Below are 55,684 nucleotides of genomic sequence, written 5' to 3'. Positions count from 1 at the left end.
CAACCAGGCGGTCGGCGCGCTGTTCTCGACCGACGCCGAGACCTTCCTGCGCGACCCGGTGCTGAGCCACGAGGTGTTCGGCTCGTCGTCGCTGATCGTGCGGTTCTCGGACGTGGTGCAGCTGGCCACCGCCCTGGAAGGGCTGGAAGGTCAGCTGACCGCCACCCTGCAGATGGACGCCTCGAACCCCGGCGACATCGAGGCCGCGCGCCGCCTGCTGCCGATCCTGGAACGCAAGGCCGGTCGCATCCTGGCCAACGGCTGGCCGACCGGCGTGGAGGTCTCCAACGCCATGGTCCACGGCGGTCCGTATCCGGCCACCTCGGACCCGCGCGGCACCTCGGTGGGCACTCGCGCCATCGAGCGCTTCCTGCGCCCGGTCTGCTACCAGGACATCCCCGACGTCCTGCTGCCGGCGGCCCTGCAGGCCGCCAACCCGCTGGGCGTGCGCCGCGCGCTGGACGGAGTGCTCTAAGGACTGCGATCGGGGACAGGCGCATGCGCCTGTCCCCGGCAGTATCTATAGTCCGACAATTATAAACTCCCTGCCGCGCTTACCGTGCGGCAGGGCGTTTTGATTCTTCCACGACCCCATATTTCGCCTTGCGCGCCGTTGAAATCGCCGTTATCCCGCTTTTGTCTGAGTAAATAACTCAGACAAAACCAGCCCCCACCAAAGGCGGGCGGAAACAAGAGCGCCCAGGCGCCGTGATCGGGAAGAGACGACGGCGTCCCGCCACCCTTCCGTCACGCGTCGCGGGCCGACCGGGGAGTGGATTCGTGGCGCGCGTGCGGCTTGATCATCTCGGCAAGAGCTTCGGCGCGACCGCCGTGCTCGACGACGTGTCGCTCGACATCGCCTCCGGCGAGTTCATCGCCTTCCTCGGCCCGTCGGGCTGCGGCAAGTCCACCCTGCTGCGGATGATCGCCGGGCTGGAGACCGTGGAGACAGGCCAGATCCACATCGGCGATCGCCGCGTCGACGCCCTGGCGCCGGGCGACCGGGGCGTGGCCATGGTGTTCCAGCACTACGCCCTCTACCCCCACATGACGATCTTCGAGAACATGGCCTTCGGCCTGCGCAACGCGAAGGTCCCCAAGGCCGAGATCGAGACCCGCGTGGCCGACGCGGCCCGCATCCTGGAGATCGAGCGCTTCCTGCAGCAGAAGCCCGGCCAGCTGTCGGGCGGCCAGCGCCAGCGCGTCGCCATCGGCCGGGCCATCGTCAAGAAGCCGGACCTGTTCCTGTTCGACGAGCCGCTGTCGAACCTGGACGCCGCCCTGCGCATGCGCACCCGGCTGGAGCTGGCCCAACTGCGCCGCCGGGTCCAGGCGACGATGATCCTGGTCACCCACGACCAGGTCGAGGCCATGACCCTGGCCGACCGCATCGTGGTGATGAGCGACCGCCGCATCCAGCAGGTCGGGACGCCGATGGAAATCTACGCCCGCCCCGCCAACCGCTTCGTCGCCACCTTCGTCGGCTCGCCGCCGATGAGCTTCCTGGACGCGACGCTGGGCGAGGGCGCCGGCGGCCTGGCCCGCGCGACCCTGGCCGGCGGCGCGGCCGTCGACACCGAGGTCCCGCTGGCCGCCCTGCCCGCCGGCGCCGGCTGGCGTCTGGGCCTGCGGGCCGAGGCCGTGAAGGTCGTCGCCCCCGGCGCGGGCCTGGTCGACGCCAAGGTCGAGTTCGTCGAACGTCTGGGCGACCGCACCCTGGTCTACCTCCGCCTGGCCGACGGATCGGCCATCACCGCCGAGGACGCCGGGACCAGCCGCGCGGCCATGGGCGACGCGGTCGGCCTGGCCCTGGACGGCCCGGTCCACCTGTTCGACGCCGACGACCGCGCCCACTACGGGCCGCTGGCATGAGCGCTGCTTCGCCCCGCAGGAGTTCCTGGACCAACGGGCTGTTCGTGACGCCGTATCTGGTCGTCTACCTGGTCCTGCTGCTCTATCCGCTGTTGGCCGGCGTGTGGCTGAGCCTGCACAAGGCCGACCTGTTCGGCGGCGAGGCGTTCGTCGGGCTCGAGAACTTCGGCCGGCTGCTGCGCGATACGGTCTTCCTGCAGGCGGTGCGCAACACCTTCTACTTCGTGCTGCTGACCGTGCCGCCCCTGGCGGTCATTGCCCTGGGGCTGGCCATCGCCCTGAACCGCCCCACCCGCGCGGCGGCCTTCTTCCGAGGCGTGTTCTTCAGCTCGTCGGTGCTGTCGGTGACGATCGTGACCCTGATCTGGCGGCTTGTGCTGATCCCCGACGGCGGGCTGATCGCCAACGTCCTGCACATGGCCGGCAAGCCGCCGATCCCGCTGCTCAGCCATCCCGACCTGGTGCTGCCGGCCATCGCCCTGACCACGGTCTGGTGGTGCCTGGGCCTGCCGATGATGCTGTACCTGGCCGCCCTGCAGCAGGTGCCGGCCGAGCTCTACGAGGCCGCCGCCCTGGATCGCGCCAGCCGCTGGAAGACCCTGACCCGCATCACCCTGCCCTCGATCCGCCGGACCCTGGTGCTGGTGGTGATCATCCAGTGCGTGCTGCAGTTCCAGCTGTTCGGCCAGGCCCAGCTGCTGACCCAGGGCGGTCCCAACGGCGCCTCGCGGCCGCTCGTGCTGTTCATCTACGAGGTCGGCTTCCGGCGCTGGGACATCGGCTACGCGGCCGCCGCGTCCGAGATCCTGTTCGGCCTGATCCTGATCGCCACCGTCCTGCAGTACGTGACCACGCGCGAGAAGGAGGCGGTCCGATGAGCGCCCTCGACCGCGCCGCCGGGCGCAATCCCTGGATCGACCGCCTGGGCTGGGCCGCCCTGACCCTGGCCGCCCTGGTCATGGTGGCGCCGCTGCTGTGGACGGTGGGCCTGTCGCTGAAGGCCAACGGCGAGCTGCTGCGCGACACCGCCTCGGTGTTCCGCGGGCCCTACACCCTGGAGAACTACGGCTCGATCCTGGCGCGGCCGGCGGCGTTCCGCTGGCTGGCCAACAGCCTGCTGGTCTCGCTGTGCACCACCGCCGGCGTGCTGGCCCTGTCGTCCCTGGCCGGCTACGGCTTCGCGCGGCTGAAGTTCCCGGGCCGCAAGTGGCTGTTCGCCCTGGTGCTGTTCGGCCTGGCCGTGCCGGAGCAGTCGGTGATCATCACCCGCCACCAGCTCTTCAGCGCCCTGCACCTGCACAACACCTATCCCGGCCTGATCCTGCCCGGCCTGGCCGCGCCGTTCGGGGTGTTCCTGATGACCCAGTACTTCAAGGCCATCCCGGTCGAGCTGGACGAGGCGGCCATGCTGGACGGGGCCAGTCGCCGGCAGGTGTTCTGGAAGGTGTTGCTGCCCCTGACCCTGCCCGCCCAGGCGACCCTGGGCATCTTCACCTTCCTGTCGTCGTGGAACGACTACTGGTGGCCGCTGATCTCGGCCACGCGCAGCGAGATGTTCACCCTGACGGTGGGCGTGGCCAGCTCGCAGATCAACTTCGCCCAGACCAGCGGCCTGGGCTTCCTGATGGCCCAGGCGGTGTTCGCCAGCGCGCCCATCCTGGTCGTCTACGTGTTCTTCCAGAAGTACATCGTGCGGGCGGTGTCGGGAGCGGCGGTGCGATGAGAGCCCTTCCGCGCCTGGCCCTGATCGCCGCCGCCGCGCTCAGCCTGTTCGGCTGCTCCAGGCCGCACGACGACGTCACCCGGATCACCGTCCAGCGCATCTTCGGCGAGTGCCGCTCGGCCGGGGCCGGGGCGCGCAACCCCGACGGCGAGTGCGAGATCATCACCGGCCTCCTGGACCAGTTCCAGCGCGAGAACCCGGACATCAGGCTGAAGGTCAACATCGCCGCCTGGCCCGGCTACGACCAGTTGTCGGCCCAGTTCGCGGCCGGCGATCCGCCCGACCTGGTGACCATGCACATGTCGGCGATCTCGGACTACCAGTCGCGCGGCCTGATCGAGCCGATGGGGCCGGGGCTGGAAAGCGTCGGGGTCGATCCCGCCGCCTTCACCCGCGCCGCCCGCGAAGGCGTGACCAAGAACGGCCAGGTCTGGGGCCTGCCCTTCGACAACTGGGCGCCGCTCTGGCACATCAACCTGGGCCAGTTCCGCCAAGCGGGGCTGGTCAGGGACGGACAGCCCGTGCTGCCCACCAGCGCCGACGAACTGCTGGCCCAGGCCCGCCAGTTCAAGGCCGCCACCGGCAACCCCTATCTGGTCCAGGCCATGGCCAACGAGACGGCCAGCTACACCCGCAATCTCTACACCTACCTGATGACCCAGGACGCGGTGTTCTTCACCGATCCCAAGCACATCAAGCTGACCACGCCCGAAGCCCACCGGATCGTGGCCTTGTTCAAGCAGATGTACGACGAGGGCCTGACCACCAAGGACCAGGACTATCCGGCCGCCACCAGCGGCTTCATGAACGGCGACGGCGGGGTCTATCTGGTCGGCACCTGGATGATCGGCACGTTCGAGGCGGAGTCGCACACGCCCGGACGCCCCCTGGCCGACGGCTACGCGGTCGTGCCCTATCCGCGCCTGTTCGGGACCAAGGACGCCGCCTTCGTCGACGGCCACGCCTGGGTCGTGCCGCATCGCGATCGGACGCCGGCGCAGCGCGCCGCCGTCTATCGCCTGGTCAAGTTCCTGGCCGACCACGACTACGACTGGTCGCGCACCGGCCACTTGCCGTCGATGCAGGCGGTGATCGACAGCCCGCGCTTCAAGGCCCTGCCCCATCGCCAGGCCATCGCGCCGCTGGCGACCATCGGCCAGACCCTGCCGCCGCAGGTGCAGCGCCAGTTCGCGATCCAGGACATCATCGGCGACGAGATGGCCAGCGCCATCACCGGCCGCAAACCCATCGACACCGCCCTCGCCGACGCCGAGCACCGCGTCAACGACCTGCTGTTCCACCTTCTCTAGATCCGTGAGCCGATCATGCTGACCGCCAAGATCATCGCCGACGCCGACTTCGTGGTGGCCCCGCTGGACCGCCGGATCTTCGGCACCTTCGTCGAGCACATGGGCCGCTGCGTCTATGGCGGCATCTACGAGCCGGGGCATCCCACCGCGACGCCGGAAGGCTTCCGCCAAGACGTGCTGGACCTGACCAAGGAGCTGGGCGTCACCATCGTCCGCTATCCGGGCGGCAACTTCCTGTCGGGCTACAACTGGGAAGACGGGGTCGGTCCCAAGGAAGATCGTCCCGTCCGCCTGGACCTGGCCTGGCACTCGACCGAGACCAACCAGTTCGGGACCAACGAATTCATCACCTGGTGCCGCAAGGCGGACCTCGAGCCGATGTTCGCCGTGAACACCGGCACGCGCGGCGCCGACGAGGCCCGCCACTTCCTCGAATACTGCAACCATCCGGGGGGCACCCACTATTCCGACCTGCGCCGCGCGCACGGCTACGAGCAGCCGCACGGCATCAAGTTCTGGTGCATCGGCAACGAGATGGACGGCCCCTGGCAGATCTGCGCCAAGACCTCGGCCGAGTACGGGCGCATCGCCCAGGAGACCGGCAAGGTGATGAAGTGGGTCGATCCCACCATCGAGCTGACCGCCTGCGGCTCGTCCCAGCGCGCCATGCCCACCTACGGCAAGTGGGAGTACGAGGTGCTGAACCAGTGCTTCGACCAGGTCGACTACATCTCGCTGCACCACTACTGCCGCAACGACGCCGACGACATCCACGAGTTCCTGGCCACCATCGACGACCTGGACCACTTCATCCGCGAGGTGGCCGCGATCGCCGACGCCGTGGCGGCCAACCGCCGGTCCAAGAAGCGGATCATGCTGTCGCTGGACGAATGGAACGTCTGGTACAAGGCCAGCGGTCCCGACGACCTGAAGAAGCCCGGTTGGCCCGAGGCCCCGCCGCTGATCGAGGAGGTCTACAATCACGAGGACGCCCTCGTGGTCGGCGGCTGCCTGATCGTGATGATGAACAACGCCGACCGCCTGAAGGCCGGCTGCCTGGCCCAGTTGGTCAATGTGATCGGCCCGATCATGACGCAGACCGGCGGCCCGGCCTGGCGCCAGACCATCTTCCACCCGTTCGCCGAGGCCGCCCGCTATGGTCGCGGCCAGGTGCTTAAGCTCAAGGTCGAGACGGGCACGTTCCCGACCAAGGCCCACGGCGAGGTCCCCACCCTGCTCTCGACGATCGTCCACGATCCGGAAACCGGCGCGGTGACGGTGTTCGCCCTGAACCGCAGCACGACCGACGACCTGGAGCTGTCGGTCGACCTGCGCGGCGTCGGCGGCCTGGCCCTGGCCTCGGCCAGCCAGCTGCACGATCCGGACCTGAAGCGGACCAACACCAAGGACCAGCCGGACGCGGTGTCGCCCAAACCCAACGACACGGTCCGCCTGGCGGACGGCCGCCTGACCGGGGTGCTGAAGCGGCAATCCTGGAACGTGGTGGCCCTGACCCGCGCCTGATCAGGTCGTCAGGACATTTCCACTATATTTGTCAGACCACTAAAGACGGACAATTCGAGCCTATCCCCGATCAAACTACCGCGCGGCCGCTCCCCACCCGGAGCGGCCGTTGTCGTTTTCGCCGCTCATACCGGCGATTACGCCGAAACTGGCGGCTTCACGGGCGCGGTTCACGCCTATGGCTTTTGTACGACTAAAGTGACAGTTGCTCTTGCGTGCCAGATATTTGTCAGACAAGATCGTTGTTATCCAGAACCCTTCGCGACGACGAAGGGGCGCGATGACTTGGGAGGGAATGATCATGACAACCGGCGCCCGGAATCCCGTGCGGCGCGCGCGAAGCGCGCACAAAACTCTGCTGATATCCGCGGCCTCGGCCCTGACCCTGCTGGGCGCCGCGCCCGCCCTGGCCCAGACGGCCGCGCAGAAGGACGACCAGACGGTCGACGAGATCGTGGTCACCGGCCAGCGCCAGGCCGCCCAGAGCGCTCAGCAGATCAAGAAGAACAACGACCTGGTCGTCGACTCGATCGTCGCCGAGGACGTGGGCAAGCTGCCCGACAACAACGTCGCCGACGCCCTGGCCCGCGTGACCGGCATCCAGGTCCGCCGCGACTCCGGCGAGGCCAACTCGGTGCTGATCCGCGGCCTGCCCAACCTGGTCACCCTGCTGAACGGCCGCGAGGTGTTCACCACCACCGGCCGCTACATCGCCCTGGCCGACATCCCCGCCAACATGCTGCAGCGGGTCGACGTCTATAAGAGCGCCGCGGCCGACCAGATCGAAGGTGGCATCGCCGGCGCGATCGACGTGCGCACCCGCCGGCCGTTCGACTTCTCGGGCGCCCAGTTCAACGCCTTCGGCCACGCGGTCTATTCCGACAAGGCCGAGAAGTGGAACCCGGACTTCGGCGCCACCGCCTCGAACCGCTGGGAGACCGGCGCCGGCGAGTTCGGCGCCCTGATCGGCGTGTCGTTCATGGAGCGCGACTACCACGAGGAGCGGGCCTTCAACGTCCGGCCCGATCCTAAGACGGACTGCGGCAACGGCACCAAGAGCCGGACCTGCGGCTCGTTCAACGCCGCCCACCCCGCGCCGCAGGACGACGTCCAGGGTCCGTTCGTGATGGGCTACATCCCGATCGCCGGCGACCGCAAGCGCCAGGCAGCCAACTTCGCCCTGCAATGGCGGCCGGACGACACCAGCGAGCTCTACTTCGAGGGCTTCGTCACCGACTACAAGAACGTGTTCGAACTGGATTTCCTGGTGGGCCTGCCCTGGCTGGGCGACGGCAACCTGTCGGCCACGGTGTTCCCGGGCACCAACCAGCTGAAGACGCTGACCAACCACAACGTCTTCACGATCATGTCGACCCAGGCCAACGACCAGCACTCCAACACCAACCAGTTCTCGGCCGGCGGCTACAAGGAGCTGGGCAGCTTCAAGCTGTCGACCGACCTGTCGGTGACCAACTCGTACTTCACGTACGAGAACCCGATCATGGACACCTCGACCATCGTGCCCCTGGTGCAGGTCGACACCAGCCACGACGGCACCGCCCAGCTGAACTACAACAGCCCGGGCTACGACATCACCAATCCGTCAGCCTATACGATCGAGAACTGGTTCGACAACTACGGCAAGCAGACCGGCGGCTCGGTCGATTGGCGGGCCGACGTCGTCTACACCGCGCCCTCCGACGAGTTCATCCGCGAGATCAGCGCCGGCGTCCGCTACGCCGACCGCAGCGCCGAGTCCAACCAGTCGTACGGCGGCGCGGCCTATCCGTTCACCCACACCTCGGTCAGCACCCTGCCGGGCCTGAACGGTGTGTCCGAGCCGATGGCCGGCGGCGGTCCGGACTACATCACCACCCAGTGGTACACGCCCAGCGCCTCGTACCTGCTGAGCAACACCGACAAGGTGCGGGCCCAGACCGCCCTGCTCTACGACCGCAACGTCACCAGCGCCGCCGAGTTCGCCCTGCGCAACGACCCGGTCACGGGCAAACGCCGGATCGACCCGGGCATGTACTTCTCGGATGTCGAGAAGACCTATGCCGGCTACGTGCAGTCCAAGATCGGCGGCGACATGGGCAGCGTCCCCTGGAGCGGCGTGGTCGGCCTGCGCCTGGTGCGCACCGAACAGACCCTGGGCGGCAACAACGTCGACACCGCCACCTCGATCCTGAGGTACACCCCGACTACCAAGAAGAACTCGTCGGTCGATCTGCTGCCCAGCGCGAACCTGCGGTTCGACGTGCGGCCCGACCTGGTGGCCCGCCTGTCGGTGGGCCGCACGGTCACGCGGCCGGACTTCGCCCAGCTGAACCCGGGCGTCTCGCTGTCGACGGTGGCCTCGAACACCACCTTCCTGTCGGGCTCGGGCGGCAACCCGAACCTCAAGCCGGTGACCTCCGACAGCCTCGACACCTCGCTGGAATGGTACTTCGCCCCGGACGGTTTCCTGACGGTCGCCTACTTCCACCGCAACATCGACGGCTATGTGGAGACCACCTCGGCCAACGAGGTGATCAACGGCACCACCTACATCATGACCCGGCCCAGCAACTCCGGGAAGGACAAGCTGGACGGCGTCGAGGTGGGCTACCAGCAGTTCTATGACTTCCTGCCGGGCCCGCTCAGCGGCCTCGGCTTGCAGGCCAACCTCACCTTCATGGACGGCTCGATGGAGAACGGCGTCACCGGGGTGAAGACGGATTTCCGGGGCCTGTCGAAGTGGTCGTACAACGTAGCCGTCCTCTACGAAAAGGGTCCGATCTCGGGTCGCCTGGCCTACAACTGGCGCCAGCACTTCCTCGACACGCCCAACTTCGAGAACAGCGGCTTCGACCTGATCGCCGACGACACCGCCCAGCTGGACGGCAGCCTGTCGTACAAGATCGGCGACAAGATCACCCTGACCCTGGAAGGCGTGAATCTGCTCGACACCGAGTTCAAGGACTACTTCACCGACAAGCACCTGTATCCGCGCGACACCCGTCGCTACGACCGCCAGGTCCTGCTCGGCTTCCGCTGGAAGATGTAAGACCCGCCCGCCCGGTTCCGTTGGAGCCGGGCGGGTCCGTTTTCGCGCCGGAGTTCGTGATGCTGACCCGCAGACACGCCCTGGCCGGAGCCCTGAGCGCGACCCTCCCCGGGATCGCCGCCGCCCAGGCTTCCGCCCAAACGACCGCAAGCCTAAACGACCGGATGACCGGCGACCTGTCGCCTGTCCACGACCCCTGCATCATCAAGCAGGGCGCGACCTATCACCTGTTCTGCACCAGCCAGGCCAACCAGCCGCCCGGCCTGATCCACTGGCGCACCTCGCCCGACCTGGTCACCTGGACCCTGGCCGGCGCGGTCATGCCCGCCCTGCCCGACTGGGCGCAGAAGGAGGTGCCCGGCACGCGCGGCGCCTGGGCGCCCGACATCAGCCTGATCAACGGCCGCTACCACCTCTATTATGCGCTCTCGACCTTCGGGAAGAACCGCTCGGTCATCGCCCTGCAGACCACCGCGACGCTGGACCGGTCCGACCCGGCCTTCGGCTGGCGCGACGAGGGCGTGGTGCTGGCCTCGAAGTCGGGCGACGACTTCAACGCCATCGACGCCAACATCGTCACCGGCCCGGACGGCCGCGTGTGGATGAGCCTGGGCAGTTTCTGGACCGGCCTGAAGCTGGTCGAGATCGACCCGGCGACGGGCAAGCCCAAGGCCGGGGCCGAACTGACGTCCATCGCCGCCCGTCCCCATCCCGACGCCATCGAGGCGCCCTACATCGTCCAGCGCGACGGCTGGTTCTACCTGTTCGCCTCGTTCGACTTTTGCTGCCGCGGCGCCGACAGCAGCTACTACACCGTGGTGGGCCGCTCGAAGGCCGTGGCCGGCCCCTATGTCGACCGCCTCGGCAAGCCGATGCTGAAGGGCGGCGGCTTCATCGTGCTGCACGCCGACCTCGATCCGGCCAAGCGCTTCAAGGGTCCCGGCCACGTGGCCGTGCTGCGCGACGGGGCCCGCGACTACATCGTCTACCACGCCTACGACGCCAAAAAGGGCGGCGCCCCCACCCTCCGCATCCAGCGCCTGGCCTGGACCGACGACGGCTGGCCCGTGGCCGTTTAGCGCTTTTCCCCGCCCAAGGCCGGCCTCGACTGCGCCGTTCCGGACACGCTCCGGGACGGCGCCTTTTCTTTCCGCCCGGGCTCGCCCCCAACCTCGATTGCACCGGTCGAATTTGTCGGACTATATGAACGCCAAGCCGCCCTCAGAGCCGCTCCGACCGTTGGAACGAGGAAACCCATGAAGACTTCAGGCCGCAAGCTGACCGGCGCCCTCCTGGCCGCCACCGCCATCGCCGTCCCGGGCGGAGCCTTCGCGGCCGACTACGCCCGCGCCTCGTTCGGCAAGACGCCCGACGGCGTCGAGGTCGAGGCCATAACCCTGACAAACGGCAAGGGCGTCAGCGCCACCGTGATCACCTACGGCGCCACCCTGCAGTCGCTGGTCGCGCCCGGCCGCGACGGGACCAAGGCCGACATCGCCCTGGGCTTCGAGGACGCCGAGGCCTACGTGAAGAACGCCAGCTATTTCGGCGCCTCGGTCGGCCGGTTCGCCAACCGCATCGGCAAGGGCAAGTTCACGCTGGACGGCAAGACCTACCAGCTGGCGCTGAACAACAACGGCGTCGCCGCTCTGCACGGCGGGGTGAAGGGCTTCGACAAGCAGGTCTGGAAGGTGAGCGACATCAAGCGCGGCCCCGTCGCCTCGGTCACCTTCACCCACGTCAGCCCCGACGGCGAGGAAGGCTATCCCGGCACGCTGACGGCCACGGCCACCTACGCCCTGGACGAGAACAACAACCTGACGATCACCTACGGCGCCACGACCGACAAGCCGACCATCGTCAACATCACCAACCACGCCCTGTTCAACGTGGCGGGCGAAGGCTCGGCCGAGGGCGCGATGGGCAATGTCCTGACCCTGGCCTCGGACGGCTATACGCCGGTGGACGGCGAGCTGATCCCGACCGGCGAGATCACACCCGTGGCCGGCACGCCGTTCGACTTCCGCAAGCCCACCGTGGTGGGCGAGCGTCTCCGCGACGCCCGCGACCCGCAGATCGTCGTCGGCCGCGGCTACGACCACAACATGGTGCTGACGGGCAAGTCGGGCGGTGCCCCGCGCCTGGCCGCGCGCCTGGCCGATCCCAAGAGCGGCCGCGTGCTGGAGATCCTCAGCGACCAGCCGGGCATCCAGTTCTACACCGGCAACTTCATCGACGGCACGATGGTGGGCAAGAGCGGCAAGATCTATCGCCAGGGCGACGGCATCGCCCTGGAGCCCCAGCACTTCCCCGACGCCCCCAACAAGCCGGCCTTCGCCTCGGTGCGGCTGGACCCGGGCCAGACCTACAGCAACACCATGGTGTTCAGGCTGACGACGGACGGGAAGAAGTAGGCGTCTCCAAGGCGCATGACCTCGGAGGGCATTGCGGGCGGTCGTGGAAGTCTGTTTTCCTCACGGCATGCCCGCCGCCTTCTCCATCCGGCCCGTCCGCACCGATCAGGACCTGGCGGCGGTCGTCGCGCTGTTCGAGGACTATGTCGCCGGCCTGACCGTCGACCTGGGTTACCAGGACTTCAGCGGCGAGCTGGCCGGGCTGCCCGGCAAGTACGCCCCGCCGAGAGGTGAGCTGCTGCTGGCCCGGGACGCGGCGGGCGCGCCGCTCGGTTGCGTGGGCCTGCGCCCCCTTTCCGACGACTGCTGCGAGATGAAGCGCCTCTACCTGCTGCCGGCGGCGCGCGGCTTGGGCCTGGGCAGGGCCATGACCGAGGCGGTGATCGAGACCGCCCGCGCCCTCGGCTACGGCGAGCTGCGGCTCGACACCCTGCCCAGCATGACCACCGCCATGGGGCTGTACGACGCCATGGGCTTCGAGCGCACCGCCCCCTACTACGCCCCGACACCGGACGGCACGGTGTTCATGCGGCTGAAGCTCTGACCGCGATTAGGTCCTTTTCGCCACCAGTGAAGCGCCCCCAGGCGGATAATCCTGGCGGCGTGTCCGGCCTATCGGTGAGCTGCGGCGGACCGTCCGTCGCGCGACGGAGCGCCGAGTATGAACGTCCTCTACTCCACACAGGCCACCGCCCTGGGCGGACGTGACGGCTGGGCCGCCAGCGTCGACGGGGTGCTGAAGGTCAAGCTGGCCAAGCCTCGCGCGCTGGACGGCGCGGGCGGCGGCGCCACGCCCGAGCACCTGTTCGCCGCCGCCTACGCCGCCTCCTTCCTGGAAGCCCTGCGCGCCGCCGCGCCCGAAACCGGCTCCGTGATCACCGACGACGCCAACGTCACGGTGACCGTCAGCATAAGACGCCCCGAAAGCGAGGACGGCTTGACCCTGGACGTGTCCCTGGCCCTCGACCTGCCCGACGTCGACCGAGAGACCGCCCAGGTCCTGGCCCGTCGCGCCCACGACCTTTGCCCCTATTCCCGCGCCCTGCGTGCCCGTCTCGAGCCCCGGGTCTCGATCGCCTGACTTTGCCGCGCTCCGCACCTTGAGCCCAACGCCACAAGGCGCTTCGATGGAGCGCCCCGCGACTCAGGGCCAGGGGAACGACCATGCCGCATATGCCGGATTTCGAGGCCTGGGCGATCTTCGCCAAGGTGGCCGACAAGGGCTCGTTCTCGCTGGCCGCCGAGGAATTGGGCCTGGCCAAGACCACCGTCTCCAAGGCCGTCACGCGGCTGGAGGAGCGGCTGCGCACGACGCTGCTGCACCGCACGACCCGCAAGCTGTCGCTGACCGAGAGCGGCCGCTCCTGCCTGGAGCGCGCCCTGCGCATCCTCAACGACGGCGAGGCGATCGAAGCCGAGATCCTGGAGGAGGCGGCGATTCCGCGCGGCCTGGTGCGCTTCGCCTCGACCGGCGCCTTTGGTGTGCGGACCCTGGCCCCGCTGATCCCCGAGTTCCTGAAGCGCTATCCGGAGATCGAGCTCGATTTCCACATCACCGACAACAAGGTCGACCTGATCGACGACGGCTACGACCTGATGATCACGATCGGCCAGCTCGCCGACTCGTCGCTGCGCGCCAGCCGCCTCTTCTCGCACCGGCTGCCGGTGGTGGGCGCGCCGGCCTTGTTCGATCGATATGGCCGCCCCTCGCACCCGACCGACCTGCTGAAGATGCCGCTGATGATCTACACCCACGTGCGGGAAGCCCAGGAGTGGCGCTTCTTCCATCCCGTGCACGGCGAGCACCTGGTGATGGTGGACGGGGCGATCCGGGTGAACAACGGCCTGGCGGGTGTCCCGATCCTGCTGGCGGGCCTGGCTGCGACGCTCCAGCCGGAGGTCTATATCTGGGACGAGCTCAGGGACGGCCGGCTCGAGGAGGTCCTGACCGACTGGAGCCTGGTGCCCGTGCCCGTCCACATCCTCACCCCTCCGGGACGCGCGCGGCCGGCGCGCGTGCGGGTGCTGATCGAGTTCCTGCGTGAGCACTTCGCCAAGCAACCCTGGGCGCACGGCATCGAGACCTAGGGGCGGCCGATTAGGCTGCTTTGGGCAACAGTGAAGCGCCGCTTGGGTCGATTATCGCCGAACGCCGGCCCGCCTATCCCTGTCTCCAGGCAATCAAGCCGATCGGGAGTAGGGACATGGACGGGTTCAAGATTTCGGCGAGCGACCTGCTGGCGGGCGATTGGGACAGCGCCTCGCGGGCGCTGGCCAAGGACCTGGCGCGCGGCGGCCTGGCGCCCTGGCAGGTGCGCATGCTGAACGCCCATATCGACGCCAATCTCGACAGCGACATTCGGGTCGAGGACCTCGCGGCGCTGGTCCGGCTCAGCGTCAGCCACTTCGGTCGGGCCTTCAAGCAGAGCTTCGGCCGCTCGCCCCACGCCCACGTCATCGCCGAACGCATCGCCCGCGCCCAGGTCCTGATGCTGGAGACCGCCGAGCCCCTGGCCCAGATCGCCCTCGACGTCGGCCTGTCCGACCAGAGCCACCTGTCGCGCCTTTTCCGCCAGGCGACCGGAGACACCCCCTTCGCCTGGCGCCGCGCCCGCTGGAGCCCCGTCGGCACCGGCGTGACCGTGCAATGACCGCGAAAAAGGCGCTGGACTGACCCAAGGGCGCCGGGTGTGGGATCGGTTCAAACAACCGTTCCGGAGGAGGACGCCATGCCCGAAGCCCTGATCATCGACGCCTGCCGCACGCCGCGCGGCATCGGCAAGGTCGGCAAGGGCGCCCTGGCCGATTTCCATCCCCAGCACCTGGCCGCCACGGTGCTGAAGGCCCTGGCCGAGCGCAACAACCTCAACACCGCCGAGGTCGACGACATCATCTGGGGCACCAGCACCCAGCGCGGCAAGCAGGGCGGCGACCTGGGCCGGATGGCCGCCCTCGACGCCGGCTACGACATCCGGGCCAGCGGCATGACCCTGGACCGCTTCTGCGGTTCGGGCATCACCACGGTGAACCTGGCGGCGGCCTCGATCATGTCGGGCATGGAGGACCTGGTCATCGCCGGCGGGACCGAGATGATGTCCTACACCGCCGCCACGGCCGACCGCAGCGCGCCCGGCCTGCTGGACAGCGGCAACACCCGCCTGCGCGCCAAGCATCCGCAGAGCCACCAGGGCGTCTGCGCCGACGCCATCGCCACGCTGGAGGGAATCCCGCGCTCGGCCCTGGACGAGCTGGCCCTGGTCAGCCAGCAGCGCGCCGAGCAGGCGATCCGCGAAGGCCGCTTCGACCGCGCCCTGGTTCCGGTCTTCCATGACGACGGGACACTGGCCCTGGACCGCGAGGAATTCCCGCGCCCCGAGACCACCCTGGAAGGCCTGGCCTCGCTGAAGCCCTCGTTCGCCCCGTTCGCGGCCGCGCCGATCGACGAGGCCGGCATGACCCTGGGCGGGCTGATCACCTCGGTCTATCCGGACCTGAAGATCGAGCACGTGCACCATGCCGGCAATTCGTCGGGCGTGGTCGACGGCGCCGCGGCCGTGCTGCTGGCCTCGCCGGCCTATGCGGCCAAGCACGGGCTGAAGGCGCGGGCCCGCATCGTGGCCATGGCCAATATGGGCGACAGCCCGACCCTGATGCTGAACGCCCCCGTCCCCGCCGCCCGCAAGGTGCTGGCCAAGGCCGGGCTGACGGTCGACGACATCGACCTGTGGGAGATCAACGAGGCCTTCGCCGTGGTGGCCGAGAAGTTCATCCGCGACCTGGCCCTCGATCGGAGCAAGGTCAACGTCAACGGCGGCGCCATGGCCCTGGGCCATCCGATCGGCGCCACCGGTTCGATCCTGGTCGGCACGATGCTGGACGAACTGGAACGGACCGGCGGCCGCTACGGCCTGGTGACCATGTGCGCGGCCGGCGGCATGGCCCCGGCGGTGATCATCGAGCGGGTGTAAGGGGAACACCCAAGGATCACACCCTCAGCCCCCAATCGGTTGTCATCCCGGAAGCCTCGCAGAGGCTGTCCGGGACCCAGGGGACTGGGTGGAAGCGATGCGGTTCACCTGGGTCCCGGACAAGCGCTCCGCGCTTTCCGGGATGACAACCGTCGGGGAGCGGCTGTAGCCCCTACCCCTTCGTCGCGCCCATCAGATTGTCGCGCAGCCGGGCCACCGAGGCCTGCAGCACCGGGAACGTCTCCTCATTCAGTCCCGTGGCGTCGATCAGCGCATCGCCGGGATTGGCGTCGACCAGCTTGCGGCCGGCCGGGGTCAGGCTGAGCCGCACCTGCCGCTCGTCGGCCGGGTCGCGCCGCCGTTCGACATAACCCATCTGCTCCATCTTCTTGAGGATGGGCGTCAGGGTGTTGGACTCCAGGAACAGCTTCTCGCCCAGCGCGCCCACGGTCTGGCCGTCCTCGTCGGCCAGGGCCACCAGGGCGATATACTGGGTGTAGGTCAGGCCCAGCGCGTCCAGCAGGGGCTTGTAGGCGCGGCCGAAGGCCAGGTTCGCCGAATAGATCGCGAAACACAGGAACGTCGGCAGCTTGCGGTCGTCGCCGCCGGTCGGCGGGGTCTGGGCGGTCGTGGGCATTTGCGCCTCCAGGGCGGGGTTCGTTGCCCGCATATATAAATCGTATCCGATTAAATCGGAAGTGCTTGACTCGCTCCGGAGGCGCGACTAATTACATCGCATCCGATTAAAGCGGATGCGATCAACAAACCCAAAAGGAGCTCTCCCATGACCGCCAAGGTTCTTTTCACCGGCAAGACCCACACCACGGCCGGCGCCAACGGCGCGGCGCGCAGCGCCGACGGTTTCCTGGATATCAAGCTGCCCCAGCCCCACCCCGCCGCCGAGAACCTGTTCGGCGCGGCCTGGTCGGCCTGCTATCTGGGCGCGATCCAGCTGGCCGCCGGCCAACGCAAGATCGCCCTGACCGACCCGTCGGTCGACGCCGAGATCGACCTGGTCAACGAAGCCGGCGCCTTCTTCCTGCAAGCCCGCCTCGCCGTCGGCCTGCCGGGCCTCGACCGCGACGTCGCCCAAGAGCTGATCGACGCCGCCCACGCGATCTGCCCGTATTCGAAGGCCGTGCACGGCAACATCGACGTCGTCACCACCCTGGCCTAACGCCTGACCTCACGAAAACGACTTGGGCCCGCGCGGACGACCGGCGGGCCCAAGTTCTTTCCGGAAATCCCGAACTCTAGGCGCGCTTCTTCGGCGCCTTCTTCGTGGACGCATTCAGCGCCACGGCGGCGCGGATCAGCGCCTTGAACGCCGCCTCGTCGATCGCCTCGCCTTGGCGGAAGTCGATCGCCCGCCGCGTGGCGCCCTCCAGGCTGGAATTGAACAGGCTTGAGGGGTCCTCCACCGACGCGCCCTTGGCGAAGGTGGTCTTCACGGCCGCCTTGTAGGTCTCGCCGGTGCAGATGATCCCGTCGTGCGACCACACGGGAATCCCCCACTTCCATTCCTCGACCACGTCGGGATCGGCCTCGTGGATCAGCTGGCGGATCTTGGCCAGGGCCTGGCCGCGCCAGTCGCCGTCCAACGCCGCGATGGCCTTGTCGATCAGTTCGGACGGCGGGCCTTCCACCGGCCCGCCCATCTGCTTCTTCATCGCCTCACACCTCGTACTGGCGGTTCACATGCGTTCGCCGGGCAACCGGCTGGCTTGCTTCACCCAGTCGCTGAACCGGGCTTCGTCGACAGCCTCGTCTTCGTGGACGTGGAAATAGCGCACGTCCTTCTGCTTGGAGCCCACCGGCGGCGGGGGATCGAGCGCCGCGCCGCGGAAGAAGGCCACCTTGATGTAGCGGTCGTAGACATGGAAGCTGAGGAACCAAGTCTTCTCCTCGACCCCGTAGAAGGGCGAGTTCCACTTCACCGCCTTGCGCACGTCGGGGACGGCGGCGGTGATCAAGGCGTCCAGCTTGCGCCCGACCGCGCTCTTCCAGCCCGGCATCGCCGCGATATAGGCCTGGATCGGTCCCTCGCCGTAGCCCTTGGCGATCTGCGGATTGCCGCCGGACAGCAGTTTCGGCTCGGTCATGGCGCCGGCTCCCTATCCTTCCGCGCGTCGTCGTCCCTTGGTGACGTACGGCAGCACGAACATGTACAGACCGCTGACCAGCAGCAAGATCAACGGGACCAGGGCGAACAGCCCGACCCAGGCCGGGGGTTGCCCCTTGGTCATGACGATCATGTAGCCGACGACGCCCGCCGTGAAGACGATCGACAGCCAGCGATGGGTCTGGCGGATAAGGGTGTTGAGGTTCACGGGGTTCTCCCTTGTCTTTGCGGCAGCCATCCCGGATCGGCGCTTCGCGCCGTCCGGGACGACGACGAATTGGCGCTAGTCCAGCCGGTCCAGCAGCTGGTCGAGGTTGCCCAGGAACTGCTTCCAGCCGGCGTGGGCGCCGCCGTAGGCTTGCTTCTGGGTGGGGCTGAAGCCCGCCTGCTCGACGCGCAGATGCGTGCCCGTGGGCGTCGGGGTCAGGGTGAAGGTCACCACGCTCTGCAGCGCGTAGGCCGGGTCGGGATGCTCGTGGTTCCAGGTGTAGGACAGGGTCTTCTGCGGCTCGATCGCCAGGACCTCGCAGTCCAGCACCCCGCCCCACTCGCCGCGCAGCTGGAAGCCGTGGCCCACCTGGGGCTTGAAGTCGTTCTTCATCAGCCACTCCTCCATCAGGTGCGGCTGGGTCAGCGCGCGCCAGAGCTTCTCCGGGGGATGCGCGATGTCGCGTTCGACGACGACGGTGCGCGTTTCGGTCTCGGTGCTGGTCATTGGTCCATCCTGTTGAGCAGGTCTTCGAGGTTGTCGAACCGGGCTTCCCAGAACCCGGCCATGCGGCTTGTCCAATCGACCAACGGGGCCAGGGCGTTCAGCTGGGCGCTGTAGTGGGTCTGGCGGCCGTCCTGGCGGTCGCGCACCAGTCCGGCCTGCTTCAGCACGCCCAGATGCTTGGACACCGCCGGCTGGGACACCCCGGCGACGATCGTCAGGGCCCCCACCGTCTGTTCGCCGTCCAGGCACAGCCGCTCGAAAATCCCTCGTCGGGTGGGATCGGCGAGCGTTCTGAAGAGCACGTCGTGGGCGTCGGTCATGGCAACTCATAACCCGTTGGCTATGAGTTACGCATAACTGGCGAGTTATGGGTTCGTCAAGGGGGCGCCTGAAATCCTTCCCTCCCCCGTGTGGGGAGGGTGGCGGCGAAGCCGACGGGTGGGGGATCGGTGCAGGGTGTTGGACGGGGCGGAATTGCTGACTCAGCAAACCCCACCCGACCCTGGCTCCGCCAGGGCCACCCTCCCCACAAGGGGGAGGGAAAGATCTAGGGTCGCGCGTAGTACGCCTCGACCAGCTGCCGGTGCGGCGGCAGATGCTTGAGCGCCTCGCGGCTGGCCTCGGCGACCTTGGCGAAGCTCTGCCTGGCGACCGCGCCCTCGTCGTAGCGCCCCTCGACGGGCGCGAAGTCGGTGGCCGCGTTCATGCCGTACAGGATGTACTGGTAGCTGGACGGCAGGAAGGTCTCGAGGTCGACCAGGAAGTCGAACCGCGACACCGGGCGGTGCTTCCACTGGGCCAGCAGGTCGCGCAGGGCCTCGGGCCAGGTGGCCGGGTCGGCGTTGTCGCGCCAGTACGGCTCGTCGCGCCTGGTCAGGCAGTAGTGAAGCTTGAGGAACGAGACGATCCGCTCGAAGCGGCCGACCATGGCGGCGTTGAAGGTGCGGGCGGCGGCGTCGCGGGCCGCGCGGTCGCGCAGCGGGAAGACCTCGGCGATCATCGTCGCGGCCACCTCGATCAGCATGATGCCGGTCGATTCCAGCGGCTCGAAGAAGCCCGCCGACAGGCCCACGGCCACGCAGTTGCCGATCCACTGGCGCTCGCGATAGCCGGTCTGGAACTTCAGCAGCCGGGCGTTCAGCCCGTCGCCGGCCTTGCCGACATAGCCGCGCAGCACCTCTTCGGCCCGGGCCTCGTCGGTGTGGTGGCTGGAGAAGACGTAGCCGACGCCCCGGCGGCTATCGAGGCCGATGTCCCAGGTCCAGCCGGCCTCGTGGGCGGTGGCCAGGGTGTAGGGATTGATCGGCGCGTCGGGCGCCTCGTACGGGACCTGGATCGCCAGGGCCCGGTCGTTGAACAGCACGTCGTCCACCCGCTTGAACGACGCGCCCAGGGCCTCGCCGATCAGCAGGGCGCGGAAGCCCGAGCAGTCGACGAAGAGGTCGCCCTCGATCGTCCCCAGCTCGCCCGCCTGGATCGAGGCGATGTCGCCGGTCATGTCGCGGGTCACCCCGTCGACCTTGCCCTTCAGGTGCGTGACGCCCGCCTCGACCGCCACCCCGCGCAGGAAATCGGCGAAGCGCGCGGCGTCGAAGTGGTAGGCGTAGTTCATCGGCCCCTGGAAGTCGGGGTCCTCCAGGCGCTTGGGCGCCCGCCCTTCGGCGATCAGCGTCCTCTGCGTCGTCACCGCGTCGGCGAACGGCAAGGACCCGCCCGCCTGGTGGTCCAGCAGCCAATAGGGCGACAGATCGCGACCGTTGGGTCGGAGCGGCAGGTTGAACGGGTGAAAGTATTCGGAAGATTTCCCACGTTCCGAACGCCGCTCCCAATCCACGAACCGAACGCCCTGTTTGAAGGTCGCCGAACTCTCGCGCAGGAACCGCGCTTCGCTGACGCCCAGCTCGGCCAGGGTGGAACGGATGGTGGGGAAAGTGCCCTCGCCCACCCCGATGGTGGCGATGTCCGGCGCCTCGATCAGGGTGATCTTCGCCCCGTCCGGCCGGTCGGCGCCGAGGCGCTTGGCCAGATAGGCGGCGGTCAGCCATCCGGCCGTGCCGCCGCCGACGATGACGATGCGGTTCCCGGTCATGAGCGGCTCCTTAGAGACGTCTGGGGAGACGCCTGGAAGATTGGACGAAACCCCGAGTCCGGAGCGGTCCGGAAAAGAAAAATCCCGGGTGACGGTCAGGAGCGCCGTCACCCGGGTCAGAGCGCAGTCTGGGAGGCAATACGCTCAAAGATAGGGGGAGCGGCGCGCCCCTCTCGAGAAAGGACGCGCCGCTCCTGAAGCGGGGTCCGGGGGGAGGACCGGGCTTCAAGCGGTCATCCCCGCCCGGCTGGGCCGGTCGGGGACTCGGGATCGGCCTAGAACTTCGTCTTCAGACGAACGCCCCAGGTACGCGGCGGCTGGTAGACCGCCGTCCAGATCGGATCGTAGTTGGGCACGCCGGCGGCGCCGGCCCCGGTCTTGATGTTCTTGTCCTCGAGGTTCTGGACGAACACTTCGGCCGACCAGGGGGCTTCCGCCGGTTCGTAACGCAGGGTCACGTCCGTGCGGGTGTAGCTGCCCTGTTGGTCCGGCTTGCCCTGGTTGAAGTAGGACAGCCAGCTCTTGCTTTCGAAGTGCGTGCTGATCCGCGGGACGATCCGGCCGTTCTCCAGCTCGAAGATGTGCTCGTAGGCCACCGTGCCCGAGAAGTGCGGGGCGTGGGGCAGCTCGTTGCCCTTCAGCTGGACCGCGTGGGCCGCGTCGTTCGGGCCGATGCGGCCGTCGGCGGCCATCAGCTCGTCCATCTTGGTGTCCTGGGCGGTCGCCGAGATCTGCAGGCGGTCGTTGGCCGTCAGGTTGGCGGTCAGTTCGGCCTCGATACCATAGGCCTGGGCGCCCTTGGCGTTGGTCGTGATGACCTGCGACTTGTCGACCGTGCCGTCCGGCTTGAACGTCGTGAGCACCTGGTTGACCTGGTAGCCCTTGAAGTCCTCGTAGTAGGCCGCGAGGTTCAGGGTCGCCCGGCCGTCCAGGAAGCGGATCTTCGAGCCGACTTCGTAGTTGGTCAGGGTTTCCGGGTCGGCCAGCAGGCCGCCGTCCTCGATGTTGCCCGACTTGAAGCCGGTGCTGACGCTGCCGTAGACGAGCACGTCGTCGCTCACGTCGGCGTCGGCGCGCGCCAGCCAGGTGAACTTGTCCCAGCTGCCCTTCACGTCGTTGTTGCTGATGCTGTAGCCGGGGCCCAGCAGGGCCAACAGTTGGTCGGCCGTCGCGCCGCGGTCACGGCCGAAGATGCCGTTGTCGCAACGCTCGGGATGGCCGCCGTTCGGCGCCGTGGCTTCGGCGGTGAGGCAGTCGTTGTAGCCCTTGAACGTGACGTTCCGGCCGCCCTGGTCCTGCTTGGTGTCGTCGGTGTAGCGCACGCCGCCGGTCAGGCGGATGCGGTCGTTGACGTGCCAGGTCGCCTGACCGAAGGCGGCCTTCGATTCCACCGTGCGCTTGGCCTGGATGAAGCTGCCCGACCAGCTCATCGGACCGTTGCGATAGCCGTCGCGCTGGTCGATGTCGAAGCGGATCGAGTTGTCTTCGTGGCTGTAGAAGCCGCCGACGATCCAGTCGACGACGTTGTCGCCCTGAGACTTCAGCTGGACTTCGTGGCTCCAGGCGTCGTTGCGCGACCAGACGGTGTGGTTCTCGCCGAAGCCGCCCTTGGTCAGCGAGCCGTCCGGACGGGTCACGCCCAGGATGCCCGCGTCGGCGTCGCTGTTGGCGCTGCCGCCCACGCGTTGCCAGCCGGTGATGTAGGTCAGGCCGACCTTCTCATTGATGGAATAGTCCATCGTGCTGCGCACGCCGTACGAGAAGCGGTCGCTCTCGGGGGCGGTGTCGATCAGGGCCGACCACTTCTTCTGGCCGGCGCGCGGGGTCTGGGCCAGCGCGATGATCGGGGCGCCGGTGTCCTGGTAGCCCTCGACGTTGACGTTCCAGGTGAAGTTGTCGTTCGGCTTCCACAGGGCGCTCAGGCGGGCCGAGCGCTGGTCCTGGGCGTAGTATTTCTTGCCCTGGGTGACGAAGGCCGACGGGCTGACGCCCACCACTTCGGGCGGACGCTGGAAGTCGGCGTAGCCGTCGTGGCGCTCTGTGATCGCCGCCAGGCGCAGGGCGAAGGTGTCCGACACCGGCATGTTGACCGCCACGCGGGCGCCCAGGCGGTTGTACGAACCGCCGACGACCTCGGCGTTGCCGTAGTAGTCGCCCAGCGTCGGCTTGGCGGTGCGGATGCTGACGGCGCCGACGGTGGCGTTACGGCCGAACAGCGTGCCTTGCGGACCGCGCGCCACTTCGACGGCGTCCACGTCGTACATCAGCACGGCCGCGCCTTGGGCGCGCGGCGAGTAGATGCCGTCGACATAGATGGCGACTTCCGGGTCGGCCACTTCGGTGAAGGCGGTGTCGTTGCCGATGCCGCGCATGGTGATCAGGATCGCGCCCTGGTCGCCCTGCTGGTTGATGGCCATCGACGGCACGAACTTGGCGAGGTCGGTGACGTCCTTGACCTGGTTACGGTCGAGCTGGCTCTGACCGAACGCGCTGATGGCGATCGGGGTGTCCTGCAGGTTGGTCTCCCGCTTGGTGGCGGTGACCGTGATCTCTTCGAGTTGGGTGCTGTCGGCCGCCGCCGGAGCGGTCTGAGCCTGGACGGCGGTCGCGGCGATCATGGCCGCCACGGCCGACGAGCCGGCCAATAGGGTTTTGCGGAGCTTCATCTTCATCCCTCCCTGCGCGCGATCCTTTGTGGTCGCGACTTGCGTCTTGTGAATAGCTACAGTACGACAACGTTGTCAATCAGCTATCTATTTACGACTTAGTTGAAAGCGCCGTTTCGTTCGTCGTGATTAGTTGAAAATAGTCGCCGACCGGCAAGATTTGACAAAGAACGCCACGCGTATAGCTTAAGACGTAAATGGGAGGAAAAAGAATGAAGCGACAGCAAATGCGCAGCCTGGTGATGGCTCTGATGCTGACCACGGCGCTGCCGACGGCCGCCGCTCACGCTCAGGCCGCGACCGCGAGCGCCTCGAAACCTTGGATGAACCCCAAGCTGAGCGCCGATCAGCGCGCCGACCTGATCGTTGCGCAAATGACGCAGGACGAGAAATTGACCCTGGTGTTCGGCTATTTCGGTTCGAACCAGGAGAAGCCCAAGTTCACGCCGCACGCCGAGGCCCGCATGGGTTCGGCCGGCTACATCCCCGGAATCGCGCGCCTGGGCGTGCCCCCGCAGTGGGAAACCGACGCCGGCGTCGGCGTCGCCACCCAGCGTGAGTCGAGCGATCCCTATCTGGAGCGCACCTCCCTGCCCTCGGGAATCGCCACCGCCGCGACCTGGAACCCGGACCTGGCCTTCAAGGGCGGCGCGATGATCGGCTCGGAGGCCCGCTCCTCGGGCTTCAACGTCCAGCTGGCCGGCGGCGTCAACCTGGCCCGCGACCCGCGCAACGGCCGCAACTTCGAATATGGCGGCGAGGACCCGCTGCTGGCCGGCGTGATGGTCGGGGCCCAGATCCGCGGCATCCAGTCCAACAACATCATCTCGACCATCAAGCACTGGGCGCTGAACGGCCAGGAGACGAACCGCATGACGGTCAGCTCCAACATCGCCGACGCGGCGGCCCGCCAGTCCGACTTCCTGGCCTTCGAACTGGCCATCGAGCAGTCGCAGCCGGGCTCGGTGATGTGCGCCTACAACCGCATCAACAGCGTCTACGCCTGCGAGAGCGACTGGCTGATGAACGAGGTCCTGAAGAAGGACTGGGGCTACAAGGGCTATGTGATGTCGGACTGGGGCGCGACCCATTCGACCGCCAAGGCCGCCAATGCGGGCCTGGACCAGGAGTCGGCCTACACCTTCGACAAGGAGCCCTTCTTCGGCGCGCCGCTGAAGGCCGCCGTGGCCGACGGCTCGGTGCCGCAGGCCCGGCTGGACGACATGGCCAAGCGCATCACCCGCTCGATGTTCGCCCACGGCCTGTTCGACCATCCGGTGGTCAAGGGCCCGATCGACTTCGCCGCCCACGCTAAGGTCACCCAGGCCGATGCGGAAGAGGCCATCGTCCTGCTGAAGAACGACGGCGGCCTGCTGCCGATCGCCAAGAGCGCCAAGAAGATCGTCGTGATCGGCTCGCATTCCGACGTCGGCGTGCTGTCGGGCGGCGGCTCGTCGCAGGTGTTCCCGATCGGCGGCATGGCGGTGAAGGGCCTGGGCCCCAAGGGCTTCCCCGGCCCGATCGTCTACCACCCCAACTCGCCGCTGAAGGCGCTGCAGGCCCGCAATCCCGGCGCCCAGTTCGTCTATGACGACGGCTCCGACCCGGCCGCCGCCGCCAAGGCCGCCGCCGGCGCCGACCTGGTCATCGTCTTCGCCCACCAGTGGGCGGCCGAATCCCAGGACTATTCCCTGACCCTGGCCGACAACCAGGACGCGGTGATCGACGCGGTGGCCTCGGCCAACGCCAAGACCGCCGTCGTGCTGGAAACCGGCGGCGCGGTGCTGATGCCGTGGCTCTCCAAGGTGGGCGCCGTGGTCGAGGCCTGGTTCCCGGGCGCCAACGGCGGCGAGGCCGTCGCCCGCGTCCTGACCGGCGAGGTCAACCCGTCCGGCCGCCTGCCGGTGACTTTCCCGGCCAGCGCCGACCAGCTGCCGCGGCCCGTCATCGACGGCGACAACAGCAAGCCCGAGCTGATGGTCGACGCGAACTACGACATCGAGGGCGCGGCGGTCGGCTACAAGTGGTTCGACAAGAAGGGCCACCAGCCGCTGTTCGCCTTCGGCCACGGCCTGTCGTACTCGACCTTCGGCTACAGCGACCTGAAGACCAGCGTCGCCGGCGACACGCTGACCGTCAGCTTCAAGGTGACCAACACCGGCAAGGCCGCCGGCAAGGACGTGCCGCAAGTCTATGTCGGGCCGAAGGGCGCTTCGAACTGGGAGGCGCCGCGTCGCCTGGGCGGCTTCAAGAAGGTCGACCTGGCTCCGGGCGCCAGCACCACGGTCAGCGTCAGCGTCGATCCGCGCCTGTTGGCGACGTTCGACTCCAAGGCCAAGACCTGGAACATCGCCGCCGGCGCCTACGAGGTGTCGCTGGGCGCCTCGTCCCGCGACCTGGGCGCCAAGGCCGACGTGACCCTGGCGGCCAAGACGCTGCCGGTTTCGTACGACGGCAAGTAGGACTACGGCCGGGGACGGGCGCCCGCGCCTGTCCCCGATCCCGCTATTTCGGCGCCGGCCCCGTCGAGGCTCGCACCATCAGCTCGAACGGCACCAGGGTGTTGCCGGCGATCTGTTTCTCGCCCGCCGCGCTGGCCGTGATCAGCATGTCGGCGGCTTTCTCCGCCATCTTCGCCACCGGCTGGCGCACCGCCGTCAGGGACGGGGCGCTGAGACGCACCCCGATCGTGTCGTCATAGCTGAGGATCGACAGGTCGCCCGGCACCGCCAGGCCGCGCGCCTGGGCGACGCTGACCACGCCCAGGGCCATCTGGTCGTTCGAGGCCATGATCGCGGTCGGCGGATCGGGCAGGTCCAGCAGGGCCCGCGCCCCGGCCACCCCGGCCTCGAAGGTGAAGTCTCCCTTGTAGATCCGCGCCTCGGGCACGGGATGGCCCGCCGCCTCCATGGTCGCCTCGAACGTCTCGACCCGCAGGATCGAGGACGAGAACTTGTAGTCGCCGGCGATCATGGCGATGCGCGTGTGGCCCAGTCCCAGCAGGTGCTTGGTCGCCTGGCGGGCGGCGGCGCGGTCGTCCATGTAGACCCGCGGCCCCTGCCCGCGCACCGGGGTGTTCAGGCGCACGAACGGGATACTTCGCTTTTTCAAGGCGCCCAGCACCACCGGGTTCTCGCAGTTGGGCGGCGTCAGGATCACGCCGTCGGGCTGCAGCGACGACAGCACGGCGGTGATCTGCTTTTCCAGCTGGTCCGATTCGCGGTCCACCAGCTCGAACATCAGGTGGTAGCCCGACTGCTCGCAGCGCAGCATGGCGCCGTACAGCATCTGGTCGATCCACTCGTTGCCGCGCTCGCTGCGCCAGTTGTCCAGAGTCAGGCGGCGGTCGTTGAAGGCCACCAGCAGGTACGAGCGCGACCCAGCCATGGTCCGCGCGGCCTTGCTGGGGCTGTAGCCCAGCTTCTCGACGGCCGCGAGCACGCGCGCCTTCAGGTCAGGGGTGACGTTGGGCTCGTCGTTGAGCACCCGCGACACCGTCTTGACCGACACGCGCGCCTTTTCGGCGACATGGATGATCGTGGCCGGCCGCTTCGCCATTCAGAATCCGTTCCCCCGGAGTTGCCCGCCGAACGTAGCTTCCGTGAAACACTCTGTCTGCCCCCACGCCGCTTGACGAGAATGGGAGCGGTATCATCTAAGAGCCATGGCCAATTCAACCCACTCCGACACCACGAGGACCGCGCCTTGACCATCACCGGTGAACTTCTGATCGACGGCGGCGCCCGCCCCGGAACCGGCGGCCCGATCCTGGCGGTCGACCCCAGCACGGGGAACGCCCTGGACGTCACCTTCGGCGGCGCGACCAAGGCCGACCTGGACGAGGCCTGCGCCCTGGCGGCGGCGGCCTTCGGTCCCTATCGCGCCACCTCGCCCGAGCAGCGCGCGGTGTTCCTGGAGACCATCGCGGCCAAGATCGAGGCGATCGGCGACGACCTGATCGTCCGCGCCATGGCCGAGACCGGCCTGCCCCGCGCCCGTCTCGAAGGCGAGCGCGGCCGCACCATGGGTCAGCTGCGGATGTTCGCCGGCGTGCTGCGCGACGGCGGCTGGCTGGAAGCCCGCATCGACCCGGCCCAGCCCGATCGCGCGCCCCTGCCCCGTCCGGACCTGCGCCTGCGCAACGTGCCGCTGGGCCCGGTGGCGGTGTTCGGCGCCAGCAACTTCCCCCTGGCCTTCTCGGTGGCGGGCGGCGACACGGCCTCGGCCCTGGCGGCCGGCTGCCCGGTGGTGGTCAAGGCCCACCCGGCGCACCCCGGCACCTCGGAACTGGTCGGCCGCGCCGTCCAGGCGGCCGTGAAGGAAGCCGGCCTGCCGTCGGGCGTCTTCGCCATGCTGCACGACGCGGGCATCGAGATCTCGCAAGGCCTGGTCGCCGATCCCCGCATCAAGGCCGCCGGCTTCACCGGCTCGCGCCGCGCGGGCCTGGCCCTGACGGCCATCGCCCAGGGCCGTCCCGAGCCGATCCCGTTCTACGCCGAGATGAGCAGCATCAACCCGGTCCTGCTCCTGCCCAACGCCCTGAAGGCGCGCGGTGCGGCCATCGCGCCCGAGTTCGTCGCCGCCCTGACCCAGGGCGCGGGCCAGTTCTGCACCAATCCCGGCCTGATCCTGGCCATCGACGGCCCCGAGCTGGACGCCTTCCTGGCGGCCACCGCCGAGGCCGTCGCCAAGGCCCCGGCCGGCCAGATGCTGACCCCCGGCATCTGCAAGGCCTACACCGGCGGCGTGAAGGCGCTGGCCGACACGGCCGGCGTCACCCAGGTGGCCCACGGCCTGGAAGGCGGCCACGGCCAGGGCCGCGCGACCCTGTTCGCGGTGGACGCGGCCACCTTCCTGACCACGCCTCACCTGCAGGACGAAGTGTTCGGCGCCGCCTCGCTGGTGGTCCGCGCCAAGGACCTGGCCCAGCTGATCCAGGTGCTGGCCGCCCTGGAAGGCCAGCTGACCATCGCCGTGCACATGGACGAGGCCGACACCGACCTGGCCCGCGCCCTGCTGCCGACCCTGGAGCTGAAGGCCGGCCGCGTGCTGGTCAACGGCTTCGGCACCGGCGTCGAGGTGGGCCACGCCATGGTCCACGGCGGCCCTTACCCGTCGACCTCGGACAGCCGCTCGACCTCGGTCGGCTCGCTGGCCATCTTCCGCTTCCTGCGCCCGGTCTCGTACCAGAACCTGCCGGCCGCCCTGCTGCCGCCGGAACTGCAGGACGCCAACCCGCTGGGAATTGCGCGTCGGGTGGATGGGAAGGTCGTGCTGGCCTAAGCCTCATGCACCGACCGGGGACAGGCACATGTGCCTGTCCCCGGTCGTTCCTAGGTAGCCACCCCGTATCCCCCGCCGCCCGGCGTCTCGATCACGATCGCATCGCCCGCCGCGACCTCCACCGCGTCCGTCGCGCCCAGCACGACAACCGAACCGTCCGCCCGCTCGAGCCGGGCCTTGCCCAGCGCGCCCTCGCCGCCGCCCGCCAGGCCGAACGGCGCCACGCGCCGGCGGTTCGACAGCAGGGTCGCGGTCATCGGCTCGCGGAAGCCGATCCGCCGCACCACCCCGTCGCCGCCGCGATGCGCTCCCGTCCCGCCCGAGCCGCGCCGGACCTGGAACGCCTCGACCAGCACCGGATAGCGGCTCTCCAGCACCTCCGGATCGGTCAGGCGGCTGTTGGTCATGTGGGTCTGGACCGCGTCGGCGCCGTCGAAGTCCGGCCCCGCCCCGGCCCCGCCGCAGATGGTCTCGTAGTACTGCCGCCGGTCGTCGCCGAAGGTGAAGTTGTTCATCGTGCCCTGGGCCGCGGCCATCACGCCCAGCGCGCCGTAGAGGGCGTCGACCACCACCTGGCTGGTCTCGACATTGCCCGCCACCACCGCCGCCGGATAGCGCGGCCGCAGCATCGAGCCCTCGGGGATCACCAGCTCGACCGGCCGCAGGCAGCCGTCGTTCATCGGGATCTCGTCGTCGACCAGGGTGCGGAACACGTACAGCGCCGCCGCCCGGCAGATCGAGGCCGGGGCGTTGAAATTGGTCGGGACCTGGTCGCTGGTGCCGGTGAAGTCGACCCGCGCCGTGCGCGCCGCCCGATCGACGGTGATGACCACCTTCACCACCGGGCCGTCGTCCAGTTCATAGGCGAACGCGCCGTCCGCCAAGGTCGCCAGCACGCGCCGCACGGCCTCCTCGGCGTTGTCCTGCACGTGGGCCATGTAGGCCTCGACCACGTCCTGGCCGAACTCGGCGACCATGCCGGTCAGGGCCTCGGCCCCGCGGGCGCAGGCCGCCACCTGGGCCTTGAGGTCACCGATGTTCTGGTCGGGATTGCGGGCCGGCCACGCGCCCGAGGCCAGCAGGGCCCGGACCTCGGCCTCCAGGAACCGCCCGCCCTCGACCAGCAGGAAGTTCTCGATCAGGACCCCCTCCTCCTCCACCGTGCGGCTGTTCGGCGGCATCGAGCCGGGGGTGATCCCGCCGATATCGCCCTGGTGGCCGCGCGCCGCGACGTAGAAGGTCAGCGCGCCCGACGCGTCGAACACCGGCATGACCACCGTCACGTCCGGCAGGTGGGTGCCGCCGTTGTAGGGGGCGTTGAGCATGTAGACGTCGCCGGGCTTCAGGCCTCGGCCGTCGTGCAGCCGTCTGTCGCGGATCGCCCGCACGCTGTCGCCCATCGAGCCCAGGTGCACGGGCATGTGCGGAGCGTTGGCGATCAGGTTCCCGTCGTGGTCGAACAGGGCGCAGGAGAAGTCCAGCCGCTCCTTGATGTTGACGGAGTAGGCCGTGTTCTGCAGCGCGAAGCCCATCTCCTCGGCAACGGCCATGAAGAGGTTGTTGAACACCTCCAGCATCACCGGATCGGCCTTGGTCCCGGCCGCCTGGCGCTTGGGCAGCGGGACGATACGCTCGAGGACCAGGTTCAGATGCGGATCGACCACGGCGCGCCAGCCGGGCTCGATCACCGTGGTGCCGGTGGCCTCGCGGACGATGGCCGGGCCCGCCACCTCGCCGCCGATCGGCAGGGCGGCGCGGTCGAACACCGGCGCGGCGTGCTCGGCGCCGGCCATGCGGACGGCCAGGGTCGCCAGGGGCTCGGGCTTGGTTTCCGCGCCGGCCCCTAGGTCTGGCGCGCCGCCCGCGTCGGTGTGGCCGACAGCCTCGACGGCCAGGGCCTCGACCACCAGCGCCGTGCTCGGCGAGGTGAAGCCGAAGCGCCGCTGGTGCAACGCCTCGAACGCCGAGCGCACGGCGTCGGGTTCGCCGAACGGCACGCGCAACGGGGTGTCGGTTCCGGCGTACTTGACCAGCAGACTGGCGATCGTCTCGACCCGTTCCAGGGGCACGTTCTGGGCGCGCAAGGCGGTCTCGGCTTCCGAAGCCAGGATGGCGGCGCGTTCGGGCAGGTCCGCCGCCTGCGCCAACGGCAATTCCACCGTCGCCTCGCGCAGGGTCCGCAGGTCGGCCAGGCCCATGCCGTAGGCGCTGAGCACCCCGGCGAAGGGATGGATCATGACCCTGGTCATGCCCAGGGCGTCGGCCACCAGGCAGGCGTGCTGGCCGCCCGCCCCGCCGAAGCAGGCCAGGACGTAGCGGGTGACGTCGTAGCCGCGCTGGATCGAGATCTGCCGGACGGCCTTGGCCATGTTCTCGACGGCGATGGTCACGAAGCCCTCTGCGATCTCGGCCGGCGTCATCGCCCTGCCGGTGGCGGCCTGGATTTCGCCCGCCATAACCTCGAAGCGCGCCACGACGATGTCGCGGTCCAGGCGCTGGTCGGCGTTCGGACCGAACACCGCCGGGAAGAAGTCGGGCGACAGCTTGCCCAGCATGACGTTGCAGTCGGTCACCGTCAGCGGTCCGCCGCGCCGGTAGCAGGCCGGGCCAGGATTGGCGCCGGCCGAGGCCGGGCCGACCCGGAACCGCGCGCCGTCGAACGAACAGATCGAGCCGCCGCCCGCCGCCACGGTGTGGATGTTCATCATCGGCGCGCGCATCCGCACCCCGGCCACCACGGTCTCGTAGGCCCGCTCGTACTCGCCGGCGAAGTGGCAGACGTCGGTCGAGGTGCCGCCCATGTCGAAGCCGATCACCCGCTCGAACCCAGCCTGGGCGGCGGTCTTGGCCATACCGACTACGCCGCCGGCCGGCCCCGACAGGATCGCGTCCTTGCCCCGGAAGGCCCTGGCGTCGGTCAGGCCGCCGTTGGACTGCATGAACAGCAGCCGCGTGTCTCGACCCAGCGCGCCGGCCACCTGGTCCACGTAGCGGCGCAGGATCGGCGACAGATAGGCGTCGACCACCGTGGTGTCGCCGCGGCCGACCAGCTTCATCAGCGGGCTGACCTCGTGGCTGACCGAGACCTGGGCGAAGCCGATCTCGCGGGCGATCGCCGCGACGCGGGCCTCGTGATCGGTGAAGCGGAAGCCGTGCAGCAGCACGATGGCCACGGCCCGGAAGCCGGCGTCGAAGGCCGCCTGGAGGTCGGCGCGGGCGGCCGCCTCGTCCAGCGGACGCAGCACTGCGCCCTCGACGCCGACCCGCTCGTCGATCTCGACCACGCGGGTGTAGAGGGCCTCGGGCTTGACGATGCGGCGGTCGAACAGCTTGGGCCGGGCCTGGTAGCCGATGCGCAGGGCGTCGGCGTGGCCCCGGGTGATGGCCAGGACCGTGGGCTCGCCCTGGCGTTCGAGCAGGGCGTTGGTGGCGACGGTGGTGCCCATCTTGACCGCGTCGATCCCGCCCCCACCCTCAAGCAGGGCCCGTACGCCGGCCACGGCCGCGTCGGCATACTGCTCGGGGTTCTCCGACAGTAGCTTGTGGGTCAGCAGGGTCCCGTCGGGACGCCGCGCGACGATGTCGGTGAAAGTGCCGCCGCGGTCGATCCAGAACTCCCAGCCGCGGTCGGTCATCAAGGTCCCCTTCGTACAGGACCCTTTTGGCGCTGAGCCCCGCCCGCATCAAGGGCGGGCGGGCCTCGCCGCGTCAAAGCACGTGGAACAGGTACAGCAGCAGGATGATCGGCAGCGGGATGCCCAGCAGCCAGAGGAAAATGCCCTTCATCGAAGCCTCCTAGACGCTGGGCGTGATGACGACGCGGGCGCGTCGATGCCAGACGGGATGGCGGGCGCCGAGGCGACCGCCGGCGACGGCGCCGATCGCGCCCAGGACCATGGTCGCCACGCCCCACCAGGCCAGGCTGGCGGTGACGTCGGCGGCCTTTTCGGCCGCGGCCTTGGCGTCGGCGTCGCTGACCCGGTCGTCCGGGCCCGAGGCGTCGTCGGCCGCCGTGGCGTAGGCCGTCACCGCCGCGTCGCCGCCGTGCAGCAGGCCGCCGACGCTGGTGCCGAGGCCCGCGAAGGCCAGGACGAAGGCCACGCCCCAGACCGCCAGGCCCTGGAACAGGCCCCGGTGATGGTCCGGATACTTGGCGGCGCGCGCGGCGATGAAGGCGCCGACCTGCAGGGCCACGGCGTTGGAGAACGCCACCCAGAGACCGCCGCCCACCGTCAGGGCCTTGGCGTCACCGCTGTCCATGGTCCACGGATTGGCGGCGGTCGCGCCGATGGCCAGGCCCAGCAGATTGAGCAAGGCCCCCAGCGCGATGGCCACCGCCACGCCCGCGAACACCGCGCCCCACGAGATCAGCGGGTGCGCATAGACGTCTTCGTGAAACTCCGATGGCGATAGGTCGCTCATCTTCAGTCCTCCCAGTTCAGATGCGGAAGAACGGAGCGGATGGACTTTCGGTTGCCTTAGCCCTTGAAAGCCTCGATCCCGGCCCAGACGCCCAGGACCAGGAAGATCAGGGCCGCGCCCAGACGGACGTATTTCAGCGGCACGATCTTGGTCGCCGCCTCGCCCAGGTACACGGCCGGGATGTTGGCGGCCATCATGCCCAGGGTGGTGCCGGCCGCGACCCACAGCACGTCGTGGAAGCGGGCGCCCAGGGCGACCGTGGCGATCTGGGTCTTGTCGCCCATCTCGACCAGGAAGAAGGCGATGGTGGTGGTCAGGAAGACGCCGTAGCGACCGCCGCCGCCGGGCATGTCGTCGTCGGCCTTGTCGGGGATCAAGGCCCAGGCGGCCATGGCGATGAACGAGACGGCGATGGCCCACTTGAACCAGACGCCATCGAAGAAGCCCGAGACCAGCGAGCCGGCCAGGGCCGCCAGGGCGTGGTTAGCCAGGGTGGCGACGAGGATGCCCAGGATGATCGGCACGGGCTTCTTGAAGCGGGTGGCCAGGATGATGGCCAGGAGCTGGGTCTTGTCGCCGATCTCGGCGATGGCCACGACGAGGGCCGAAACGAGCAGGGATTCCATGATCTAAAACACCGTCCGGGCTGAGCGCACGCCAATAGCGTCGGAGACCCCGCCCAGCCCGGAACGGAAACCGACGCCATTGGTCTCGCCGCGGAAGCGTCTCGTCGCTTCCTTCGCCCGCGCCATGCCCTCTTCCAGTCAAGAAAGAGAAGAGCAAGTGTGTTGACGGCGGGCCCCGCTGATAGATGCGGGCGGCTACTCCCCAAAAGTGCGGGCTACCTAGACGCCTGGGCGGGCGGGGTCAACCTCGGTGCGTCCCTACACCGCGGCCGGGGCGTCGAAGCGCATGGCGTGGATCGACACCCGAACCTTGCCGCCGGTGAAGCTGCCGCCCGCGGCGGTGATCACCACGGGCGTGTCGGCGTAGTAGGCCGTCGGGCCGATGATCCCGACATTGCTGGCGTTCTTGGCCACGCCCAGCGACGAGCCGAACTTGGCCGCGTCGCCCGACACGCCGCAGCTGTACGAGGTCACCCCGGTGACCGCCACGCTGGTGCGGGTCGAGACGCCCAGCACGATCGCGCGGTTGGGAATCGCCACCGTCGTGGCCACCGAGGCGCCCGACAAGGTCACCTCCTGCTCGAGGATCTCGAACCGGGTGGCGGCCAGGAACGGCGAGCGGGCGGCGGTCAGGGCCTTGAAGGTCGAGGACAGCGGGGTCCAGGCCTCGCCGTCGTGGATCAGGGCCAGGCCCTCGTCGATGATCCAGGCCAGCCAGCCGGCCTTGGGGGTCAGGGTTTCCCAGATCCCGTCGGCATAGCGGGCCAGCAGGCCGGCGGCGGTCCCGAGCCACGCCGCGCCGGTCGCGCCCGATGGCAGGATGTGCATCGCCCCGTCGGCGGGCGAGGCCGGCTGGGCGGCGGTCGTGCGGCTCTGCACGGCCAGCTGCACCAGGCCGTCCAGCTTGCCGAGGGCCTCGTTGACGGTGATGTGCTTCTGGGCCTGGCCCGCGGCCACGAAGGGCAGCGACAGGCGGGGCGTGACGTCGTTGGACATGGGTCCTCCTGGAGGGTTTGAACCCCTCCAGTGTCCCCCCGCCCGGAGTCCCCGAGGACCGACGCGCGTCGATCCCCGCGGCGTCCCCGCCTACTGGGCCGCGAAAGCCAGGCGGTTTCCCGAAGTCAGGGCCGTCTTGGCCGCCAGCTCCGCCTTCGCATCCTCGTACTGCTCCGCGAACTTGGCGACCAGTTCGCCGGCCGACAGCACCGCGTCGATGGCGCCGACGCCCTGGCCCGAACCCCAGATGTCGCGCCAGGCCTTGGCTTCCTGGTTGCCGCCCGAGCCGAAGTTCATGGCCGACGGGTCGCTGACCGGCAGGTTCTCGGGGTCCAGGCCCGCCCGCACGATCGACTGGCGCAGATAGTTGCCGTGCACGCCGGTGAAGAGGTTGGAATAGACGATGTCGTTGGCCCGGGCCTCGACGATGGTGTCCTTGTAGCCCTGCGGCGCGTTGGCCTCCTTCGTGGCGATGAAGGCCGAGCCGATATAGGCCAGGTCCGCGCCCATGGCTTGGGCTGCCAGGATCGAGCGGCCCGAGGCGATCGAGCCCGACAACGCCACCGGCCCGTCGAACCACTGGCGGATCTCCTGGACCAGGGCGAACGGCGACAGGGCGCCGGCGTGGCCGCCCGCGCCGGCCGCGACCGGGATCAGGCCGTCCGCGCCCTTCTCGATGGCCTTGTGGGCGTGCTTGTCGTTGATCACGTCGTGCAGGGTGATCCCGCCGTACGAGTGGATCGCGCCGTTCAGGTCCTCGCGGGCGCCCAGCGAGGTGATCACCACCGGGACCTTGTACTTCACGCAGAGGGCGACGTCCTCCTCCAGGCGGTTGTTGGTCTTGTGGACGATCTGATTGACCGCGAACGGGGCCGAGGGCGCGTCGGGATTGGCCTTGTCGTAGGCCGCCAGTTCCTCGGTGATCCGCGCCAGCCACTCGTCCAGCTGCGAGATCGGCCGGGCGTTGAGCGCCGGGAACGAGCCGACGATACCGGCCTTGCACTGGGCGATCACCAGGTCCGGATTGCTGATGATGAACAGCGGAGACGCGATGACGGGCAGGCGCAGGCGGTCGCGCAGGATCGGCGGCAAGGCCATGGAAGACGTCTCCTTTGGGGCGGCCGCTCCGGGCCGCTCATGTAAACACTGTTAGCTTAAACGCGTGTTCGCACCGCACGCAAGCGCTTGACCTACCTTAGGGCAGAGGCGCATCTGCTGGCCAAAACAAGAAAATGCTGCGGTGCAGGAGAGAGACGTCGTGAATCACCCGCCCACCCCGTTGGCCGAGGATTTTGGCGCCCCGGATCGGTCCAAATGGATGGCCCTGGTCGAGAAGACCTTGAAGGGCCAGGCGTTCGACGACGCCCTGATCACCCGGACTCCCGATGGAATCGCCATCCGGCCGCTCTACACCGTCGAGGACGGCGTGGCCGTGGCGCGCGACCTGCGGGCCCGCGACGCCGAGCGGCCCTGGGACCTGCGCATGCGCGCCGCCCATCCCGATCCGCGCCAGACCGCCGCCGAGATCATGAAGGACCTGGAGGGCGGCGCGGCCTCGGTGCTGCTGGCCGTCGACCCGACCGGCGTGAACGGCGTCGCCGTCGGTTCGCTGCAGGACCTGGCCCAGGCCCTGAACGGCGTGCTGCTGGACCTGGCCCCCGTCGCCCTGGACGCCGGCTTCCTGGGTCCCAAGGCCGCCGACTGGCTGGGCGGCCTGGCCAAGGCCGCGCCGAACGCGCCCCTGGCCTTCCACATGGATCCGCTGACCGCCTTCGCCCAGGCCGGCGTCAGCCCCGGACCGATCGAGGGCCACCTGATCTCGGCCGCGACGGTCGGGACCCGCCTGGCCCAGACCTACGCCAAGGCCAGCCTGATGCTGGCCACAGGCCGCGCCGTGCACGAGGCGGGCGGGTCCAACACCGAGGAACTGGCCACGATGGCCGCCAGCGCCCTGGCCTACGCCAAGGCGCTGGTCCGCGCCGGCCTCTCCATGGAAGAGGCCTTCTCGCGCATCGTCCTGGGCGTCAGCCTGGACGCCGAGTACTTCACGGGCGTGGCCAAGATCCGGGCCGCCCGGGCGCTGTGGGCGCGGATCACCGACGCCTGCGGCGTGTCGGTTCCGGCCGTGATCGAGGCCCGCTCGTCCCAGCGGATGCTGACCCAGGCCGACGCCTGGACCAACCTGCTGCGCCTCACCTCGGCGGGCTTCGCCGGCGCGGTCGGCGGGGCAGACGCGATCGTCCTGGGCGCCTTCACCGACGCCGTCGGCCTGCCCACCGCCTTCGGCCGCCGCCAGGCCCGCAACACCCAGCTGGTGCTGATGGAGGAGAGTCATCTGGGCCGCGTCGCCGACCCGGCCGGCGGCTCGTGGTACCTGGACAGCCTGACCGACCAGCTGGTCCGCGCCGCCTGGGGCGGCTTCCAGGCCATCGAGGCGGCCGGCGGGATCGTCAAGGCGCTGGAGAGCGGCCTGATCGCCGAGATCGTCGGCGCCACCCGCGCGGCGCAGGAAGCCGCCTTCGCCGACAAGAGCCGCAAGATCCTGGGCGTCACCGCCTTCCCCAACGCTGACGACAAGCCGGTGGAGGTCGCCACGCCCAAGGCCGCCGACTTCGCCGTCGATCCCCCCAGCGCCCGCGTGCCCGGACCGGACTCCCGCTGCCCGCCCCTGACGCCCATCCGGTTCGCCGCCGCCTTCGAGGGAGCGCAAGCATGAGCAAGTTCCCCGATTTCACGACCGTCGACTTCGCGGCCGGCGTCACCGCGGCGGCGCCCGGAGGCGCGATCTGGCAGACGCCCGAAGGCGTCGACGTGCCGCCGGCCTTCACCGCCGAAGACACGGCGGGCCTGGACTTCACCGGCGGCTATCCGGGCGTCGCGCCCTATCTGCGCGGCCCCTACCCGACCATGTACGTGACCAACCCCTGGACGGTGCGGCAGTACGCGGGCTTCTCGACCGCCGAGGACAGCAACGCCTTCTACCGTCGCAACCTCGCGGCCGGCCAGATGGGCCTGTCGGTGGCCTTCGACCTGGCCACCCACCGGGGCTACGACAGCGACCACGAGCGGGTGAAGGGCGACGTCGGCATGGCCGGCGTGGCCATCGATTCCATCCTCGACATGCGCACGCTGTTCTCGGGCATCCCGCTCGACAAGATGAGCGTGTCGATGACCATGAACGGCGCGGTGCTGCCGATCCTGGCGCTCTACATCGTCGCCGCCGAGGAACAGGGCGTCAGCCCCGACAAGCTGTCCGGGACCATCCAGAACGACATCCTCAAGGAGTTCATGGTCCGCAACACCTACATCTACCCGCCCGGTCCCTCGATGCGGATCATCTCGGACATCTTCGCCTTCACCTCGGAGAAGATGCCGAAGTTCAACTCGATCTCGATCAGCGGCTACCACATGCAGGAGGCCGGGGCCTCGGCCGACCTGGAGCTGGCCTACACCCTGGCCGACGGCGTCGAATACGCCCGCGCCGGCGTGGCGGCGGGCATGAGCATCGACGCCTTCGCCCCGCGCCTGTCGTTCTTCTGGGCGATCGGCATGAACTACTTCATGGAAGTGGCCAAGATGCGCGCGGCCCGGCTGTTGTGGGCCCGGCTGATGAAGCGCGAGTTCGATCCCAAGGACGACCGCAGCCTCTCCCTGCGCACCCACAGCCAGACCTCGGGCTGGTCGCTGGCGGCCCAGGACGTGTTCAACAACGTCGCCCGCACCTGCGTCGAGGCCATGGCGGCCGTCAACGGCCAGACCCAGAGCCTGCACACCAACAGCCTGGACGAGGCCCTGGCCCTGCCCACCGACTTCTCGGCCCGGATCAGCCGCAACACCCAGCTGTTCCTGCAGATGGAGAGCGGCACCACCCGCGTCGCCGACCCGTGGGGCGGCAGCTACTACGTCGAGAAGCTGACCCACGACCTGGCGGTCAAGGCCCTGGCCCACATCGAGGAGGTCGAGGCCCTGGGCGGCATGGCCAAGGCCATCGAGCAGGGCCTGCCCAAGCTGCGCATCGAGGAGTCGGCCGCCAAGACCCAGGCCCGCATCGACAGCGGCAAGCAGAGCGTGGTGGGCGTCAACCGCTACAAGCCCGAGATCGCCGACGACATCCCGGTGCTGAAGGTCGACAACACCTCGGTGCGCAACCAGCAGCTGGAGAAGCTGGCCCGGCTGAAGGCCGAGCGCGACCCGGCCAAGACCGCCGCCGCGCTCAAGGCGCTGGAGGACGGCGCCCGGGGGACCGGCAACCTGCTGGCTCTGGCCGTCGACGCGGCCCGCGCCCACGCCACGGTCGGCGAGATCAGCCTGGCCATGGAGAACGTCTTCGGCCGCCACCGCGCCACGATCCAGTCGATCCAGGGGGTCTATATGAAGGAAGCCGGCGCCGATCCCGCCGCCGCCCGGGCCAAGGCCATGGTCCAGGCATTCGAGCAGGCCGACGGCCGCCGTCCCCGCATCCTGGTGGCCAAGATGGGCCAGGACGGCCACGACCGCGGCCAGAAGGTGATCGCCACCGCCTTCGCCGACCTCGGCTTCGACGTCGACATCGGCCCGCTGTTCCAGACCCCGGCCGAGGCCGCCAAGCAGGCGGTCGAGAACGACGTCCACATCGTCGGCGCCTCGTCGCTGGCGGCGGGCCACCTCACGCTCGCCCCCGAACTGAAAGCGGAACTGGCCAAGCAAGGTCGCGGCGACATCATGATGGTGGTCGGCGGCGTGATCCCGCCCCAGGACTTCCAGGCCCTGCGCGACGCCGGCGCCGCGGCGATCTTCCCGCCCGGCACCGTGATCGCCGAGGCGGTGATCGAGCTGCTGGACAAGCTGAACAAGCAGCTGGGCTACACGCAGGAAGCGGCCTAGGGGCCGGGGACATGCCCTTGGGCGTGTCCCCAACAGCATCCGCGGCGCCAAGACCTGGGGACACGCGCGAGCGCATGTCCCCGACCGGGGAAACCCGGCGGGTGGGAGGCGGCGGAGCGTCCGGGCCATGCCCGGCGTAGGATTGTGGAGAGTACCGTTTCGACAGGGTCTGGACGCTCCGCGCGGATCGTTTTCCGGTGAGCCTTCGAGGTGCGGGGTTTTAACCCGCTCCCGATGGAGGCCCCCGACGGGCGGAAGGTTGACGACCCTTCCGGACCGCCCGAGCGATTTCAGCTCGGGCCTGCCGCGTCCGCCGATCCTCCGCCGCCTGGGCTTCGTCCCGATGTTTCAGGGAAACCTGCCCAGGACGCCCGAAGCGTCACTGAAGACCACCGACGAACGCTTCCCGCTCGACCGCCCCTGTCGCACGTATCGGTCGCCGGCCGGACGTCCTCCCCACGACAGGGCGAGGACCAGTATGCGGGCGGTTTGAACGCGGCGGCGCCTGTGACGCTGATTTTGTTGCAGGGCTTTGAGATTGCTGGGGTTCGTGCGGTCGTTCGCGGGGATTGAGCGCGCTGTATCCCCGCAAGCCCCTCCCCAACGCCCTCACGCCCGTCATCCTCGGACTTGTTCCGAGGACCCCTGCCTCAGCCGAGAAGAAGGACAATCCGTGAAGCGGCGAGGTCGCGGGCCAACCCAAACGGCAAGCCAGCGGACACAGGGGTCCTCGGAACAAGTCCGAGGATGACGGAGGTTGAGGGACGGACAGACGGCGGAGCCGTTGCCAGAGCAAGTGCTCCAACTCAGCTCTGCCACCATCCCCGCGTGGCGTGGCAGGTCGCCAGGGCGCGCTGGTAGCCGTCGCGGGCGCGGAGCCGGGTCAGATAGGCCAGCTCGAGGTCGCCGAATTCGAACCCGACGTTCTTCTTCGCCATTTCCAGCGCATAGCCGACAGAAATGTCCGCGGCCGTGAAGGCCTCGCCCGCCAGGAACGGCGAGCGCTTCAGCTGTCGGGTCACCAGGGTCAGGCGGGTGGTGAACACGTCCAGGGCCTGGCGCGCGCTCCAATTGTCGCGCTGACCTTCGGGCGCGATGTTCCGGGCGCCCGATACGAAATACATCGACCCCGCCAGCCCCGCCTCGCCCAGATGGAGGAACTGCTGGTAGGCCGGGAAGGCCGGATCGTTGGGCGCGGGCGCCAGCGGTGTCGGGCCGTGGCGGGCGATCAGGTACTCCATGATCGCGATCGACTCGACCATCACGACGTCGCCGTCCTGCAGCGCCGGGATGAAGCCGGCCGGATTGATCGCCAGGAATTCGGGATCGTTCTCGACGCCGGCCAGCAGGTCGACGCCCCGCAGCCGGTACGGCAATCCCATCTCTTCCAGCAGCCAGACGACCCGGAAGCCCCTGCCCTCGCCGAAGACCGTGATCATGTTCGCGCCCCGATGGTGGATCCAACCTCATGAAGACGTCCAGCAGACGCGCTTCCCGACAAGAGCCAAAGCCTTTTTCGCCGACGAGGCGCGCCCCTTGCACCGACTCTTGACGACATCTCCCACCGGACACCGGCCGGAACCGCACCGGCCCGGCGCTTGATGAGGCTTCCCGACCTCAGCCTCCGAGCCCGCCCATGCTCCCGCCGCCCGCCCGCGAGACCACCTCCTTTTCCCGTATCGTCGCCGCGCTCGTCTTCGCCTTCGCCTTTCCCGCCCTGGTCTTGTCGCAGGCGATCATCTGGACCGACGACGCCATGGCCCTGGCCCAGCGCGCCGCCAGCGCCGCCTCGGGGGTGGTCGCCGCCCTGCCGTTCGGCGCGGTGCTGGGCTGGCCCTATGTGTTCTGCGCCGCCTGCGCCTGGGCCTGCCTGCACCAGTTCGGCCGCCACCATCGAAGCCTGGCCGCCGGGATCGGCGCGATCACCGGCGCGGCCGTGGCGGTCAAGCTGACCGGCTGGCACGGCGCGGACGTGTCCCTGCTGTGGCCGCTGAGCGCCGTGCTGGGCCTGGTCACAGGCCTGGGCGTGTGGTGGATCGCCTACGGCCCCCGCAAGCGCGGGACCTCGCCCCGCGAGGCGTCGCCGGCATGAGGAAGCTCGCTCGCGTGGGCCTGGCCCTCGCCTTCGTCACCGGCCTGTTGACGACGGAATGGTGGCTGAGCCGGCAGCTCGAGGCCGACGCCTGCCTGGACGACGGACACGTCTTCGACTGGCGTCGCGGTCGATGCGACTTCACGGCCCGATGGCTGCCGGGGCCGACCGCCTGGTACGACCAGCTGCTCTAGCCCCGCGCCTTCTTCACCTTGCGCTTCTTGCGCGTCTTGGCGTCGATCTCGTCGGGTAGGCCGTGACGGGACTCGATGTCCTTCTGCAGCGCCTTGGCCGCCATCAGGTGGCCGGGGAACAGGGTGTCGATGGCCCAGCCGGCCACGGGGACGGCGTCGGTGGCGGTGTCCATCGCCACATAGGCCAGCATCCGCGCCAGGGTGGCGGCCGACGCCTTGGCCATCATCGCGTGATAGATCAGGAGGCCGCCGGCGGCGACGCTGTAGACCGGCCCGACGCCCGGCACCCAGGCCAGGACGCCGTCCAGACCCAGGCCGAACGGGCCGATGCCGATCAGCCGATCGGACAATCGCTTGATGGTCTCGGCGTGGCGCCAAGCCTGGTGCGCCTTGTGGCGATGGCCGGAACGGCCTTCGTCGACGACGAAGCCTTCGAGGGTGTCGGTGCGCTCTGTCATCTCAAGTCAACGCCCCGCCCCGAAGTTGGTTGTCTAGCCCAGGAACACGACCCGGCGCTTTTCCTTGCCCGCCCGGATGCGCTCCAGCAGGTCGCGGTACTCGGCCGTGCCCTGCACGTCCTTGCGCGTGCCCTCGAAATAGATCGTGTCGTCCATGTGGCTGGTCAGCATGTCGGCCGACCACTTGTGGCCGGTGAACAGCATGTCGGCCACCTTGCCCACGCCCGGCACGGCGCCGGCCACGGTGTCGACCAGGATGATGGCCATGATCTGGACGACGATCATCGGCGCAGAGCGCGCGCGCACGGCGTCCCAGACGATCAGCCCGCCCGCGCCCAGGCTGTAGAGCTCGCCCGCGCCCGGAATCCAGGTCAGCAGGCCGTCCAGCCCGATGCCCAGCGGCCCCACGCCGACCACGTTGTCCGACAGCTTCTTCACCCGCGCCACGTTGTTGCGGATGTTGTGCAGGTCGAGATGCGATTTGGCGAAGATCACCCGGCGGCCCCCAGCAACGCTACGGCGCCAATCTGCCTTAACCATGGGCCCGCAGGAAGTGGCCACGGCATAGTTTCGCGTGTCACGCGAAAGCGATCCGCAAATCGCTCGCGCTCCGAGGGAGCCCCTCGCGAACGGCGGCGTTTGTGCTTAAGTTAACGGCGAGCGCGCCGGACGCCGCTGACGAGGGCCTCTCGATGCTGATCTCGACCACCCCCTTCATCGAAGGACGGCCGGTCCAGGACTACAAGGGCGCGATCTACGCCCAGTCGATCCTTGGCGCGAACGTCGTCCTGGACCTGATGGCGGCCATCCGCGACTTCATCGGCGGCCATTCCAAGTCCTACGAGCGGGTGCTGGCCCGGGCCCGCGAGGACGCCCTGAAGAACCTGACCAAGGAAGCCGAGAAGCTGGGCGCCAACGCGATCCTGGCGGTCGACCTCGACTACAACACCGTGGGCCCGCACGGCTCGATGATGATGGTTTCGGTTTCCGGGACCGCCGTCGTCCTCTAAGCGGGACGCGTGACTTCACCGATCGACATTGCCGATCTCGAGACGCGCCTGCTCGCCGGAGACCGCGCCGCCCTGGCCCGCGCCATCACCCTGGTCGAGAGCCGCCGACGCGACCACCAGAAGGTCGCCCGCGCCCTGCTGGAACGGCTGATGCCGCGCACCGGCGGGGCCCAGCGCATCGGGATCACCGGCGTGCCGGGCGCCGGCAAGTCGACCACCATCGAGGCGTTCGGCACGATGCTGACCGCCGCCGGCCATCGGGTGGCGGTGCTGGCGGTGGATCCCTCGTCGGGCCGGCACGGCGGCTCGATCCTCGGCGACAAGACCCGCATGGAGCGGCTCAGCGTCGACCCCAACGCCTATATCCGCCCCTCGCCCTCCGGCGGCGTGCTGGGCGGGGTGGCGCGCAAGACGCGCGAGGCCATGCTGCTGTGCGAGGCGGCGGGCTTCGACGTGATCATCGTCGAGACCGTGGGGGTGGGCCAGTCCGAGACCGTGGTGTCGGACATGGTCGACATCTTCCTGGCCCTGCTGATCCCCGGCGGCGGCGACGAATTGCAGGGCATCAAGAAGGGCCTGATCGAGCTGGCCGACCTCCTGGTGATCAACAAGGCCGACGCCGATCCGGACAAGGCCCGGCGCTCGGCCCGCGACTACCGCAACGCCCTGCACATCCTGACGCCGGCCTCGCCCGACTGGACGCCGCCGGTGCTGACCGCCTCGGGCCTGACGGGCGCGGGGCTGGACGCGCTGTGGACCCAGATCCGCCGCCATCGCGAGATCATGACCGCCAACGGCGCCCGCGCCGCGCGGCGGGCCGACCAGGACAGCCGCTGGATGTGGGCCATGGTCCAGGACCGCCTGTCCGAGGCCTTCCGCGAGGCGCCCGCCGTGGCGGCCATCGCGGGCGAGGTCGAACGGGCGGTGCGGGCCGGCGACCTGCCCGCCTCTGCGGCGGCCGACCGGCTGCTGGCGGCTTTCGGGCTGGATTAGGTTCACATTTACCCCAACAGCCGTCATCCCGGGCCTTGTGCCCGGGACCCCTGGTTCAGCTCGCACGTGAAGCGCAAGCGGTTCGCCAGCGAACCGCCCCTCCTCCACCTGCGGCGGATAGAGGGGTCCCGGGCACAGGGCCCGGGATGACGGAACTAGATAGGGGATCGGATGTAGATCAGTCCGCCGCCGCCAACCGCTTGGCCTGGGCCACCCAGGCGTCGCGTTCGGCGCGGCCCTTCAGGCTCAGTTTGGCGTCGAAATCGGCCAGTTCCTCCGGCCCCCAGGCGGCGATCTCGGAAAAGCGCGTGACGCCCAGCTCGGCCAGGGACGCCGCCAACTTGGGACCGATGCCGACCAGCAGGGTCAGGTCGTCGCCGGCCGACTTGGCCTGCTCGACGGCGGCCTCGACCACGGGTTCGGCCACGACCTCGACCGTGTCGGCGGTCTCGGCGATCACGGCCTCGGCGGTGTCGAGCGTCTCCTGCACCGCCTCGGCGACGGTCTCGGTCACGGCGGTCGCGGCGGCGGTGACCGGCTCGGCCGTCTCCAGCTCGACCGGCGCCAGGACGGGCGCCTCGGTGACGGGATCGATCACCGGCTCGGGGGCCAGTTCGACGGGCTCAGGGGCCAGCGGGATTTCGGCGAGCGCCGGGGTCAGGGCCGTGGCCATCAGGGCCTCGACATTGATCGCCTCGCGCCAGCGGGCCGACCACCACCACCAGGTCGCTCCGGCCGCGGCCGCGCCGCCGAACACCAGCCACAGCGGCGAGGCCGCGCCGGCCAGCAGGTTGGGCCCCTTCTCAAGGTCGATCTTGGGCGTTTCGGGAAGGAACGAAAGGGTCATGGCCGAGCTCCAACAACCGTTTGTTGCAGTGCAGCATAACACGGTTTTCGAGCGGGCGGAGTCGCTAAATCCGGTCGAGGTTCAAATCATTCCGGTCGCGCCCAGCGCCAGGCCGGCGGCGACCATGGCCCCCACCGTCGCCAGGACCGGGGCGCGCAGGGCGAACACCAGCCCGCAGGCCAGGACCGTCAGGCCCGCCGCCGGCAGGTTGAGGCTGGCCGGGTCCGGAAGCTCGGCCCGCAACAGGCCCCAGCTGTGGACCGCGCCCGTCCGGAACAGCAGGTGGACCGCGAACCACACCGCCAGGTTGGCGATCACCCCGACGGCGGCGGCCGACACCAGGGCCAGGGCGCGGGCCGGGCGGGGACGCGAGCGCAGGCGCTCGAAGAACGGCCCGCCGGCGAAGATCCACAGGAACGACGGCGCGAAGGTGGTCCAGGCGGCCATCAGTCCTCCGGCCAGGCCGACCAGCCACGCCCACTCGGCCGGGGCGTTCTGGTAGGCGCCGACGAAGCCGACGAAGACCAGGACCAGCACCAGCGGTCCCGGCGTGGTCTCGGCCAGGCCCAGGCCGTCCAGCATCTGGCCGGGCGCCAGCCAGCCGAACGCGCCCGCCGCCTGCCCCACATAGGCCAGGGCCGCATAGGCGCCGCCGAAGCTGACCACCGCCAACAGGCTGAACACGCCGCCCATCCTGGCCAGGGTCGACGCCGGCCAGACGGCCAGGGCCAGCAGCACCGGCGCCAGCCAGACCGCCAGGCAGACCAGGGCCGTGCGCCAGGGGGTCCGCGCGAACGTCTCGGACGGCTGGGCCGCGACCGCGCCGCCGCCCAGGGCCCAGCCGACCGCGCCGGCCGCCAGGATGATCAGCGGGAACGGCACGACGGTGAAGGTCAGGGCCAGGAACGCCAGGCCCGCGGCCCACCCGCCGGCCACGCCCTTGATCGCCCGGCCGCCCATGCGGATCAGGGCCTGCAGCACCAGGGCGACCACCGCCGCCTTCAGCCCCAGCAGCGCCGGCCCCGCCCAGGCCGCGCGGCCGTGGGCGACGTAGAGGACCGAGAGCCCCAGCATCACGGCCAGGCCGGGCAGCACAAACAGCAGTCCCGCCGCGATCCCGCCGCGCACCCCGTGCAGCCGCCAGCCCAGCCAGGTGGCCAGTTGCTGGGCCTCCGGACCGGGCAGCAGCATGCAGAAGCTCAGCGCGTGGGCGAAGCGCTCCTCGTCGATCCAGGCGCGCCGCTCGACCACCTCGCGGTGCAGCAGGGCGATCTGGCCGGCCGGGCCGCCGAAGCCCAGGCAGCCGATCTTGAGCCAGACCCAGAACGCTTCCCGGAAGCTGGGGCCGGCGGCCTGCGTCACGCGCGCCAGATCCGCGCCTTGGCCCCGGTCTCACCGAGATGGTCGGCCAGCCAGGTCGTGACCTCGGCGATCGCCCCTTCGGCGGACGCGGGCGTCCCGACCATGACCATCGCGCAGCCGTTCATCTTCATCGGGTCCGTCAGGGGCCGGAGGCGGAGTTCGGCAGCTAGCGCGTCGTTCGTGACGGTTTCCATCGCGCGCATGAAGGCGTCGAAGGTTTCCAGGTCCTTCAGCGGCATCCAGGCGGCGATCACGGCGTCCTTGTCCCTGGCCAGCACGGCCTTGGTCGCGCCGACGATCTGGGCGTAGTCGTCGCTGCGCTCGAACGGCGGGTCGATCAGCACGAACGTGCGCCCGCCCTTCCCCGCCCGCGCCGCCGCGGTCGCGTAGCCGTCGGCCTGGACCGCCTGGGCGAAGGCGTAGGGGGCTAGGGTCCGGCGCAGGCTGTCGAAGTCGTCGGCCCGCAGCTCGCAGGCGGTGTAGCGGTCGGTCCTGCGCAGATGGCGGGCCACCAGCAGCGGCGAGCCGGGGTAGAGCCCGCCCGCCCCGCCGCCGTTCAGCGCCTTCACCGCCGCGACCAGGGGCGCGAACACCGCGGGCGCGTCCGGCATGGCCAGCAGCCGCCCGATCCCCGCCGCCGCCTCGCCCGAGCGCAGGGCCATGTCGCCGCCCAGGTCGTAGGCCCCGGCCCCGGCGTGGGTGTCGATCACCGACAGCGGCGTCTCGTCGGCCGTCAGGGCCTTCAGCAGGGCCAGCAGGATCGCGTGCTTCTGCAGGTCGGCGAAATTGCCGGCGTGGAAGGCATGTCGGTAGTTCATGTCTGGCGCGTCGCTCCCGGAACCGGCGCTCCGTCTACCACGTTGGCGGACATTAGGGTTGGGAGCGAGTGATGGCCCAGGATAATTCCGAACACGGCGTACGCCGTCCCGTGGAACGGTGACCGCCGTGCCCCGCGACACGCTGGAAACCACACCCGCCGAACGCACCCTGCTGGCCTATGTCAATGACCAGGAGCAGGGCATCCGCCGGCTGGCGCACGGCAAGGGCTTCGCCTACGCCGACGAGGACGGCCGTCCGGTGAAGGACGAGGCGACCCTGGACCGGATCAAGGCCCTGGCCATCCCGCCCGCCTGGACGAACGTCTGGATCTGCCCCGACCCCAACGGCCACATCCAGGCGGTGGGCCGCGACCAGAAGGGCCGCAAGCAGTATCGCTACCACCTCGAATGGCGGGCCGACCGCGACGCGCGCAAGTACGACCGCATGGCCGCCTTCGGCCGCGCCCTGCCCCGCCTGCGCCGGCGGGTCGAGACCGACCTCGCCCGCCGGGGCCTGCCGCGCGAGAAGGTGCTGGCCGCCGTGGTCAGCCTGCTGGAACTGACCCTGATCCGGGTCGGCAACGACGAATACGCCAAGACCAACAAGAGCTTCGGCCTGACCACCATGCAGAAGCGCCACCTGAAGCTGGCGGGCGGCGGGGCGGTGTTCGAGTTCCGGGGCAAGAGCGGCAAGATGCACCGCACCGGCTTCCGCGACCGTCGCCTGGCGCGGATCGTCGGCGCCTGCCAGGAGCTGCGCGGCCAGCGATTGTTCCAGTATCTCGACGAGGACGGCCAGCGGCGCGCGATCGAGAGCAGCGACGTCAACGACTACATCCGCGCGGCCTGCGGCGACGACTTCTCGGCCAAGGACTTCCGCACCTGGTACGGCTCGCTCGCCGCCCTGGAGGCGCTGAGCCTCAGCCCCAAGCCCGCCACCAAGACCGAGGCCAAGCGCACGCTCAACACCTGCGTCAAGGCGGTGGCGGGCCTGCTAGGCAACACCCCGGCCGTCTGCCGCGCGGCCTATATCCACCCCAAGGTGCTGGAGGCCTTCGAGACCAGCCGACTACCCAAGCGGCGGACCGGGTCGCCGAGGGGGAAGGAACTGGCGCTGCTGAAGCTGGTGGCGGCCTGAGCTTGCGAACCCTCCCCTCCCGCGCCAAGCTTGGCCGGGGTTTTCGGGAGTTCGTCGTGCTGACACGTTTCGCGTCTTGGGCGTGCGTCGCGACCCTGGTCGCCGGGCCCGCCGCCGCAGCGCCGCGCGCCTGCCCCGCCTCGCCCGAACTGGCACGGCTGGTCGCCGCCTCGTCCAGCATCGTGGAAGCGCGCTTCGGCTTGTCGCAGGCGACCCTGGCCAAGGCCGTCGAGCATCCCGCCTACATCGCCGCACCCCTGGCGGACGCGACGTCGCTCAAGGGCCCCATGCCGGGCGCCGTCCAGATCTACCCCAAGGACGAGGCCTATCTTCCGCCGCCCGACGCCCTGCGCGCCGCCGTCGACCGGCGAGCCCTGCTCTTCCTGACCCAGGCCGGTTCGCCGCCGCAGTTCTATTTCGCCGGCTATTCCCCCAAGGCGCTGACGCCCGCCACGGCCCAGGCGCAGGCGGGCGTGCGGAGCGAGATCGCCCGCCAGGCCGCCTTGCTTCGCGCCGTCCCCGCCCCCGCCGCCCACGATGCGGAAGTCCGTCGTCTGGTTTCCGAGCTGGGCGGACTGCGCGGACGTCCCGGCGCCGACGTCCGACAGCGGGCGATCTTCGCGCGGCTGGAAGCGCTGGGTCCCGCCGGCGTTCCGGCGATCGTGGCCCACATGGACGATCGCCACGTCCTGGCCGTGCCGGCGATCTCGCTGACGAACCACGCGGCCGACGCCTTCGAGGGCGTGCGCCACTACGGACCGGAACAGGTCGTCGACGCGCTCGACGCCATCCTGAACCAGATCACCGGCCAGTCCTTCGGCGCCATCTCCAACGGCGGAACCGAGGAACAGCGCGGAGCGGCCGTGAGCGGCTGGCGGGTCTACGTCGCGGACCTGGGCTGCCCCGCGCCCTAGCGTTCCGCGCCTAGGACTCAGCCAACCGCGCCGCCCGGCCCGACAGGTACCGTTGCTCGGGCTCGCTGGCGGTGAGCGCCGCCGCCGTGCGGTAGGCCTCGACCGCCTCCGCCCGGTCGCCCGCCATCTCCAGCAGATGCGCCCGCACGGCCGCCAGGCGGTGATGGCCGGCCAGCCGCTTGTCGGTTTCCAGCTCGACCAGCTGGCGCAGGCCCACGCGGGGTCCGCGCGTCATGGCCAGGGCGACGGCGTGGTTCAGGCGGACCATCGGGTTGTCGGCCATCCGCTCCAGCAGGCCGTACAGCGCCAGGATCTGCGGCCAGTCGGTGTCCTCGGCCCTGGGGGCCTCGTCATGCACCGCCGCGATGGCGGCCTGGAGCTGGTAGGGGCCGATCGCCCCGCGCGACAGGCCCGCCTCGACCAGGGCCACGCCCTCGGCGATGGCCGCCTGATCCCAGAGGCCGCGATCCTGCTCCGCCAGCGGGACCAGCTCGCCGTCCGCCCCCGTCCGCGCCGCGCGGCGGGCGTCGGTCAGCAGCATCAGGGCCAGCAGGCCGGCCGCCTCGCCGTCGTCCGGCAGCAGTCCCCGGACCAGCCGCGCCAGCCGGATCGCCTCGCCCGCCAGATCGGCGCGCTGCAGGTCCGGTCCCGCGCTGGCGGTGTAGCCCTCGTTGAAGATCAGGTAGAGCACGTGCAGCACCGACCGCAGCCGTCCGGCCCGCTCGGCGGCGTCGGGGGCCTCGAACGGCACGCCCGAGACCCGGATGCTCTGCTTGGCCCGGCTGATCCGCTGGGCCATCGTCGCCTCGGGCACCAGGAAGGCGCCGGCGATCTCGGTCGTGGTCAGGCCGCCGACGGCGCGCAGGGTCAGGGCGATGGCCGAGGACGAGCTCAGGGCCGGATGGCAGCACATGAACAGCAGGCCCAGCGTGTCGTCCCGGATCGACAGGACATCCAGGTCGTCGCCCGGCGACACCACCGCGCCCTCGTCCTCGGCCGCGACCGCCTCGCGCCGCCGCCGGGCGATCTCGCCCCGGATGTGGTCGGTCATCCGGCGAGACGCCACCTGGACCAGCCAGCCGCCCGGGTTGGCCGGGACGCCGACCTGCGGCCACTGGCGGGTGGCGGCCAGCAGCGCCTCCTGCACGGCGTCCTCGCCGGCGGCGAAGTCGCGATAGCGGCGGACCACGGCCGACAGCACCCGCGGCGCCAGCTCGCGCAGCAGGGCCGTCGTCGCGCGGTCCAGCGCCGCCGAGGTCACATCTCCTCGCCGCTGGGCGACATGAGCCGCCGCACCTCGACCGGCAGGTTCAGCGGCTTGCCGCCGGGACCGGGGCCCTCGGACCAGCGCGAGGCGATGTAGTAGGCCCGCTCGGGCGTCTCGACGTCGACGATCACGTAGCCGGCCAGGAATTCCTTGGTCTCGGGGAACGGACCGTCCGTCACCTCCGGCGCCGCGCCCTGGCGGGCCCGCACGAACCGCGCGTCGTCGGGGCCGGCCAGACCGTGGGTCACCACCATTTCGCCCGTGTCGTTGAATTCCTCGCGGAACAGACGCAGGTGCTCCATGTGCGCCCGGATGTCCTCGCTGGGCCATTTGGTGATCATCTCGGTCCGCCACTCGGACAGGGCGAACTGCATCATCAGGATGTACTTCATCGCTATTCCCTTCGGTTGGAGCGCCGTCCTCCCGGCGCTTTCGAGGGCTAGTCGGAACCGTCCGGCCATTCTCGACACGGGCCGGCGAAATTATCGAGCCCGAAATTCGCGGCCGCATCGGCCTTCCGAATTTATCGTTTGACAGAAAGAAATTTCGGAACGAGCGTAAGACCACAGGAGGTCGCCATGTCCGTGATCAAGCTCAAGCCGCGCGCCGAGACCGTGGCCGCGCCCGAGACCGCCGCCCAGCGCCGCGTGCGCCTGGGCAGCCGCGCCCTGGCCTGGCTGTTCACCGGCCTGCTCAGCGTCTCCGTGGCGATCCTGATCGCCGCCCTGGCCGCCATGCTGTTCTACAAGGGCGAGCTGCTGCGGATCGGGCCGGACAACTGCTACATCGGCGAGGGGCCGCCCAACTCGGTGGCCTTCGGCTCGCTGCCCCTGGTCCACCGGCTGGTCTACTGCCTGGTGGGGATCGTGCGGGCCACGCCGATCATCATGCTGTTCTGGAGCCTGCGCGGCCTTTTCCGGCTCTACGCCGGGGGCAAGGTGTTCGCCCCCGCCAACGCCGTGCAGTTCCGCCGCATCGGCCTGTGGCTGTGCGCCTACGCCGTGTCGCCGTTCGCCTGCCACCTGTTCCTGGCCGCCACCGGCTACGAGATCGACCGGAACTGGGCCCACATGGCCAGCGTCCAGGCCTTCGTGCTGGGCCTGCTGGTCTTCGTGATCGGCGAGGTCATGCGGGTGGGCCGCGAGATCGAGGAAGACCGGGAGGCGTTCGTCTGATGCCGATCATCCTTCGCCTCGACGTCATGCTGGCCCGGCGCAAGGTGCGCTCAAACGTCCTGGCCCGCGCCATCGGGATCACCGAGGCCAACCTCTCCCTGCTGAAGTCGGGCAAGGTGAAGGGCATGAAGTTCGAGACCCTCGAGGCCATCTGCGCCTACCTGGACTGCCAACCCGGCGACATCCTGGAATACGCGCCGGACGACACGACCGACCAGCTTCCCGACGCCGGGCAGGACACGCTCAGGCGCGCCTGACGGCCCTTCATCACAGGAGAGATCGATGCGACTGCCTTCAACGCCCGCGTGGGCGATCGCGGCCGGCTGCCTGCTGCTCGGCGCAGCCCCCGCCCTCGCCGCGCCCGCCTTCGTCCCCGTGGAGGGCGGCAAGGTGGCCTACGAGACCTGCGGGTCCGGGCCCAAGGCCCTGGTCCTGCTGCACGACGGCATCCTCGACAGCTCGGCCTTCGACGCCGCCTGGCCCAAGCTGTGCGCCCGGTTCAAGGTGGTGCGCTACGACCGGCGGGGCTACGGAAACTCGCCGGCCGCGACCGCGCCCTACGACGCCGTCGGCGACCTGGCGGCGGTGATGAAGGCCGCGGGGATCGACCACGCCACCGTGCTGGGCTCGTCGTCGGGCGGCGGGATCGCCGTGGACTTCGCCCTGGCCCATCCGGAAGCCGTGGACGGCCTGGTGCTGGTCGGCGCGGCGGTGAACGGCTTCAGGCCCACCGACCACTTCACCAAGCGGACCATGACCCTGGTCGGGCTGCTGTCCCAGGGCCGCCTCGCCGACGCGGTCAAGGACCCCTACATCCTGACGCCCGGCGCCGAGGCGCAGCGCGCCTTCGTCCTGGCCGACCTCACCGCCCATCCCGGCAATTTCGGCGCGTCGCGGATGATCAAGGACGGGCCGGAGGTCATGGGCCGGCTGGACGAGATCAAGGTCCCGACCCTGATCGTCACCGGCGAAATCGACATGCCTGACGTCCACGCCCACGCCGGCGCCCTGGAGGCCCTGATCCCGGGCGCCCGACGGATCATCATGACCGGCGGCGGCCACTTCATCTATCTGGAACGGCCGGACGCCTTCGCGGACGTGGTGGGCGGGTTCGTGGAGAAGGCGGGCGACAGCAGGCCCTAGCCGCGCCCCTCGTGCGCCTTCAGCGCGGTCCGCAGCTCCTGCACCATCATCTCGCGCAGGCCGGGCGGCGACAGGATCTCGACCGCGTCGCTCCAGGTGAACAGGTGCCAGGCCAGTTCGCGCAGGCCGCTGGCGCGGAAGGTGACCAGCACCGAGCCGTCCTCCTCCTGGACCACGGCCTGGTTGGGGTGGAAGCGCCAGCGCAGGGCGTCCTCGGCGCGGTCGGGCGCGATGCGCAGGGCCACGTCCTCGATGTCCCCGTGGAAGATGCCGAAGCTCTCGTCGGCGAAGGCCTGCAGCGAGAAGTCCTCGGGCGGCGGGGCGGGCTCGCTGAGGGCCGTGACCGAGTGCATCCGGTCCAGGCGGAAGGTGCGGGGCCTGGGATCCTTGCCCTCGGCGGCGACCAGGTAGTTGGCGTGGCCGAACAGGATGCCCAGGGGCGTCACCTTGCGGGTGCGGCCGGGCGCGCTGCCGCCCTCGTAGCGGAACGACAGGGCCTGCAGCCCCTTCACGGCCGTGCGGATGGCGGTCAGCACCGCCTCGTCCTCGAACGGGCGCGGGCCGGGGTGGATGGCGATGGTCTCGGCCTGGATCAGGGCCTCCAGGTCGGGGGCCACCTTGCGCCGCGCCGCGCCGCGCAGGGCCGACATCAGCTTGCGCTCCAGGGCGTAGAGGGCGGCGGCCCGCCCCTCGGCTCCGCCCGCGGCGTAGCCGTCGGCCGCCGTGCGCAGGGCGGCCAGCTCCTCGGCGGTCGGGGTCTGGAACAGGCTGTCCAGGCCCGACGGGATGCGGAAGCGCTTGGTCGGCGGATCGTCGACCGCCTCCATCTGCGGGAAGGCGGCCCACACCGCGTCGCGCATCCGCTCGGCCGTGCGCCGGCCCACGTCCATGGCGCGGGCCATCTCGTCCAGGGTCATGCCCTCGGACGATCCGGCCAGCATCCGGGCCAGGTCCAGCAGTCGGGTGGCTTTGTCGTGTCGCATGGCGCGACTCTATACGACCGTTTTTGACGCATGCCACCCTCAAAAGGGAAACTCAGAAACCGGCCCGGCAGAACGCCTCTTCAGGAGCCCGCCCCATGACCCGCCTCCTCGCTCAAGACTGGCATGTCGCCCCCGTCAGCGCCGCCATGATCTCGGCCGTGCTCGACTTCGCCGACGTCCATCGCGACCTGGGCGGCGGACGCACCCTGATGCGGCTGAGCCCCGAGCGGGTGCTGAAGGCCGACATCATCCTGCTGCTGGGCCGCGACGCCGGGCGCGCCGCCGACATCGGCCTGGTGTGGAACGACCGCGAGGACCAGATCGTCCGGATCATCGACGACGCGGCCCTGCGCGCCTCGCGGCAGGCGGCCTGGGAAGAGGCCTTCGATCTTTTCGACGCCGACGACCGCGACGTGGCGCCGCAGCGGCTGTGCGCCTGACGCGCAATCTCCGGACGTTTGGTCGCGGGCCGCTCCGACGACCGGGACGGCGCTCTAGCGACCCGCGCCCAGTATTTATTGGTGTTCAGCCAATACTGCGTCAAAACGCCACATAAACCCAACGTAGACAACTCGACGCAGCATAAATTGCCTACCTATAAAAGTTGGCCGCGAACAATATTCCGAGTTCATCCATTTTAAACCGCCCGACGACACCCTGGTTGCGAGCAAAATGCTCTCGGTAGTCAAAATGACGCCGACAACCTTGAATAGGAACTAGTCGGATGCCGCTGAATAGCGTCAACACGAACTCGGGCGCGATGATCGCCCTGCAAAACCTGAACAGCACCAATTCGGAGCTGCAGGTCACGCAACAACGCATCAATACCGGCAAGAAGATCAGCACCGCCAAGGACAACGGCGCGATCTGGGCGACCGCCAAGGTCCAGTCGTCGACCGCCAGCTCGCTGAACGCCGTGAAGGACTCGCTGCAACGCGGCCAGTCGACCATCGACGTGGCCCTGGCCGCCGGCGACACGGTCACCGACCTGCTGGGCAAGATGAAGGAAAAGGCCCTGGCCGCTTCCGACACCTCGCTGAACACCGCTTCGTTCAACGCCCTGAAGTCGGACTTCGAAAGCCTGCGCGACCAGATCACCAAGGCCGTCACCAACGCCAAGTTCAACGGCGTGTCGATCGCCGACGGCTCGACCCCGAAGCTGGCCTTCCTGGCCAACTCGGACGGTTCGCAGTTCACGGTCCGGTCCAAGACCCTGTCGCTGAAGGGCATCGGCATGACCACGACGTCGACCTTCACGTCGGCCTCGGCGGCCAAGACGATGATCGACACGGTCGGGACGGCCATGGGCACCGCCACCAACAAGCTGGCGTCGCTGGGCACCAGCTCGACCGGCCTGGACACCCACCTGACCTTCGTCGGCAAGCTGCAGGACAGCCTCGACGCCGGCGTGGGCAACCTGGTCGACGCCGACCTGGCCAAGGAAAGCGCCAAGCTGCAGTCGCTGCAGACCAAGCAGCAGCTGGGCGTCCAAGCCCTGTCGATCGCCAACCAGTCGACGCAGTCGGTGCTCAGCCTGTTCCGCTAAGCGGTACGGACTTCGAGTTCAGCATCTTGAAGGGCGGGTCCTCGGACCCGCCCTTTTTCTTATGCCCGCGACCGACAAGACTCAGCCGCTCACGACCCCACA

At 69.5% G+C, this 55,684-nt stretch carries 54 protein-coding genes (1 of these 54 cut by a window edge); 30 read left to right on the top strand and 24 right to left on the bottom strand.

All coding sequences use genetic code 11. From position 1 onward, the window contains the following. From BR39_RS0100270 to BR39_RS0100245, 6 genes are all read left to right on the top strand, one after another. Positions 1-475: the final stretch of an aldehyde dehydrogenase (NADP(+)) gene (locus BR39_RS0100270; protein WP_051695012.1), read on the top strand. The gene continues 1,061 nt to the left of window position 1, outside the view; only the last 475 of its 1,536 coding nucleotides appear in the window; the start codon falls outside the window, past its left edge; it ends in the stop codon at positions 473-475. Positions 476-789: 314 nt separating this feature from the next. Continuing rightward, a complete protein-coding gene (locus BR39_RS0100265; RefSeq protein ID WP_231499365.1) occupies positions 790-1,872 on the top strand; it encodes an ABC transporter ATP-binding protein in 1,083 nt (360 codons plus the stop codon). Further along, a complete protein-coding gene (locus BR39_RS0100260; RefSeq protein WP_029907026.1) occupies positions 1,869-2,750 on the top strand; it encodes a carbohydrate ABC transporter permease in 882 nt (293 codons plus the stop codon). Before BR39_RS0100265 ends, BR39_RS0100260 begins: the two co-directional genes overlap by 4 nt. Beyond that, entirely contained in the window at positions 2,747-3,595 is an 849-nt protein-coding gene (locus BR39_RS0100255) for a carbohydrate ABC transporter permease (RefSeq protein WP_029907025.1), read from the top strand. Before BR39_RS0100260 ends, BR39_RS0100255 begins: the two co-directional genes overlap by 4 nt. Then, complete coding sequence (locus tag BR39_RS0100250; RefSeq protein ID WP_029907024.1) at positions 3,592-4,905, top strand: extracellular solute-binding protein; 1,314 nt, start codon at positions 3,592-3,594, stop codon at positions 4,903-4,905. Before BR39_RS0100255 ends, BR39_RS0100250 begins: the two co-directional genes overlap by 4 nt. 15 nt (positions 4,906-4,920) lie before the next feature. Beyond that, positions 4,921-6,429, top strand: a complete 1,509-nt coding sequence (locus tag BR39_RS0100245) for an alpha-N-arabinofuranosidase (RefSeq protein ID WP_029907023.1) — start codon at positions 4,921-4,923, stop codon at positions 6,427-6,429. A 75-nt stretch (positions 6,430-6,504) separates the two neighbouring features. Here BR39_RS0100245 and BR39_RS26290 read toward each other — a convergent pair whose 3' ends face one another. Continuing rightward, a complete protein-coding gene (locus BR39_RS26290) occupies positions 6,505-6,732 on the bottom strand; it encodes a hypothetical protein (protein ID WP_156035528.1) in 228 nt (75 codons plus the stop codon). On the opposite strand from BR39_RS26290, the gene BR39_RS0100240 reads away from it, so the two are divergent. The 8 genes from BR39_RS0100240 to BR39_RS0100205 all read left to right on the top strand — a co-directional run bounded on the left by BR39_RS0100240 (position 6,731) and on the right by BR39_RS0100205 (position 15,860). Further along, positions 6,731-9,478, top strand: coding sequence for a TonB-dependent receptor (locus BR39_RS0100240; protein WP_197026620.1), 2,748 nt, complete (start codon positions 6,731-6,733; stop codon positions 9,476-9,478). The two genes, BR39_RS26290 and BR39_RS0100240, sit on opposite strands and share 2 nt — an antisense overlap. A gap of 59 nt (positions 9,479-9,537) precedes the next feature. Continuing rightward, positions 9,538-10,557: an arabinan endo-1,5-alpha-L-arabinosidase gene (locus BR39_RS0100235; protein WP_029907021.1), complete on the top strand. Its 1,020-nt coding sequence runs from the start codon at positions 9,538-9,540 to the stop codon at positions 10,555-10,557. Positions 10,558-10,734: 177 nt separating this feature from the next. After that, positions 10,735-11,892: an aldose epimerase family protein gene (locus tag BR39_RS0100230; protein WP_029907020.1), complete on the top strand. Its 1,158-nt coding sequence runs from the start codon at positions 10,735-10,737 to the stop codon at positions 11,890-11,892. 67 nt (positions 11,893-11,959) lie between these two features. Then, positions 11,960-12,436, top strand: a complete 477-nt coding sequence (locus tag BR39_RS0100225; protein WP_029907019.1) for a GNAT family N-acetyltransferase — start codon at positions 11,960-11,962, stop codon at positions 12,434-12,436. A gap of 117 nt (positions 12,437-12,553) precedes the next feature. After that, entirely contained in the window at positions 12,554-12,973 is a 420-nt protein-coding gene (locus tag BR39_RS0100220) for an Ohr family peroxiredoxin (protein ID WP_029907018.1), read from the top strand. Between the two features lie 83 nt (positions 12,974-13,056). Further along, positions 13,057-13,980: a LysR family transcriptional regulator gene (locus BR39_RS0100215; RefSeq protein ID WP_029907017.1), complete on the top strand. Its 924-nt coding sequence runs from the start codon at positions 13,057-13,059 to the stop codon at positions 13,978-13,980. A gap of 116 nt (positions 13,981-14,096) precedes the next feature. Beyond that, a complete protein-coding gene (locus BR39_RS0100210) occupies positions 14,097-14,543 on the top strand; it encodes a helix-turn-helix domain-containing protein (RefSeq protein WP_051695008.1) in 447 nt (148 codons plus the stop codon). A 78-nt stretch (positions 14,544-14,621) separates the two neighbouring features. Continuing rightward, on the top strand, positions 14,622-15,860 hold the full coding sequence (locus tag BR39_RS0100205) for an acetyl-CoA C-acetyltransferase (RefSeq protein WP_029907015.1): 1,239 nt from the start codon (positions 14,622-14,624) through the stop codon (positions 15,858-15,860). Between the two features lie 172 nt (positions 15,861-16,032). Here the strand turns inward: BR39_RS0100205 and BR39_RS0100200 are convergent, their stop codons facing one another. Beyond that, complete coding sequence (locus BR39_RS0100200) at positions 16,033-16,497, bottom strand: MarR family winged helix-turn-helix transcriptional regulator (protein WP_029907014.1); 465 nt, start codon at positions 16,495-16,497, stop codon at positions 16,033-16,035. A gap of 147 nt (positions 16,498-16,644) precedes the next feature. Here BR39_RS0100200 and BR39_RS0100195 point away from each other — a divergent pair, with 147 nt between their 5' ends. Further along, positions 16,645-17,037, top strand: a complete 393-nt coding sequence (locus tag BR39_RS0100195; RefSeq protein WP_029907013.1) for an Ohr family peroxiredoxin — start codon at positions 16,645-16,647, stop codon at positions 17,035-17,037. Between the two features lie 76 nt (positions 17,038-17,113). Here the strand turns inward: BR39_RS0100195 and BR39_RS0100190 are convergent, their stop codons facing one another. From BR39_RS0100190 to BR39_RS0100160, 7 genes are all read right to left on the bottom strand, one after another. Beyond that, positions 17,114-17,530, bottom strand: a complete 417-nt coding sequence (locus BR39_RS0100190; RefSeq protein ID WP_029907012.1) for a DUF1801 domain-containing protein — start codon at positions 17,528-17,530, stop codon at positions 17,114-17,116. Positions 17,531-17,554: 24 nt separating this feature from the next. Then, positions 17,555-17,962, bottom strand: coding sequence for a DUF1801 domain-containing protein (locus BR39_RS0100185; protein ID WP_029907011.1), 408 nt, complete (start codon positions 17,960-17,962; stop codon positions 17,555-17,557). Between the two features lie 12 nt (positions 17,963-17,974). Next, on the bottom strand, positions 17,975-18,190 hold the full coding sequence (locus tag BR39_RS0100180) for a hypothetical protein (RefSeq protein WP_029907010.1): 216 nt from the start codon (positions 18,188-18,190) through the stop codon (positions 17,975-17,977). 75 nt (positions 18,191-18,265) lie between these two features. Beyond that, complete coding sequence (locus BR39_RS0100175; protein ID WP_029907009.1) at positions 18,266-18,697, bottom strand: SRPBCC domain-containing protein; 432 nt, start codon at positions 18,695-18,697, stop codon at positions 18,266-18,268. Next, positions 18,694-19,017: a helix-turn-helix transcriptional regulator gene (locus BR39_RS0100170; protein WP_029907008.1), complete on the bottom strand. Its 324-nt coding sequence runs from the start codon at positions 19,015-19,017 to the stop codon at positions 18,694-18,696. The genes BR39_RS0100175 and BR39_RS0100170 overlap by 4 nt, the downstream gene beginning before the upstream one ends. A 227-nt stretch (positions 19,018-19,244) precedes the next feature. After that, positions 19,245-20,786 (bottom strand): tryptophan halogenase family protein, encoded by a 1,542-nt coding sequence (locus tag BR39_RS0100165; protein WP_029907007.1) that lies wholly within the window; start codon positions 20,784-20,786, stop codon positions 19,245-19,247. Positions 20,787-21,061: 275 nt separating this feature from the next. Next, complete coding sequence (locus BR39_RS0100160) at positions 21,062-23,452, bottom strand: TonB-dependent receptor (RefSeq protein WP_029907006.1); 2,391 nt, start codon at positions 23,450-23,452, stop codon at positions 21,062-21,064. A gap of 212 nt (positions 23,453-23,664) precedes the next feature. On the opposite strand from BR39_RS0100160, the gene BR39_RS0100155 reads away from it, so the two are divergent. Next, positions 23,665-25,914 (top strand): glycoside hydrolase family 3 protein, encoded by a 2,250-nt coding sequence (locus tag BR39_RS0100155; RefSeq protein WP_029907005.1) that lies wholly within the window; start codon positions 23,665-23,667, stop codon positions 25,912-25,914. Positions 25,915-25,957: 43 nt separating this feature from the next. Here the strand turns inward: BR39_RS0100155 and BR39_RS0100150 are convergent, their stop codons facing one another. After that, a complete protein-coding gene (locus BR39_RS0100150) occupies positions 25,958-27,010 on the bottom strand; it encodes a LacI family DNA-binding transcriptional regulator (protein ID WP_029907004.1) in 1,053 nt (350 codons plus the stop codon). Positions 27,011-27,157: 147 nt separating this feature from the next. On the opposite strand from BR39_RS0100150, the gene BR39_RS0100145 reads away from it, so the two are divergent. Then, entirely contained in the window at positions 27,158-28,735 is a 1,578-nt protein-coding gene (locus BR39_RS0100145) for an aldehyde dehydrogenase (NADP(+)) (protein WP_029907003.1), read from the top strand. A gap of 50 nt (positions 28,736-28,785) precedes the next feature. On the opposite strand, the gene BR39_RS0100140 is transcribed toward BR39_RS0100145, so the two are convergent. The 5 genes from BR39_RS0100140 to BR39_RS0100115 form a co-directional block, all read right to left on the bottom strand. Next, positions 28,786-32,370 (bottom strand): hydantoinase B/oxoprolinase family protein, encoded by a 3,585-nt coding sequence (locus BR39_RS0100140; protein WP_029907002.1) that lies wholly within the window; start codon positions 32,368-32,370, stop codon positions 28,786-28,788. Between the two features lie 160 nt (positions 32,371-32,530). Next, positions 32,531-33,157 (bottom strand): hypothetical protein, encoded by a 627-nt coding sequence (locus tag BR39_RS25560; RefSeq protein WP_051695007.1) that lies wholly within the window; start codon positions 33,155-33,157, stop codon positions 32,531-32,533. Positions 33,158-33,213: 56 nt separating this feature from the next. Beyond that, on the bottom strand, positions 33,214-33,783 hold the full coding sequence (locus tag BR39_RS0100125; RefSeq protein ID WP_029907000.1) for a TMEM165/GDT1 family protein: 570 nt from the start codon (positions 33,781-33,783) through the stop codon (positions 33,214-33,216). Between the two features lie 258 nt (positions 33,784-34,041). Then, the gene (locus BR39_RS0100120; protein ID WP_029906999.1) at positions 34,042-34,779 is read right to left on the bottom strand and encodes a DUF2793 domain-containing protein; all 738 of its coding nucleotides are present in this window, start codon (positions 34,777-34,779) and stop codon (positions 34,042-34,044) included. A 90-nt stretch (positions 34,780-34,869) separates the two neighbouring features. After that, complete coding sequence (locus BR39_RS0100115) at positions 34,870-35,877, bottom strand: nitronate monooxygenase family protein (RefSeq protein ID WP_029906998.1); 1,008 nt, start codon at positions 35,875-35,877, stop codon at positions 34,870-34,872. Positions 35,878-36,097: 220 nt separating this feature from the next. Between BR39_RS0100115 and BR39_RS0100110 the strand changes: the two genes are divergently transcribed. Both BR39_RS0100110 and scpA read left to right on the top strand, forming a co-directional pair. Further along, positions 36,098-37,495, top strand: a complete 1,398-nt coding sequence (locus BR39_RS0100110) for a methylmalonyl-CoA mutase family protein (protein WP_051695006.1) — start codon at positions 36,098-36,100, stop codon at positions 37,493-37,495. Beyond that, a complete protein-coding gene (gene scpA, locus BR39_RS0100105) occupies positions 37,492-39,642 on the top strand; it encodes a methylmalonyl-CoA mutase (RefSeq protein ID WP_029906996.1) in 2,151 nt (716 codons plus the stop codon). Before BR39_RS0100110 ends, scpA begins: the two co-directional genes overlap by 4 nt. 806 nt (positions 39,643-40,448) lie before the next feature. On the opposite strand, the gene BR39_RS0100100 is transcribed toward scpA, so the two are convergent. Next, positions 40,449-41,081, bottom strand: coding sequence for a glutathione S-transferase family protein (locus tag BR39_RS0100100; protein ID WP_029906995.1), 633 nt, complete (start codon positions 41,079-41,081; stop codon positions 40,449-40,451). A gap of 197 nt (positions 41,082-41,278) precedes the next feature. Here BR39_RS0100100 and BR39_RS0100095 point away from each other — a divergent pair, with 197 nt between their 5' ends. Together BR39_RS0100095 and BR39_RS0100090 are read left to right on the top strand one after the other, a co-directional pair. Then, entirely contained in the window at positions 41,279-41,734 is a 456-nt protein-coding gene (locus BR39_RS0100095; RefSeq protein ID WP_029906994.1) for a hypothetical protein, read from the top strand. Then, the gene (locus tag BR39_RS0100090; RefSeq protein WP_156035527.1) at positions 41,731-41,928 is read left to right on the top strand and encodes a hypothetical protein; all 198 of its coding nucleotides are present in this window, start codon (positions 41,731-41,733) and stop codon (positions 41,926-41,928) included. Before BR39_RS0100095 ends, BR39_RS0100090 begins: the two co-directional genes overlap by 4 nt. Here BR39_RS0100090 and BR39_RS0100085 read toward each other — a convergent pair. Both BR39_RS0100085 and BR39_RS0100080 read right to left on the bottom strand, forming a co-directional pair. Further along, positions 41,925-42,386 carry a DUF4112 domain-containing protein gene (locus BR39_RS0100085; protein WP_029906992.1) on the bottom strand — a complete coding sequence of 154 codons (462 nt, stop codon included), beginning with the start codon at positions 42,384-42,386 and terminating at the stop codon, positions 41,925-41,927. The genes BR39_RS0100090 and BR39_RS0100085 overlap by 4 nt on opposite strands. 33 nt (positions 42,387-42,419) lie before the next feature. Next, entirely contained in the window at positions 42,420-42,926 is a 507-nt protein-coding gene (locus BR39_RS0100080; RefSeq protein WP_156035526.1) for a DUF4112 domain-containing protein, read from the bottom strand. 152 nt (positions 42,927-43,078) lie between these two features. On the opposite strand from BR39_RS0100080, the gene BR39_RS0100075 reads away from it, so the two are divergent. Further along, the gene (locus tag BR39_RS0100075; RefSeq protein ID WP_029906990.1) at positions 43,079-43,396 is read left to right on the top strand and encodes a YbjQ family protein; all 318 of its coding nucleotides are present in this window, start codon (positions 43,079-43,081) and stop codon (positions 43,394-43,396) included. 9 nt (positions 43,397-43,405) lie between these two features. Next, positions 43,406-44,389, top strand: coding sequence for a methylmalonyl Co-A mutase-associated GTPase MeaB (gene meaB, locus BR39_RS0100070; RefSeq protein ID WP_029906989.1), 984 nt, complete (start codon positions 43,406-43,408; stop codon positions 44,387-44,389). 178 nt (positions 44,390-44,567) lie between these two features. Here the strand turns inward: meaB and BR39_RS0100065 are convergent, their stop codons facing one another. From BR39_RS0100065 to rlmJ, 3 genes are all read right to left on the bottom strand, one after another. Further along, a complete protein-coding gene (locus tag BR39_RS0100065; RefSeq protein WP_029906988.1) occupies positions 44,568-45,236 on the bottom strand; it encodes a hypothetical protein in 669 nt (222 codons plus the stop codon). An 81-nt stretch (positions 45,237-45,317) separates the two neighbouring features. Beyond that, on the bottom strand, positions 45,318-46,598 hold the full coding sequence (gene chrA / locus BR39_RS0100060) for a chromate transporter (RefSeq protein ID WP_029906987.1): 1,281 nt from the start codon (positions 46,596-46,598) through the stop codon (positions 45,318-45,320). Beyond that, the gene (gene rlmJ / locus BR39_RS0100055) at positions 46,595-47,416 is read right to left on the bottom strand and encodes a 23S rRNA (adenine(2030)-N(6))-methyltransferase RlmJ (RefSeq protein WP_029906986.1); all 822 of its coding nucleotides are present in this window, start codon (positions 47,414-47,416) and stop codon (positions 46,595-46,597) included. Before rlmJ ends, chrA begins: the two co-directional genes overlap by 4 nt. A gap of 127 nt (positions 47,417-47,543) precedes the next feature. Between rlmJ and BR39_RS0100050 the strand changes: the two genes are divergently transcribed. Continuing rightward, on the top strand, positions 47,544-48,554 hold the full coding sequence (locus tag BR39_RS0100050) for a DNA topoisomerase IB (RefSeq protein WP_051695019.1): 1,011 nt from the start codon (positions 47,544-47,546) through the stop codon (positions 48,552-48,554). 56 nt (positions 48,555-48,610) lie between these two features. Beyond that, positions 48,611-49,468 carry a hypothetical protein gene (locus BR39_RS0100045; RefSeq protein WP_156035525.1) on the top strand — a complete coding sequence of 286 codons (858 nt, stop codon included), beginning with the start codon at positions 48,611-48,613 and terminating at the stop codon, positions 49,466-49,468. 10 nt (positions 49,469-49,478) lie between these two features. On the opposite strand, the gene BR39_RS27330 is transcribed toward BR39_RS0100045, so the two are convergent. Both BR39_RS27330 and BR39_RS0100035 read right to left on the bottom strand, forming a co-directional pair. Then, entirely contained in the window at positions 49,479-50,729 is a 1,251-nt protein-coding gene (locus tag BR39_RS27330) for an RNA polymerase sigma factor (protein ID WP_081916432.1), read from the bottom strand. Then, positions 50,726-51,127 carry a YciI family protein gene (locus BR39_RS0100035; RefSeq protein ID WP_029906982.1) on the bottom strand — a complete coding sequence of 134 codons (402 nt, stop codon included), beginning with the start codon at positions 51,125-51,127 and terminating at the stop codon, positions 50,726-50,728. Before BR39_RS0100035 ends, BR39_RS27330 begins: the two co-directional genes overlap by 4 nt. Positions 51,128-51,313: 186 nt before the next feature. Between BR39_RS0100035 and BR39_RS0100030 the strand changes: the two genes are divergently transcribed. Genes BR39_RS0100030 through BR39_RS0100020 form a run of 3 tightly spaced genes read left to right on the top strand, consistent with a single transcriptional unit; the run spans position 51,314 to position 53,053 of the window. After that, positions 51,314-51,910: a DUF2975 domain-containing protein gene (locus BR39_RS0100030; protein ID WP_029906981.1), complete on the top strand. Its 597-nt coding sequence runs from the start codon at positions 51,314-51,316 to the stop codon at positions 51,908-51,910. Further along, positions 51,910-52,167 carry a helix-turn-helix transcriptional regulator gene (locus BR39_RS0100025; protein ID WP_029906980.1) on the top strand — a complete coding sequence of 86 codons (258 nt, stop codon included), beginning with the start codon at positions 51,910-51,912 and terminating at the stop codon, positions 52,165-52,167. The genes BR39_RS0100030 and BR39_RS0100025 overlap by 1 nt, the downstream gene beginning before the upstream one ends. 25 nt (positions 52,168-52,192) lie before the next feature. Then, the gene (locus BR39_RS0100020; protein WP_029906979.1) at positions 52,193-53,053 is read left to right on the top strand and encodes an alpha/beta fold hydrolase; all 861 of its coding nucleotides are present in this window, start codon (positions 52,193-52,195) and stop codon (positions 53,051-53,053) included. Here the strand turns inward: BR39_RS0100020 and BR39_RS0100015 are convergent. Then, positions 53,050-54,036: a YafY family protein gene (locus BR39_RS0100015; RefSeq protein WP_029906978.1), complete on the bottom strand. Its 987-nt coding sequence runs from the start codon at positions 54,034-54,036 to the stop codon at positions 53,050-53,052. The two genes, BR39_RS0100020 and BR39_RS0100015, sit on opposite strands and share 4 nt — an antisense overlap. A 95-nt stretch (positions 54,037-54,131) precedes the next feature. Between BR39_RS0100015 and BR39_RS0100010 the strand changes: the two genes are divergently transcribed. Next, positions 54,132-54,476 carry a hypothetical protein gene (locus tag BR39_RS0100010; RefSeq protein WP_029906977.1) on the top strand — a complete coding sequence of 115 codons (345 nt, stop codon included), beginning with the start codon at positions 54,132-54,134 and terminating at the stop codon, positions 54,474-54,476. Positions 54,477-54,760: 284 nt separating this feature from the next. After that, a complete protein-coding gene (locus BR39_RS0100005) occupies positions 54,761-55,582 on the top strand; it encodes a flagellin (RefSeq protein WP_029906976.1) in 822 nt (273 codons plus the stop codon). Positions 55,583-55,684 lie beyond the last annotated feature (102 nt).

Origin of the sequence: Caulobacter sp. UNC358MFTsu5.1 (genome assembly GCF_000712075.1) — a bacterium.
In the GTDB taxonomy this organism is placed as follows: Bacteria; Pseudomonadota; Alphaproteobacteria; order Caulobacterales; family Caulobacteraceae; genus Caulobacter.
This window is presented reverse-complemented; position numbering and strand designations above follow the sequence as displayed.

Excerpts from the sequence above, each read along its gene's own strand:
- BR39_RS0100260 (WP_029907026.1), top strand. The coding sequence starts at position 1,869 with ATGAGCGCTGCTTCGCCCCGCAGGAGTTCCTGGACCAACGGGCTGTTC.
- BR39_RS0100255 (WP_029907025.1), top strand. The coding sequence starts at position 2,747 with ATGAGCGCCCTCGACCGCGCCGCCGGGCGCAATCCCTGGATCGACCGC.
- BR39_RS0100250 (WP_029907024.1), top strand. The coding sequence starts at position 3,592 with ATGAGAGCCCTTCCGCGCCTGGCCCTGATCGCCGCCGCCGCGCTCAGC.
- BR39_RS0100245 (WP_029907023.1), top strand. The coding sequence starts at position 4,921 with ATGCTGACCGCCAAGATCATCGCCGACGCCGACTTCGTGGTGGCCCCG.
- BR39_RS0100240 (WP_197026620.1), top strand. The coding sequence starts at position 6,731 with ATGACAACCGGCGCCCGGAATCCCGTGCGGCGCGCGCGAAGCGCGCAC.
- BR39_RS26290 (WP_156035528.1), bottom strand. The coding sequence starts at position 6,732 with ATGATCATTCCCTCCCAAGTCATCGCGCCCCTTCGTCGTCGCGAAGGG.
- BR39_RS0100235 (WP_029907021.1), top strand. The coding sequence starts at position 9,538 with ATGCTGACCCGCAGACACGCCCTGGCCGGAGCCCTGAGCGCGACCCTC.
- BR39_RS0100230 (WP_029907020.1), top strand. The coding sequence starts at position 10,735 with ATGAAGACTTCAGGCCGCAAGCTGACCGGCGCCCTCCTGGCCGCCACC.
- BR39_RS0100225 (WP_029907019.1), top strand. The coding sequence starts at position 11,960 with ATGCCCGCCGCCTTCTCCATCCGGCCCGTCCGCACCGATCAGGACCTG.
- BR39_RS0100220 (WP_029907018.1), top strand. The coding sequence starts at position 12,554 with ATGAACGTCCTCTACTCCACACAGGCCACCGCCCTGGGCGGACGTGAC.
- BR39_RS0100215 (WP_029907017.1), top strand. The coding sequence starts at position 13,057 with ATGCCGCATATGCCGGATTTCGAGGCCTGGGCGATCTTCGCCAAGGTG.
- BR39_RS0100210 (WP_051695008.1), top strand. The coding sequence starts at position 14,097 with ATGGACGGGTTCAAGATTTCGGCGAGCGACCTGCTGGCGGGCGATTGG.
- BR39_RS0100205 (WP_029907015.1), top strand. The coding sequence starts at position 14,622 with ATGCCCGAAGCCCTGATCATCGACGCCTGCCGCACGCCGCGCGGCATC.
- BR39_RS0100200 (WP_029907014.1), bottom strand. The coding sequence starts at position 16,497 with ATGCCCACGACCGCCCAGACCCCGCCGACCGGCGGCGACGACCGCAAG.
- BR39_RS0100195 (WP_029907013.1), top strand. The coding sequence starts at position 16,645 with ATGACCGCCAAGGTTCTTTTCACCGGCAAGACCCACACCACGGCCGGC.
- BR39_RS0100190 (WP_029907012.1), bottom strand. The coding sequence starts at position 17,530 with ATGAAGAAGCAGATGGGCGGGCCGGTGGAAGGCCCGCCGTCCGAACTG.
- BR39_RS0100185 (WP_029907011.1), bottom strand. The coding sequence starts at position 17,962 with ATGACCGAGCCGAAACTGCTGTCCGGCGGCAATCCGCAGATCGCCAAG.
- BR39_RS0100175 (WP_029907009.1), bottom strand. The coding sequence starts at position 18,697 with ATGACCAGCACCGAGACCGAAACGCGCACCGTCGTCGTCGAACGCGAC.
- BR39_RS0100170 (WP_029907008.1), bottom strand. The coding sequence starts at position 19,017 with ATGACCGACGCCCACGACGTGCTCTTCAGAACGCTCGCCGATCCCACC.
- BR39_RS0100165 (WP_029907007.1), bottom strand. The coding sequence starts at position 20,786 with ATGACCGGGAACCGCATCGTCATCGTCGGCGGCGGCACGGCCGGATGG.
- BR39_RS0100160 (WP_029907006.1), bottom strand. The coding sequence starts at position 23,452 with ATGAAGCTCCGCAAAACCCTATTGGCCGGCTCGTCGGCCGTGGCGGCC.
- BR39_RS0100155 (WP_029907005.1), top strand. The coding sequence starts at position 23,665 with ATGAAGCGACAGCAAATGCGCAGCCTGGTGATGGCTCTGATGCTGACC.
- BR39_RS0100150 (WP_029907004.1), bottom strand. The coding sequence starts at position 27,010 with ATGGCGAAGCGGCCGGCCACGATCATCCATGTCGCCGAAAAGGCGCGC.
- BR39_RS0100140 (WP_029907002.1), bottom strand. The coding sequence starts at position 32,370 with ATGACCGACCGCGGCTGGGAGTTCTGGATCGACCGCGGCGGCACTTTC.
- BR39_RS25560 (WP_051695007.1), bottom strand. The coding sequence starts at position 33,157 with ATGAGCGACCTATCGCCATCGGAGTTTCACGAAGACGTCTATGCGCAC.
- BR39_RS0100125 (WP_029907000.1), bottom strand. The coding sequence starts at position 33,783 with ATGGAATCCCTGCTCGTTTCGGCCCTCGTCGTGGCCATCGCCGAGATC.
- BR39_RS0100120 (WP_029906999.1), bottom strand. The coding sequence starts at position 34,779 with ATGTCCAACGACGTCACGCCCCGCCTGTCGCTGCCCTTCGTGGCCGCG.
- BR39_RS0100115 (WP_029906998.1), bottom strand. The coding sequence starts at position 35,877 with ATGGCCTTGCCGCCGATCCTGCGCGACCGCCTGCGCCTGCCCGTCATC.
- BR39_RS0100110 (WP_051695006.1), top strand. The coding sequence starts at position 36,098 with ATGGCCCTGGTCGAGAAGACCTTGAAGGGCCAGGCGTTCGACGACGCC.
- scpA (WP_029906996.1), top strand. The coding sequence starts at position 37,492 with ATGAGCAAGTTCCCCGATTTCACGACCGTCGACTTCGCGGCCGGCGTC.
- BR39_RS0100100 (WP_029906995.1), bottom strand. The coding sequence starts at position 41,081 with ATGATCACGGTCTTCGGCGAGGGCAGGGGCTTCCGGGTCGTCTGGCTG.
- BR39_RS0100095 (WP_029906994.1), top strand. The coding sequence starts at position 41,279 with ATGCTCCCGCCGCCCGCCCGCGAGACCACCTCCTTTTCCCGTATCGTC.
- BR39_RS0100090 (WP_156035527.1), top strand. The coding sequence starts at position 41,731 with ATGAGGAAGCTCGCTCGCGTGGGCCTGGCCCTCGCCTTCGTCACCGGC.
- BR39_RS0100085 (WP_029906992.1), bottom strand. The coding sequence starts at position 42,386 with ATGACAGAGCGCACCGACACCCTCGAAGGCTTCGTCGTCGACGAAGGC.
- BR39_RS0100080 (WP_156035526.1), bottom strand. The coding sequence starts at position 42,926 with ATGGTTAAGGCAGATTGGCGCCGTAGCGTTGCTGGGGGCCGCCGGGTG.
- BR39_RS0100075 (WP_029906990.1), top strand. The coding sequence starts at position 43,079 with ATGCTGATCTCGACCACCCCCTTCATCGAAGGACGGCCGGTCCAGGAC.
- BR39_RS0100065 (WP_029906988.1), bottom strand. The coding sequence starts at position 45,236 with ATGACCCTTTCGTTCCTTCCCGAAACGCCCAAGATCGACCTTGAGAAG.
- rlmJ (WP_029906986.1), bottom strand. The coding sequence starts at position 47,416 with ATGAACTACCGACATGCCTTCCACGCCGGCAATTTCGCCGACCTGCAG.
- BR39_RS0100035 (WP_029906982.1), bottom strand. The coding sequence starts at position 51,127 with ATGAAGTACATCCTGATGATGCAGTTCGCCCTGTCCGAGTGGCGGACC.
- BR39_RS0100030 (WP_029906981.1), top strand. The coding sequence starts at position 51,314 with ATGTCCGTGATCAAGCTCAAGCCGCGCGCCGAGACCGTGGCCGCGCCC.
- BR39_RS0100025 (WP_029906980.1), top strand. The coding sequence starts at position 51,910 with ATGCCGATCATCCTTCGCCTCGACGTCATGCTGGCCCGGCGCAAGGTG.
- BR39_RS0100020 (WP_029906979.1), top strand. The coding sequence starts at position 52,193 with ATGCGACTGCCTTCAACGCCCGCGTGGGCGATCGCGGCCGGCTGCCTG.
- BR39_RS0100015 (WP_029906978.1), bottom strand. The coding sequence starts at position 54,036 with ATGCGACACGACAAAGCCACCCGACTGCTGGACCTGGCCCGGATGCTG.
- BR39_RS0100010 (WP_029906977.1), top strand. The coding sequence starts at position 54,132 with ATGACCCGCCTCCTCGCTCAAGACTGGCATGTCGCCCCCGTCAGCGCC.
- BR39_RS0100005 (WP_029906976.1), top strand. The coding sequence starts at position 54,761 with ATGCCGCTGAATAGCGTCAACACGAACTCGGGCGCGATGATCGCCCTG.